Here is a 57,671-nt window from a genome sequence, read left to right on the forward strand (position 1 = left end):
CTAATGTGTACGTTCCTTCTGTAAAGGTTACTTTTTCAACATCTTGAAGTTGGTCTTTACCGTCGCGCCCAGCAACCGTATCAGTTACGGTCAGACGATTTTGGAAATGGTACTCCTTGTACGAGCCACTAAATACAGCAGTATCCACACCCGTACCACCATTCAGAGAGTCATTTCCGGCACCACCATGAAGAAGATCATCACCTTCCCCGCCATTTAAAACATCGTTACCACCTTGATAAGTAAAGCCAACTCCATTGTCTCCTAGTAGGACATCATCGCCGCTACCACCATTTAAAGTATCATCGCCGGTAAATCCAACTAATAGTGTATCCGCATTACTAGCGGTTAGATTATCACCCGCATTATGACCGCGTAAGAATGCAAACTCACCGTCAGCAAAAGCAAAAGTTTCTGTATTCTTGACGAAATCATTACCGTCCCGTCCACCAACTAAATCTCTAACCTCGGTATTACCACCAGATTGGTGTAAATAGTTGTAGTCCAATACCGAACCACTAAATATGGCCTTATCGACACCTTCCCCACCATCTAAACGGTCGTTACCGGCACCTCCATGGAGAATATCATCACCTGCTCCACCATTGAGGTTGTCGTTTCCACCGTTGTAGGTAAAACCAACACCATTATCGCCAATCAACACGTCATTGCCTGTACCACCAGTAAGATCATCATGACCATGTGTACCGATTAGAAGAGAATCAACTCCATCTTCAGCTTTCAAATTATCGTATGCGTTATGACCTGTCACTAATGTATACGTGCCGTCGGCAAAACTTGCCTTCTCAACGGTTTTATCGAGTTGGACTATTCCATCTCGGTCATCAACAGTATCTGTTACTGTAAGGCGATTTTGATAGTGATAGTCTAATACTGAACCCTCAAATACCGGAATTTCACCAGTTAGGATACCTACGATATTTTCTGTTGTCTGCGCATCAACTGGGTCTTCAGCATCATCGAGGATTCGTGCAATATACGGATCTTCGGCTAAGCCATTCAACGTAATAGTCGTACCCTTGTTACCTTTGCCAACATCTTCAAAAAAAGTGAGCACAAGATTACTGTTCTCTACCGAAATCGAAAGTTTTTCCGCAATGGCTTTATCAACAAACACATCAGCTTTTTCTAATCCGGTAGCGTCTTCGTTAAAGGTCAAGTCCTCACCAAAAAACTTATTGTCTAACTTCTCGACTTTAGTACTAAGTTTTTCGTCAACTCTAGATTCATGTTTCTCATTACGTGTTAACTCGTTTTCTGAAATAAAGTGTTTTCGGTCAAGAATAAACTGTAAGTTATCGGTTCCGACTTTAAAGTCCGTAATGGTATTTTCACCGCCATGTGTGATACGCATTGCAAACGTGTCCGAACCTTCCCCACCGATGAGCCTATCATTGCCAACGCCGCCGAATAACAGGTCGCTATCATCTCCACCTTTCAGAGTATCATCGCCACGATTCCCTTCGAGAATATCTTCTCCTTTACCACCAATAATTTGGTCATCACCAGCTTTTCCTATGATATGTTCACTCGCTTTATTACTTCCAAACACATGATTATCATCGGCATCAAGTCGAATGAAAGTCTCACTTCCATCTAAAAAAACTTTTTCAGTAGCCATAATTAATTCCCTATTTCCTTTGCCAATCTGTTGTTGATACATCAAGTGCACGTGTACACTACTCAACATCATTCACTAAATCTCTCTCATCCCCTTCTCCATACTCTGTATCAGCGGAGAAAGTAGATAATCAAGAACAGTGCGTTCCTCTAGTACTATTTGTGCTTCTACCGGCATACCCGGTTTCAGATCTAAGCCAAGATCCAGAAGCTCCGTTGCATCGAGGGCTATCTTTCCTTGATAGAAATGACCGCCTAGCCGCTCATCTACGATGCTGTCCGCGGAGAGGTGTATAAGCTCACCTGTTACCGCTGGGACTTGTCGAAAGCTGTATGAAGTCAAGCGGATGTTTGCCGACAAACCTTCATACACCGATTCGATATCCTTGGGTTGAATGTTAACGCTTGCGACTACTCGGGTGTTGTTAGGGACGATCTCCAGTATCGTGCTTGTTGGAGCAACAACACCACCTTGAGTGTGAATAACGAGATTGATCACATCGCCTCCAACTGGAGCGCGTACTTCTATGCGGTCGTTTAGCGTATTAGACGCTTTTAGCTGTTTTAAGATTGCTTGCTCTTCCGAAACTAGCTCTTGCTTTTTCTCTTGAGCGGTGCGCATAAAATCTATTTTTAGTGCGTCCATTTGAGATTCAAGCTCAGCAACTTTGTTATTGGTTCTTTTGATTCGAGTACGGTGCTCCGCTATTTTTGCCACCAAGCTTGAGTACTCTCTCTTTAGTTCAAGAAAGGCAACTTTTGATACATACCCTTTTTCTAATAGAGCTGAGTTCGCTTCGATTTCTTCGTTGAGCAATGTCAGAGAATGTTCGTCGCTTGAAAGCCAAGCCTTGTAGCTGTCTCTATCATTCTCTGATTGAGCCATTTGCTGGCGGAGTGACATCATTTGTTCTTTATGAATCAGACGATTCTGGTTCAACAGTGATGCTTGATCACGACGTATCTGACTTTGAATCGGAGTCAGGTTCTCCTCAGTCCCCCAATTAATCGCCTCTCCTGAAAGCTCTGCGTCAATTCGAGCTAGGCGAGCTTGGACTATAAAACGTTTTTGATTCAGTTGTTCGAGTTGACTAACAAGCAATGGATCGGAGAGCACCAGTAACAAATCTCCTTTTTCGACACGCTGACCTTCTTTGACGAGAAGCGTTTCGACTACCCCTCCGGTATGATGCTGCACTTTCTGATTCTCGAGCTCTGTCACCAATTTCCCTGGTGCCAACGAGGCTGAACTTAATGGTGCGCTATAACTCCAATAGCCAATTCCAATAAAGCAAACCAACAATACGAGCCAACCAAACAGAATGAAGTTGGTCAAAGAGAGATTGAACGAACGGGATGTCTCTGAATGATTTAGTTTCATGACACACTCCCTATGCTGTTTGCTGACGATGCTGGAATATTTAAGATCTCGGTCGTTTTACCGTATTGCTGGAGGCGTCCTTCACCTAACACCATGCATAAGCTGGTATGCTGAATAATCGACATACGGTGTGAAATGACAATGACGGTAATTTGCTTGTGATGTGCATGAGCAATGAAATCGATCAGTGCCGCCTGCCCTAGATGGTCAAGATTAGAATCGGGCTCATCCAATATAAGTAAGGCTGGTTTTGTATATAGCGCACGAGCCAAGGCAATTCGTTGCTGTTGTCCACCAGACAATCGGATTCCTAGTGCACCAACCAGTGTTTGATAGCCATTTGGGAGTGACAGAATCATCTCGTGAACACCAGCTAATTTGGCTGCATCGACGATGTCCTTCGCATCAACATTCTCATCGAATCGGCAAATATTTTGCGCAATCGTGCCCGATAGCAACTGACTATTTTGGGAAACATAACCAACTTGCCTCCCTAGTTCTGATACTTGGCGCTGGTTAAGTGTTGCGCCATCAATGCGCACCTCACCGCTTACAGGTTTAACCAAACCTAGAATAGCTTTGACCAATGTTGATTTGCCTACACCGCTACCTCCAACAATAGCTACCGATGCACCAGCAGGAATGGAAAAAGTAAGATCTTCGAGCAACGGCTTCTCACTACCTTGGTGACCTAAGAAAACTTTGTCGAATCCGACAGCGCCTTTAATCTTTGGTAGTTCGACGACTTCTTTTGGTTGTTCGAGATAAGACTTGCGTAATCTTTGATGTGCTTTCCAACCTTCTAACCAGCTTTGCCAGTTATGGATCGCCTGCTCAACTGGCGCTAAAACTCGGCTCATAATCATCGATGCGGCAATCAATACTCCAGCACCAACTTCGTTCTCTAATACCAGAATGACCGAAACGCATAGCACTCCAATTTGCAACAGCATCCGAGCATACTTAGCAAGTGCTAAAATCGCTCGAGAAATTCTGTCTGCGTTCGCTTTGTCTACTGTCGGATTTATTGATTCCTTACGCCACTTCGCGACCAAATTGTCATTCATACCTAATGCTTGAACAATCTCAGCGTTTTTAAGCCAATCACTAGTTAATGTATTGAATGTACTCGCATGGTCGCTTGCATTATTCTGCAAGCGCTTCGTCACTATCATACTTATGATCGATATAACAAAGAGAACCGTTGCGCCTGCTAACGCAAAGTGACCAAGCAGCGGGTGCATGAGATACATGACCGCTAAAAAAACAGGTGCAAATGGAGCATCAAATAACGCAAAGATCCCAGGAGAAGTGAGAGTTTCTTTAACTCGAGATAAATCAGTTAGAGATTGGCTGAATATTCCATTGCTTTGTTGTGACTTGAGCATAGAAACATTAAAGGCGAAGTCTGCGGACTGTTGCTCAACGCCATATCCATAACGCAACATTACTTGCCCGCGAACCCAATCGAGTAGCGCTTGAATAGATAAGAGGAACAATGCAACTATTGCAAGCATTACAAGCGTTTCGCGACTTTCGGAAGAAAGAACACGATCAAAAACTTGCATCGAAAATAAAGGAAGCACAAGAAAAAGCACATTTACCGCAATAGAAACCACGGTAATAAAAATAAGAACTTTCTTGTTTATTTTAAAGTACTGCGTATTATTAAAACTACCAGCATCCTTGCTTAAAGTAGACGTCATGTTAGCCTCAGACGGTTATTTATCCTGTCATTGATTTAATAAATAAAAATGACAAAGGAATTATTTAAATATTGCCGACTTCGATATTAGACCTATTTCTGACACTTTATTTACAAAATGCTCGGCTAACCCTAACCAACCACACTTGTTCCACTTTTTGAGACCTGTTACATAACTTTTACACAATTAATGCATTATTTGTCACAAAAATCAGTGATACTGTGATATAAATCGCATTTTGATAACTATATTAATAAACTTTCGTTTAATACCAGACTAACAATTTGAAATTAGAGATGACTGATTCATATAATCTAAAAAGCTAATTAACCTAGGCATTATTATGATGCGCATTTATATTGCACCAATTTTGTGCATGAGTTTCTTCAGTCATATTGTTTACGGAAAAGAGATTTTAAAAATATTATCTTGGCATGGATATACCGACACAGATATTGTATCTATTTTCGAAAATAAAAATAACATCGACATTGAAGTAACTTATGTAAATAATGACAAACAGTTAAGAGAGAAACTTGATGATAGAAATCAAGTTTATGACCTTGTTGCCCTAAATTCCTCTGAGCTACAACGATATATCAAATTGCGAAAATTTATTCCAATCGACATATCCAAAATAGAAAACAGTAAATGGATCAGCAATCAATTCGCACCACTGTCAACAAACCCAGAAATCACCTTTAACGGTAATATCTACGGCCTCCCCTATACCTATTCATCAATGGGAATCATCTACAATGCCGATCGTGTAAAATCTGCTCCAACTTCTTGGCAAGATTTCTGGTCACCGGAATACCATCACAAAACGCTTGGATATGATGGCGGGACACATAATGTGAGTTTAGCCGCACTGGCATTGGAGCTACCCGATCCTTTTAAGATTCCAAAATCAGACGACGAGCTCATTGCTAAAAAACTGATATCGCTGAGAGAGAATACGTTAACGTTCTATCGTTCACTCGAAGAGGCAACAGAGCTATTTAATCGCTTTGAACTATCAATCATGTTTGCGAATTTTGGCCATCAACAAGTTGATTCGCTTAAAAAGACGGGTGCCAATATAGAATATACGATTCCAAAAGAGGGAGCATTGGCTTGGTTAGATTGTTGGTCAATCTTGTCTACTTCCAAACAGACTGAACTTGCTCACCGCTGGATTGATTTTGTGCTAGAACCATGGGTTCAACTTGAACTAACTAAGCGTCATGGACTACAAAGTCCTCTTAACCAGTTTTCTGAAAGCGATAATAAGGAAAAGTTGATATGGCTTTCACCTGTAGAATCACCGGAAAAACGTGAAGCCATGTGGGATTCAGTATACAGCGGTAAACCACTTCCCACGGTAATGGAACATACCAAGAGAACGAGGCAATGAAGCTTTCTACGAAAATTACACTGATGTTCACATGTACATTGTTAGTTTCATTTTCAACTCTAGCTTGGCTAAGCTATCAAGGCTCTAAGGCACTGCTTGCCGATAATATCAAAACAAAAATGGTACAAACCACAGGAATTGCCACTCGCGCTTTGCAGGAGAAACTGCAAGATATTGAGCGAACCAATGATATGTTAGCGATGTTGGTCAAAGATAAGCTCGACAAACAGTATGCTAAAACTGAGCTGGCAGCAGCCATCATTCCATTTATTCAAAACAACTCAACCTATAACAGTGTCTCGATTATCCACCAAAACACAGCACTTAGAGAAATCCTCAGAATTCAAACAGGGCCTAACCAGAAAATACATGCTGTAGAACTAAATGAGCTCAACAACCTTACTCATATTCCATTGTTTGTCGAAGCTACAAAAATTCATGCGGGAGAAATCTACGTCTCTCCAGTTTCTACCCATTATGACCGTATCGTTCATCATGAATCTACGCCTTACGTATTTATTGTTTATCCTCTCAATCTCAAGAGTGATGAAAGTACATCTTTATTGTTCACTGTCGATATCAAAGCCTTAATGGAAAAAGCGACCTCTTTAATGGATGACCCGACAACGTTTATGATCGCTAATACCAATGGAGATTATTTGCTTCATCCAGACAGAGACAAGCAGTTTAGTTTTATGAGAGGAAAAGTTGAACAAGTCCAGAATGACTATCCAAATGCGCTGACAACCGTTAATCACGGACATTCAAGCTTCTTTGAACTAAATACGAACACTAAAGATAACAGCTTGTATTACGCAAGCTTCGCGTTAGCAAAGTTTCAGATCCATCAAACTTCGAGTGCCTATATTTTGGGCCACGTCAGACAAGACTCCATCGGTAGCCTGTGGCGGGAAAACACAATCAAGAGCGTACTGATTACTACTATGGTATTGCTGTCAATCGCATCTGTACTTTCATTTTCTCTATTTCGATACGTTACGCTGCCCCTCACTCACATTGCCTCCTTTGCACAAAGGATTACGTTGGGAAAGAAAACAACTCCTTATCAATATAACCAACGAGATGAGATTGGAGATGTCGCGCAAGCACTCAATTACCTTCAAAACAATCTCAACGTCCAGTATGAAAAGCTCAAGAACTCGGAACAAAAGTTTCAAGAACTTGCTCGCAAGGATGATTTAACAGGCCTGCCGAACAGAAAAGATTTTTCTGTTCGGTTAGAGAACGAAATCCAACACCATCGAATCAATCAACTTCACTTTGCACTACTGTTTGTTGATGTTAATAACTTTAAACTGGTCAACGACCATATCGGACACCATGCCGGAGATGAACTCTTAAAGAAAATAGCTCATGTTCTGGCTGGAGAACTGCGTAGCAGTGATCTGGTATGTCGGCATGGTGGTGACGAGTTCATCATCTTGCTTTCAAATCTTAGGCAGTTGACTATCATACATACGATTTGCGACAAGCTGCATCAGTCGATGGAGAGACTCGTTGGCTGTGAAAGGTTACTCCATCAAAATCTATCACTTAGTATAGGTGTTGCCATTTACCCAGAATCTTCTAATCAGCCCATAGAACTCATTCAATTGGCTGATAAAGCTATGTATGAAGCAAAGAAAAATGGCCATGCTCAAACTTATTGGCACACTCCCTTTCGATAGTTTTTTCGACAGATTCTAACTCTTGTTTTTGCTACACTGGGCAAAACAACTAAAAGAGTAATGTCATGTCACTATTAGCCTCAGGTACGCTGTCCAAAATGCGTGCCTCTCTAGATTCGCAAGTTCAATACCGTTTACCCGTTGGTGAACAAGAAGTAGAACTTACCTCGTTTATTGGAAAGACGCTGACCCTTACCCATACTGGTAACATTTTCTGTAGCTCTTGTGGCAAAAAAACAAAGAAGAGCTATTCACAAGGCCATTGCTTTGTTTGCATGAAAAAACTAGCAAGCTGCGATATGTGCATTATGAAGCCTGAAACTTGCCACTATGATCAAGGCACTTGTCGTGAACCCGAGTGGGGCGAAGCCAATTGCATGGTTGATCATTTCGTCTACTTATCTAACACCTCCAGCTTGAAAGTAGGTATTACACGTCATACGCAAATTCCTACTCGTTGGATAGACCAAGGGGCAACACAAGGTTTACCGATTCTGAAAGTTAAAACGCGTCAGATATCAGGCTTAATTGAAGTTGAGCTTGCCAAGCACATTGCAGATAAAACCAACTGGAGAACCTTGTTAAAGCAAGATGGTGACCCGATAGAGTTAGTAGAAAAAGCACAAGAATTATTACCACTTGTCGCCGACAAAATTGCAGAGATTAAAGCTCAATATGGTAACGATGCGATAGAAGTACTAAGCGAACTGATTACGCCGATCAGCTATCCAGTTGAAGTTTATCCGACCAAGATTAAGTCGCATAACTTTGATAAAGAGCCCGTGGTCACAGGAACGTTACAGGGTATCAAAGGTCAATACTTAATCTTTGATACCGGAGTGATCAATATTCGCAAATTCACCTCCTATGAAGTTGAAGTTTCCGCCTAACGAAGAACATCCAAAGAAAAGCCCGCAAACGCGGGCTTTTCTATCACTAGATATTCTCTATGGCATCGAAAAATCGGTCAACTTCTTCGAGAGTGTTGTAATGCATAAAACCGACCCGTAATACACCGCCCTTATCTTCTAGTCCGAGTTGTTTGACTAATCCTAGTGCGTAGAAGTGGCCATTCCATACGCAGATATTCTGTTCACTAAGAGATTTTGCCATCAATTCTGGTGAATGCTTACTTGAACGAAGAGCAAACGTCGGTGTGCGCCTGCTATGAGCCGAATCAGCTATTCCATAAAGGCTTAACGAATCACATCGCGATAGTCGCTCCAAAAAGTAGCGGCTTATTTGCTCTTCATGGTAACCAATATCCTTGAACGCGGACACAAGTTGTTGCCGTAAACTCTGCCCTTTACCCCAGCTAGCTAGATAACGAACCGCCTCAATGAAACCAGCCATCGCTTCAAAGTTTTGCGTGCCAGTTTCAAACCGCCCTGGGCCAATATCTGTTGCTGGTTCGACTTTATATGGTTTCAATGACTGCAACCACGTCGGTGAGATATAGGCTAACCCTAAGTGAGGTCCAAAGAACTTGTATGCAGAACAGACCAGAAAATCACACTCTAGGTCTTGTACGTCTACCAATGCATGTGGCGCAAAGTGAACCGCATCGACATAGACTAGTGCCCCTACCCGTTTTGCCAGCTCCACAATACGCTTAATATCAGTTATAGAACCAGTGGTATTGGACGCGTAAGTCACGGCGATCAATCTGGTTTTTTCAGAAATTAGACTCTCTAAATGTTCAAAATCCAAAGAGCAGTCACTTTCATCGACTTTAACCTGTTTGACCACCGCACCTTTATCTTCTGCAGCTTGTTGCCAGCTTGATACATTTGAGTAATGGTCCAGCGCCGTAACGATGACTTCATCATTAGGCTGCCAGTTTCTCGCTATCGCTCTACTCAACTGAAATGTCAACGATGTCATGTTGGCGCCAAACACGATGTTGTCCACCTCTTCGGCATTAAGTAGTGCTTTTCCATGGTGGCGGGCTTTTGTAACAAGCTCCACTGTTTCTTTGCTAGAAAAGTAGTGACCACCTAAATTAGAATTGTGCTGGCCAAGGTAATCCGTCATGGCTTTAAGAACTGAGCCTGGTACTTGAGAACCTCCGGGACCATCAAGGAATACCACTGACTGGCCGTTATAAGATTGATGAAGAGCAGAAAAGTGCTCTCGAGCAGAACTAGGAGTGAAGTGCATTGCGCATATCCTTAGCGGTTAATACAAACACGTCCATGTAGCCTGCGTTTTGATTATCAATACAGCGGATTGGCTGAGCATTGTGCCAAAGCTTAGAGTCGTCAAGGATAGCTACTTCCCCATTTTCCAGTACTTTTCTGAAAAACGGAGCTTCACCATTATCGTTGTAGAGCATGATCTCACCGCCTACGATGTTTTCTCGACCAATACCGACCAAGGCAATATGGTCAAATCCATCTTGATGTACACCTTCTGGAGCAACCTCGGTTTCATCGTAAACCGCTGCGATCCTCATCTGATGAATTTCAATTTCCTGTCCGTCAGGTAAGGCATTCGTGTTAACAAAAAGCGTAACCAGTTCCAACATCGCAGAGCTCTGCAGAGTCGATTCTAAAACAGGTTCAAACTGTCTAATCACATCGCCTTGAAAGTGGTTAAAATGCTCAGACTGAACAAAGCAATTATCACCTTTGTCTACAATTTGACCTTTTTCAAAACGCACCACCGAATAACGACGTAAGCGATATTTGCCATCAGCATGTTCCGTGTTAGGTAGCGTGGCAAAAGATGGGGCCAATTGTTCAGTGGAACGGCCACTCAGGCTAGTAAGATGTAATGTACTTTCAACACTATGTAGCATCATTAACTCCTTTCAATGTTATGCCAAAAACAATGTGTTTCACATTTTATTTACAAGCCATTAAATATTAACAATTCTGCAAGATCAACATTTCACAGCCTTTTAAACCATACATTCGAACAAAAAGGAACAATCACCTACAATAAACCAACTTAACAGCGGCATGCTCTAATTATCGATTTCAACCCACTAAAAACCTAGCATTGTTAACTAGACAAGAAAATATTATGTTATTTAACAATTATTTATGGCAAAAATAACTATTAACTCATCGTCTTTGCAAAGGTGAATCGTTAAAGTGTTAGCCACCATCTAGATTATCAATCCTAGTATTTATCTCTAATCGGACGGAACAAATGGAAATATGCATTTGATGCGTTCGATTAACAACTAACTGCTCAAAATGACATCAGTTATCACAAATCTAGTATTGATTAATTCACCGTAACCCCAATATATTAGGTAATTAAGATGCACCGATAGAAGGTGCAATAAGAATGACTGAAGTGAGACAACAAAATGGCTGACACAAAACACTGTAAATTGCTTATCTTAGGTTCTGGCCCTGCTGGTTATACCGCGGCTGTTTATGCGGCACGTGCCAACCTCGATCCTGTTCTAGTGACTGGAATGCAACAAGGTGGACAGCTCACAACGACCACTGAAGTGGAAAATTGGCCAGGTGATGCCGAAGGATTGACGGGCCCTGCTCTAATGGATCGGATGAAAGAGCACGCTGAGAAATTTGAGACCGAGATGATCTTCGATCACATTAATAAAGTCGATTTCAGTACTCGCCCGTTTAAGTTGTTTGGCGACTCTCAGAGCTATACTGCCGATGCAGTTATCATCTCAACGGGCGCATCAGCCAAATACCTTGGCCTAGAATCAGAAGAAGCGTTCAAAGGACGTGGCGTTTCAGCTTGTGCGACATGTGACGGTTTCTTCTATCGCAACCAGAAAGTTGCGGTTGTTGGCGGCGGCAATACCGCTGTTGAAGAGGCTCTTTATCTATCAAATATCGCTTCAGAGGTTCACCTAATCCACCGTAGAGACACATTCCGTGCAGAAAAGATTCTCGTTAAGCGTTTGATGGACAAAGTAGAGTCAGGCAATATCGTCCTGCATACCGACCGTACGTTGGAAGAAGTCGTTGGTGATGATATGGGCGTCACTGGCGTACGAATTAAAGATACACAGTCAGAAGAAATTGAACACATTGATGTTATGGGTGCATTTATCGCCATTGGTCATCAGCCGAATACTGACTTGTTCGAAGGTCAGCTTGAAATGAACAACGGCTATATTGTTGTGAAATCCGGCCTAGAAGGCAATGCTACGCAAACAAGCATTCCCGGTATTTACGCTGCTGGCGACGTGATGGACCATAACTACCGCCAAGCGATTACTTCAGCCGGAACAGGATGCATGGCAGCGTTAGATGCTGAGCGATTCCTTGACGCACAGTCATAAATTTAACATTTCGTCTCATTATTTTTGAAAACAAGAAACCCATAGGTATGCCCTGTGGGTTTCTTTTTGTATAATCGCCGTTTCTTCTAATAATAATACTCATTAAGCCTTCTACATGGATAAGAAAAAACAACGGAGCTTGAATAATTGGCTCAAGACGCAAAGTAAGCTTGCTAAACGCTGGCTCGCTATTGCGATTGGCCTTGGCGTTCTTTCAAGCCTGTTTTTGCTAGCGCAAGCTGCGCTTATCGCCACAATATTGCACCAACTCATTATTGAGCATGTCGACAAATATGGACTCATTCCGCACTTCTTAGGGTTACTAGTAGCCGTTGCTGGGCGTGCTGGATGTGCTTGGGGGCGCGAAATCGCTGGATTCAAATGTGGCGAGCAGATACGTTGTTACATAAGGCAACTCATCCTTGATAAGTTACGCGAACTAGGACCAACTTATATAAAAGGCAAACCTGCTGGCACATGGGCAACACTAGTTCTTGAACAGGTGGAAGAAATGCAAGATTTCTTCGCTAAGTACTTGCCGCAAATGTCCCTCGCTGTTGCTGTCCCTATTATCATCCTTATCGTTGTATTTCCTATCAACTGGGCTGCAGGTCTAATTTTCCTTGTCACCGCACCACTTGTTCCTCTGTTTATGGCATTCGTCGGAATGAAGGCTGCCGACGCTAACCGTAAAAACTTTAAGGCTTTACAACGTCTTTCTGGTCACTTTTATGACCGATTGCAATCCATGACAACAATTCGTCTCTTCAATCGCACAGAAACTGAGACAGAGGTACTACGTGGTGCGTCTGAAGTATTTCGTAAACGCACAATGGATGTATTACGACTTGCCTTCCTTTCGTCTGCGGTTTTGGAGTTCTTTACATCAATCTCCATCGCCATCACTGCTGTCTATTTTGGCTTCAGCTATATTGGTGAGCTTAACTTTGGTCATTATGGTGTCGGCGTTACCTTGTTCGCTGGCTTATTCATTTTGATTTTAGCGCCTGAGTTTTATCAGCCACTGCGCGACTTAGGTACTTTCTACCATGCTAAAGCACAAGCCGTCGGTGCAGCAGAAAGTATTGTCGAGTTCTTGGATACAGAAGTTACCGCATTACCACAGGGCAGTCAGAACATTTCTCACCCTCAAAGCATCTCTATCGAAGCAATAGATCTAGAAGTTTTCAGCCCTGAGGGGACTCGCCTTGTCGGTCCAATTAGCTTTAAAATAAACGCCAACGAAGCCGCTGCGTTAGTCGGCCCGAGCGGCGCAGGCAAAACCAGTTTGGTCAACGCCATTTTAGGATTTATGCCTTATCAAGGTTCATTAAAAGTGGCAGGTATTGAACTTAAAGACCTCGACCAAACCGACTGGCGTAAAAACATCAGCTGGGTTGGCCAAAACCCACTGCTACTTCATGGAACGATTCGCGACAACATCACCCTAGGTAATAATGATGTTAACCAAGAGCAAGTCAACAATGCTCTTTTGGCGTCGTTCTCGGCTGAGTTTGTCGAAAAACATGGTTTGGATTATCAAGTTACCGATCGTTCCGGAGGTCTTTCGGTCGGTCAAGCTCAGCGTATCGCGTTAGCAAGAGCAATGGTACAAAACGGTAACTTCTGGTTACTAGATGAACCGACTGCAAGTCTGGACGCCAAAAGTGAACGTCTTGTTACTCAAGGTATACACACCAGTACCGCAGGTAAAACGACATTGATGGTCACCCACCAGCTCTCTCAACTAAAGAACGTAGATACCATATTAGTGATGAATCAAGGCCGTCTGGAACAACAAGGCAGTTATGATTCGCTTTCAGACTCAGATGGCTTATTCAGCACCATGTTGTCTGCCCATCAATCATCCGTTGCTCAAGATAAGGGGAATTTAGATGCGTGATTTACTCCCTTACTTAAAACTGTATAAAAAGCATTGGTTTGGCCTGTCTTTGGGTATGCTTCTCTCCTTTGCAACACTTTTTGCGTCCATTGGCCTACTCACTCTATCAGGCTGGTTTATTTCTGCTGCTGCAGTCGCAGGCTTAACCATTGCTCGCGAAACTTTTAACTATATGTTGCCAGGTGCCGGTGTACGTGGCGCGGCAATGGCGCGCACCGCTGGACGTTGGGGTGAACGTGTAGTCAGCCACAACGCTACCTTCAAACTACTCACCGATCTTCGAATCTTCTTTTTCACCAAGTTAGCGCCGCTTATTCCCGGTAAAGCCGTCAACATTCGCGATGCGGATATGCTCAACCGTCTTGTGGCAGATGTTGATGCCATGGACCACGTCTATTTGCGTCTTGTTAGCCCAATTATCGTCGGTGTATTTGGTATCTTATGTCTGACCGCTGTTCTTTGTTGGTTTGACATGACGCTAGGCCTCACGCTTGGCGCAATTCTAATGCTGCTGCTTATCACGTGGCCAATCGTTTTCTACCGCTTGGGAAGCAAGAATGGGGAAGCGTTAACACTAAATAAAGCTGAGCTTCGCATTCGTACCTTAGACTGGTTACAAGGTTATAGTGAACTGACGCTTTTTGGCGCTGAATCTCGCTACCGAAAAGCTATTGTGACTGCGCAAGACAAGTTGATTACCAATCAGTTGGTTCATGCAAAAATATCTGGTATGGCTCAGGGTCTGCTGATTCTTGCTAATGGTTGGCTGCTCATACTGATGCTGTGGCTAGCAGCGGATGGCGTGGGTGGAAATCAACCTGATCCTCTAATCGCGTTAATGGCCTTTGCGACCATGGCAAGCTTTGAACTGCTTATGCCTATTGCAGGTGCATTCCAGTATCTAGGTCAGACGCTGACCTCCGCCAAGAGACTAAATGAGGTGATTCTAGCAACGCCGGAAGTCACCTTCCCTGACGATCCTGTGACGCATTCGAACGAGTACTCCATCGATATCGATCACGTTTGCTTTAGCTACCCAGACGCTAACGAAAAAGCACTTCGCGATGTGTCACTTTCTGTGAAGGGTGGACATCGTTTGGCTATTGTTGGTCAAACTGGTTCAGGTAAGTCAACGCTGTTGCAACTCATTTCACGTTACTGGGATGTCGACCAAGGGAAGATTACCCTTGCCGGTGCTCAGATTCAAAACTGGAGTGAAGGTCAACTTCGCGAAGCAACTAGCATTGTTAGCCAGAAAGTCGACATCTTGAATGGCACACTACGTGATAACTTGTCTATGGCGAAGCCGTCCGCTTCTGATGAGGAGCTTATCGCTGCTCTAGATAAAGTAGACCTGGCACATTTGGCTGAAGACAATGGCTTGGACGCATGGTTGGGTGATGGCGGACGTCAACTTTCCGGTGGCGAAAAGCGCCGTATTGGTATCGCACGAGCACTGCTACATGATGCGCCGATCTTATTACTTGATGAGCCTACTGAAGGCTTAGACAAAAAGACTGAGCAACAAATCATGCAGTTGTTTGACCAACACTTTAACGGTAAAACGGTTATTTTCATCACTCACCGCTTAGTGCATTTAGAAACATTTGACGCCATCTGCTTACTCGAAGACGGTGAAGTGTTGGAGTACGGCCACCACCAAGTGCTTCTTGACGAGAAAGGTCGATACTACGAACTGCATCAAACGCTTTAACGGCTAATATTCACCATACGAAAAGCCCGCTTCCCTATGTCACTAACATATTGAAGCGGGCTTTTTCATCCAATTAATTGTAGTAGCAATAGTTTTCTATTTATCCTACTTCTCTGTATCTTGAGTTCCACACTCTCTACGTGCTCTTACTTGGGTGATGCGATTATTCTTAACCTTCAGTACTTCAAAGTCCCATTGTTGATAGCAAATGTGTGTCCCGGCTTTTGCCACACTCCCAACCTGCCAGGACAAAAAACCGTTCAAGGTTTGGAAGCCCTCATCAAACTCTCCCTCTAGTTCTTGAATATCCAGCTTATGTTTCAGCTCGTTGATTGGAATTAATCCATCAATAATCCAACTTCCATCAGCAAGCAACTTAGCCCAAACTTGTTGCGGAGCCATCCCCAACTCCCCAGCAATAGACTTAAGCAAGTCATAATGAGTAACTAACCCTTGGACGTCACCATACTCATCAACTAAAAACGCCATCTCAGAGCTGGTTTGCTGCATGTGGTTGAGAAGAGCTAATCCTTTCATTGATTCAGGAACAAATCTTGGCTTACGCAACATTTTCGCGAGTTTACCCGCCGAAAGCACTTCATACTCATCCAATAGATTCTTTGAAGATACCGTACCAATGATGTTATCAAGACCACCACGACACACGGGCCATACAGAGTGCTTGGTTTGCCTAAGCTCATTGAGTGCTTGTTCAATCGGTTTATCTATATCAAGATGATGTATGTCGCTACGGGGCGTCATAAGTGACGTTACCGCTCTATCATTTAGATGCAATAAATTGCGGATCATCACCAATTCTTGCTGTTCTATAGCGCCTGTTTCTGAACCTTCTCGCACTAAAGAAATGATGTCTTCTTCGGTCACGCAATCGCTTTGTCCCTCCTTTTGACCAAGAAGACGAAGCACCGCATCAGTGGATACCGATAAAAGCTTAACAAAAGGGCTGGTTAATAATGATAGCCAATGTATTGGATAGGCAACGAGAATAGCAATTCGCTCTGCGTTGTTTTGCGCAAGCCGCTTTGGAACTAACTCTCCTACGACGATCGCGAAATAAGTAATCGATATAACTACGCTCGCTGTAGCCAAAATATTCGCAAGTTCAGGGTCTATGCCTTTTGAGTGCAACCAGACTGACAACGGCGCAGATAAAACTGCCTCACCAAATATCCCGCTGAGAATACCGATTGCAGTAATACCGATTTGAATAGTAGAGAGGAATAATGTGGGGTTATTTTTAAGCTTTAACGCAAGTTGCGCAGATTTCTGTCGTTCTGCCATTTTTCGCAGTCGACCACTTTTCGCTGCCACTAAAGCGATTTCTGACATGGCAAATAAACCATTCAGCCCAATTAAACTTGCTAATAAGATAATGTCCATAAACCGATCCAGTGATGCACACATAGCAAGCATAAACGAGTTGTCAGCAATGAAGCTGTGAATTAGTGCATAATTACTGAGTCCTATTTATTGGGTTATTTATGGACACAATAGATAATATTAATAAGAGAGAAAATTGCCATTTACCCAAAAGAAAAGCCGAGCTTAACTGCTCGGCTCTATTAGAAATAGTCAGTACCGTTTAAGAGAACTGCTCTTCAAACTCTTTCATGAAATCCACTAACGCCTGTACACCTTCGATCGGCATCGCATTGTAGATTGATGCGCGCATACCACCTACGGCGCGGTGGCCTTTCAGTGCGCGCAAACCACGTTCATCTGCCAGTTCCAAGAATTTAGCATCTAGTTCAGGTTTTGATAGCTGGAACGGCACGTTCATTAGCGAACGGTTGTTCTCGTGTACATTGTTGTGGTAGAAGTCAGAAGCATCAATGTGATTGTAAAGAATCGCCGCTTTGTCTCGGTTAATCTTCTCAATTGCAGCAACACCGCCCTGCTCTTTCAGCCACTTAAACACTAAACCAGACAAATACCACGCAAAAGTTGGCGGCGTGTTGTACATAGAGTCTTTTTCAGCGAGCACTTTGTAATTTAAAAATGTCGGTAGGACATCGTTGGCTAGATCAAGCAAATCATCGCGTACAATCGCAATACAGATACCGGCAGGTCCAATGTTCTTTTGCGCGCCCGCATAAATAACGCCGTACTGTGACACATCGATTTGACGTGAAAGAATCGTCGAAGACATATCCGCTACAATTGGTAGCTCAGTCTGCGGTAGTTCATTGATTTCAATACCGTCGATGGTTTCATTTGGACAGAAGTGAACGTATGCCGAGTCGGCATCAATGACCCATTCACTCACAGGTTGAACCGCAATTTTTCCATCTATTTCTGTCTTCGCTTTATGCACAACAGGTGTACAGTATTTTTCAGCTTCATCAATCGCACTTTCGGCCCAGTAACCTGCGTCAATGTAAGTTGCTTTGGTCTTTGAACCCAATAAATTAAGTGGTACAGCAGAGAATTGTGCTCTCGCTCCACCTTGGCAGAAAAGTACTTTATAGTTGGAAGGAATATTTAGCAGGTCTCTTAAATCTTGTTCAGCCTCATCCGCAACCTTGATGAAAGGTTTACTTCTATGGCTGATTTCCATCACCGACGTACCCAAATCATTCCAATCAAGCAACTCAGATTGTGCCTTTTGTAGTACCGCTCGAGGTAACCCAGCAGGACCAGCACTGAAATTGAATACGTTATGTGAAATCGGCTCCATGACCTTTATACTCCTGACTAAATACATAAAGAAGTGCCAGTAATATCACGTTTTTACGGAGATAAAAAGCAAGAAAAGAGGCCATCAGACCTCTTTTCTAATCATGAGTGGAATTTGTACTCACTTAGCGATTATTGCCCCATTGATTGCCCCATCAAGAGCGGCAAGAAAAGTGCAACTAGTGGAATTTTCTGGCCATTGGCAAATACCAGTTGACCGCCTTCAATATCAGCCTTCATTTGATAGCCTGCATCTTGTTGCGTCACCATCTCCATCACTACCAATTCATCAATACCTTGAGCAAGCATCGGGTTAACATTCACCATGCCTTCTGACATATACGCGTTCATGTTACCAGTCAGCGCTGGCATCACCACACTTGGATCACGTGATACATTTTCAGTCCCTTCAGGCACTTTTAGTAGCCAGTTAGATTTGAACTCATCATCCGCTACTTTGAAGTGCATGTCGTTCATCGCAACGTTAAAGCCACGCGCAAACAACGTCTCAATCAAAGGGGCTAAAGTAGTAATATCTGCTTGCGCGATAGTTGGATTAGTTTGATACAAGTCGACCAGCCCTTCGAATGATTTTCTATCTAGCGAGGTTAGCGCAAAGTCGACCTTGAGGTCGCTCAGTTGACCACCATCCGGATAGGTCATATTGCTCATACTGAATATGTGTTGGGTATCAATGCGATCCGCTTCAGAATCAAAAGACGATTTGAAGGTGTAGCCAAGATCATCAATATTCAAAATGCTAGTATGCATTTCATCGAGAATGGTGAAGTTTTTTAACGTCACACTCTGATCACCAAGCCAAAAACCTTGCTCTTTTTTCCCAACACCATTTGCAGACAAGTCTGTTAATGTCAGTTGTTCACCGTTTTCAAAATCCAATTGAATCGAAGGGATATTAGCATTGAACGTCAACTGACCTAGAACGGTTGCAGTACCTGTTGCCACTGACGGAGAAATAGACATGCTAACTTTCTGTGCATCATCTCCTTGATAACTCCAACTATCGAGTGACAATTCAAATTCAGTATTACCATTCAGCTGCGTCACTGTTTTTAACGCGAGAGGGAAATCAGGATAATTCTGGATATGCGAGTTCGCTGTTAAGCTGAATAAACCGTGACTAATTTCACTCTGAACCACAATTTCTGTGGGCAAGCCATCCACTTCTAACTGTTCTTTCAGAACAGGATCGTTAACTTGGTAGCGTGTTTCTACGTTAGAAGAAAGGTAACCGCGATCGTAGGTTACAATCTCTGCTGTAACACCTTCGTTGTTTAGTTGCTCTACACCATCCTCAACAACTTGTTGCCCGATATGTCCAACAGCCAGTGGCCAACATAAAACAAGCGCTACTGCACCGCCGATTGCGCCATATTTTTTCAATTGATTCATAGAGTATTTAAGACATTTTGTGAAGTATATTTCATTCAGTCTAACTCAAGTCGCTAGGATCTCCAATCTCATACCTAGTTCTCATAACCCCATGCTTTTTATTGATATATTAAAATTACTGTTGAGAGAATCGAATAGCGCAGGTTCATGACAAAGCGAAATCAATACGCCGTACTCTGTTTAGACAATGATCTGATTAATTTGGACACTCTGGATACTGAGCTGTCTCTCTATCAGTCACACTTTGATATTCATCTGGTGACGTCCATCAGTGAAGGACACGAACTGTTGCAATATATCGGTGCTCAAGGGCAACAGCTGGCGATGGTAATTGCCAGACATAGTCGTCTTTTCGATGGTGGAGAGTTTCTTATTCAGCTAGAACAAACTCTTCATGCTCAATCAGCGCGAAAGATACTGGTGAGCCGAACTAACTTCCAAGACGTTCAAGCGATTTTAAATGCCGTCAACGAAGGACGACTAGACCACTGCCTTACTCTACCCTTAGAACAAAAAGAGTTACACAAAACGGTCGTCAAAGAGCTCACTCAATTCGTTATCACTCACGAGAAAGACAACCTACTTCATTATGGCAAAGTACTCGATCAACAGAAGATTCTCCGCGCCCACATCGACCAAAAAATGCACTCCTATCGGGCCAGTTTTATTCACGATTTCCATGAACTATCAGACAAAGAACTCGCCGCCCAAGTCATTGAATCTCTGTTGGGATTTTTTGCCGAAAAAGACGAAACTCGTGCGGTAAGAGAGTATTCGCCCGAACACCTGTTAACCGTTGAAGGCCAGCCTAATGAATTTCTGTGGTTTATCGTCGAAGGTCAGGTGACACTGTATAAAAAAGATGAGTTAGGTCAACAGCGTGAAGTAGTACGACACAGTCGAGGCGGTATTGTCGGCGGTATGTCTTTTGTAACTGGCGAATGCTCGTTCTCAACCGCTATGACATTGACCGCAACGCAAGTTATTAAGTTAGATAGAAAGGTATTCACTCAAGTAATGCATTCTAATACCGACTTACTGCCACTCTTCACTAACTTGTTGCTGAGACACTTTAACCGTCGCTTACAACGTAGTATTGATACTAAACTCGAGTTGCAAAAGACATTGGAATCATTGGAATCGGCCCATCAACAGCTCATAGAACAAGAAAAAATGGCAATGTTAGGGCAGCTTGTCGCAGGTGTTGCCCATGAGCTAAACAACCCAGTTTCTGCGATTTTGAGAGGTGCAGAGACCGTTTCAGAGAAAATTGATTCTATACTTAAGCAAAACCATGACCCATCCACTTTTGAACTCGGATTGAATGTCCTTGAGCAAGCTAGACACTCCACACCACTCTCCACCTCGGAAATAAGAGCAAGAACTAAAAAGCTTCAAGAGACGCTCAAAGAGCGCCGACTAGCCAAACGACTGGTCAACCTCAACTTACAAGGTAATGAACAGCTTTTAGCGCAAGCAACGCTGTCACCAGATAAGCTAACGAGTGAGCTAGATAAACTTGAGAACTTTCAAGTAACCGGGGCCACTCTGCGTTCTATTCAAGTGTGTGCCCAACGAATTGCCGACATGGTCAAGAGCCTAAAAGGCTATGCGAGGCCAGATAATGAATCTTACGAATGTGTCGACTTACATGAAGGCATCGAAGATACGTTAGTCATTTTTGAGAACCGACTAAAACGGCACTCTCTCATTAAAGAGTATGGAAAGCTCCAACCGGTACTTTGCAAACCCATTGCCTTGCAGCAAGTTTGGACCAACCTTATTTCTAATGCGCTAGACGCACTCCCTGAAAAAGGGCAACTGACAATTCGGACTGACTGCGTCGCTCGGGAAGGTTCGCTATATAACATGTATCAGTTTATCGACAATGGTGCTGGCATTCCTCGCGATCAACTTGAGTCGATATTCGAACTTAACTTCACGACTAAGAAAGAAGGCAACTTCGGGCTGGGTATCGGTCTTTCTGTTTGCCAACAAATTTTGAACCAACATAAAGGCTGGATAGAAGTCGACTCTGAAGTTGGTGTTTATACCAATATGTCTGTACTCATCCCTGTCGACAACGATGACAAATTATAAGGAGTATTACGATGAGCGAATACCTAATCCTATGTGTAGATGATGAGCGAGAAGTGTTGGACAGTGTTCTACAGGACCTCGATGATTATGAGGAACATTTTGTTGTCGAAGGTGCTGAATCAGTTGATGAAGCAAGAGAAGTGATTCAAGAACACGCTAAAGATGGTACAAGACTGGCATTGATTCTCTGCGATCACATCATGCCGGAACAAACAGGCGTCAGCTTCCTTATCGAGCTTAGTGAAAATGAAGAGTTCAAGCACTGTCGTAAGGTATTACTAACAGGACAAGCAGGCCACGAAGATACAATAGAAGCTGTCAATCATGCCTGTCTTGATTTCTACATTAGTAAACCATGGAAAGGCGATCACCTGAGAGAAGTAGTTAAACAGCAACTTACTGATTTTGTGATAGAACACGATAAGAACCTCGCCCCTTGGGGACGAATCTTAGACACAGAACGGATTTTTAAGGCCCTATCAGATAATCGAATGAGCTTTGGCGAATGACCGAGTTTTATCCCAAGTGCTAATTCTGTGAACTATAACTTTATAACAGACTGTAGTTGTGGGAATTATAGCGTGGCTACTCTCAGGTTTTCTGTTACTAATTCCTTACAGAATGCGGACGTTTTGATTGAAATCTGTATGACAATGTAAATTTTTGGGAATTTGCCCTCGTTAAAGACACTTTTTATTGGTGAATCAATCACAAATTGGATTATCATACTCCGATAATGATTGTCGCCATAAGCTTGATGCGACGCGCGTGCTTCTTATGGGCAAGGAATTAATTTCAACAAAAAGGTTTAGAGACACTATGCGCAAAACTCTATTAGCCGCTCTGATGGTAATCACTTCTCAGCAGGCGTTTGCAAACCAAGAAGAACCACGAGCTACAATGAGTAACTTCAACTATGATTATGCTGAAGCTCGAATTGGTGCAAGTCCGATGACATTCGGTGCTGCAATTAGCAAGTCAATCCACCCTAACGCTCATATCGTTGGTAGCATTGATTCTAAGTTTGAAGGCGATTACGATTTTTCTGGTGGTGTTGGCTTCCACGCTCCGGTAAATAACTGGGCGGACTTTACTGGTGAAATGCTTGCTCACATCCACGATAGCGGTGAGCATCACAAAACAGACACAGGTATGGAAGTTAACCTAGGTGTGCGCCAATGGTTAGGTCCACAGCTTGAGATTGGTGGTAAAGCCGGTTACCTGAACGTTGGTGATAAAGATCGTTGGATGGGTAGCGTATATGGTCGCTTCCACTCAACTGAACTATTCTCACTAGGCTTAGAGGGCCGTATCAACCATATCTATGGTGATCAACTTATGTTTACTGCTCGCTTTGCATTCTAAGGCTATTAGCGAACGGAGCGAAAAAGGTCGTGCTAAGCACGACCTTTTTTATTTAATCAATTTCTGAGCAGTACTGTAGCAGTTGCTGTTTACGGGGGTCTTGAATCAACTTCCAGTGTATTCCCTCAACCGCCCCTGCAAATTTCCAAAGCAATTTTACATCCACATCATTGCCATAGGTTCTTTTTACTTTATTGAACACTTGCGGCGCACCCAACTCCAAGAATGTTTTTACATCTTCAATGCCAGACTTCTTCACCATACGTTCGAGCGTGAGCTGCATATTCGGTAGGTCTCTAAGTCTTCTATTTTCTGCAGACTTTTTGCTCGATTGCTGTTCAACAGAATTAGTAATGGAACGCTGCACTAAGTCACTTAGCATCGGTGCTCTTTCATTAAACAACGCCGTAATGTCATAGTAATTAACGGTTGCTGTAGATTGCTTTTTAACATGCCTAAACTTTTCACAATTTAGGTTTTGTAGCGTCTCGTCTAAAGCACAGCCACCACGAATAAAAACTCTATCGTTACTGATAAGCGCATACATAGCACCGTCTTTAAACAGCCCTGTACCACCAAACATGGAGCGCTTTTGAGAGATGCCGAATTGAATTGTGTAGTCGTAAAAAGATTGCTCTATCATTTCCTTTGATCCTTAATCTTTTACCCCGATTAATACGATCACCAGAAATAGCAGCGGATAAATGCGAAAAAATATTATTTAGAGTCAGTCAAGATAAGTAGTAACTGCTCTGTTTGTTTTATGTGTAATTATAATAGTTCACAATGCAAAATAAGTCTGGCTCAACGTCACAAATGTGCGACTTAAAAGCAAAAGCTTTGCGAGTCACTTCACATGATTCCTATTATACAACCGATTTCATTAACAATTTTCTAATTGAATGGTGTTTCAAACGTCAAACAATTGACCTAAGACTACATTTTGGCATTTAGGTTATTGTCAATTGTAAAGCCTGACAGGTAAACTGACCTTCTATCTCCAGCTGTCGAAATCTTATGAACCACTTATCTTTTTACTGGCTACCAGACAACCAACAATTATTTATAGAGAGCTTAGAAACCGAATTTGCTGAGCTCGTAGAACAATCAATTAATACCGGAAAAATATCTCTTCCTCCAATTTCCGAAGTTGTTCTCAAGATTCAAAAACTGTGCTCCTTAGAGTCCACCGGGATTTCGGACATCGCAAATTGCCTGTTAGAAGATCCTGGACTAGCAGCTATCGTGCTCAAAGTCGCCAACTCTGTCATCTTTAATCGTGGCAATGTGACCTGTAAGGACCTGAATACAGCGGTCTCTCGCTTAGGTATCCTTCGTGTCAGAGATATTGTAACTGCCCAATCAATAGAACTTCTTAAGCACTCCGTCAATCTGACTGAGGAATGTAAGGATGTTTTGGTACAAAGTGCAGCAGTATCAAGAGAGCTCGCTGCGACCATGGTGATGGTCACCCAAGCTTTCCAAGATCAAGCGCCAACAACCTATCAATATCTTGAGCAAGAAAAAGCGTTACTTGTTGGCTTCCTAGCAGACATTGGACTGTTCTGCCTAGTCAACGAGTATCACCTCTATTTAGAGAAAGGCAACTACCTTGACTCCAACCTTGCGATGCAAATATTCCACTCGCGCTGCCCTATCACCAGTGAGCAAGTATTAAAAACTTGGGGCTTCGACAATGACTTTATCGAAGTGGCGTCGAATCAACCTAAGTCTCTAGAGCGACCAGAAGTGTCTTATCTCGATATCGCACGAATCGCCAATCACGTGTTGTTGTATCGAAAGCAAGATCACGAAGCATTAGAAGAACATGAAGTTGAAATAAACGTAGATGGTGCAGAAGTGCTGTATAAGTTAACGACGATGTCTGATCAGGAATTCAAAACCAAGACATCAGAAATTATCCGCTCAGCAGGAATGTAGGAGAGCAATCTCCTATCTCACTCTTGTTTTTGTGAAGTAAACCTCTCACAATACCGCATACGCTAATAATAACGAAGGATCGTCGCGTCAATGTTTTCAGGGATGCTGTATATTTTTACGCCGCTAGTCATCGGTTATTTTTTTTCTATTAATAATAAATCATTGCTTGAGACGTTAAATAAAGCGACCTCATGGTTGATTTACATCATCTTGTTCCTAATGGGACTGAGCCTAGCCGCATTAGATAACTTCGGAAGCAACCTCAAGACCATTGTTACCATGACATTGGTGTTCTTTGTGTCAATCGGTGCCTGCAATTTGCTGTCTTTACCCCTGGTCGACCGTATTCTGCCACTAAAGACCGAAAATCTGACAAGTAACCTACCCCTTTCAGCCATGGCGTTAGAGTCACTAAAGCTCATATTAGTGGTCGGTTCAGGCTTAGTAGCCGGCCTATTGTTGCCAATAGGTTTAGGCTGGGTAGAAACTGCCAGTGAGTGGATTCTGCTCGCTCTACTATTTTTTATCGGTATTCAATTAAGAAACAGCGGACTCACGCTAAAACAGATTCTGGTAAACAAGCAAGGCATGGCGATCGCACTCATTATTGTCGTGAGCTCTCTCATAGGTGGTGCAATTGCTGCAATGGTACTTGATATCTCTGTCTACAAAGGTCTTGCTATGGCGTCAGGATTTGGGTGGTATTCACTAGCAGGAATTCTAATGGGCGATGCATTTGGACCAGTTTACGGTGGCGCATCTTTTATGATTGAACTGTTAAGAGAGCTGGTTGCACTTGTCTTTATCCCATTGTTAATCACCAGAAAACCCTGTACCGCCATAGGTTATGCAGGAGCAACTGCGATGGACTTTACCCTACCCGTCATTCAAAGCACTGGTGGCGTAAGATGCGTCCCAGTCGCCATCGTTAGTGGTTTTATTTTGAGTCTATTGGTACCAGTGATGATGTTATTTTTTGTATCACTTGCTGGTTAGATCGCAGGAAAACAGCGATTTTTCAGATATGCTTCGCTATCAAAACAACAATAAAGACGTATTAATAATTTAGTTAGCCCAATTCAAAGGACAATATAATGAAAAAATGGCTTATCGCAGCAATGCTCGTCGGAACTTCTTTTTCCTCATTTTCAGCTGACACGCAATGCTTAGAGAAGAAATACGATGCTTATATCGATGCATCTATCCAATGGTATGATGATCTCGTTCAATTAACGACCCAGCAATATCCAGAACTTGAAAGCGTTGGACAATGGTTTCTAGATGGTCGTAAAAACCATTTTGAACTTAATCGCGAGGCCGTTCATTACTACTTAAAGAACGAACCAACCAAAGTAGCAACTGAGCGCTCTATCGAAAGTTGGCTACAACTAGAACAACAAGATGTAAAAGCGCTAGCACAGCGTAATGATATGTTAGGTAAAGCTGCTGCTAAGAGCTTCGCTGATCGTCAAGCTAAACCTCATGAACAGAACTACGATCTGCGTAGCGCGTTTGCTGATTTACTCAGCCACCCAAAGAAGATCGACACCGCACTTAATAAATACAACTCGGCTATCCAGAAGGTAGAAAAAACCGAGTGTAAATAGTGGATTAACGACATTTAAAAAGCTGGCAAACTGCCAGCTTTTTGCATTTTATTTGACCATTCACACAATGCTTCGCACGCTACCCCATGAAAATTAAGTTCCCATCCCAATTTTTGCGAGACTTTCACCGCTAATTGGTTTAGATTGTGCCGCTTGCAGTAACGGAATAATAGTAGATCACGGTATGGTATCTGAGCAGAAAATTGCTGATGTCAGCTTCGAAAGCCTTCTTCGAATCTTCACTATCCCTGAAGGACCAGATTCAACTCTGACCCAAATCGAAGAAGGATTGTCCAAGAACTTAAACCAGTTTTTGCGCGAACATATAGTGGCAGAAGAAAAGCCTTTACATGAAATTGAAAAGGACTTTTCTAGTGCTGTTATTCCAGAACAACCAGCGTTTGTTTCGGACCATACTGAACACCTTCTTGATACGCTCGTATCGCACTCGGTACACACCTCTTCACCAAGTTTTATTGGTCATATGACCTCGGCCTTGCCTTATTTCTTGATGCCGTTGTCGAAAATTATGATCGCGCTAAATCAGAACTTGGTAAAGATTGAAACCTCCAAAGCATTCACGCCTCTAGAACGCCAAGTTCTGGGTATGCTCCATAAACTGATTTATGGTGAATCCGACCCTTTCTATAGTCGATGGATGCACAGTGCTAACCATTCTCTTGGTGCATTTTGCTCGGGAGGCACCATTGCTAATATCACCGCACTTTGGGTGGCACGCAATAACGCGTTAAAAGCACAAGGTGATTTCCTTGGCGTGGAAAAAGAAGGGTTGTTTAAGGCAATGAAACATTACGGTTATGAAGGTCTAGCCGTGCTTGTCTCTGAACGTGGGCATTATTCTCTAAAAAAAGCTGCCGACGTCCTTGGCATTGGTCAACAAGGTCTGGTCGCAGTTAAAACGGATAGTTCTAACCGAATCTGCCCTGAAGATCTAAAAGCCAAATTTGCTCAGCTCAAAGAAGACAAGATCAAACCTTTTGCGGTCATTGGCGTTGCCGGGACAACCGAAACAGGTAACGTTGATCCATTAAGAGAAATCGCTCAAATCTGCCAACAAGAGTCTTGTCACTTTCACGTTGATGCGGCATGGGGCGGCGCTACTTTGATGTCGGCTAAATATCGCTATCTACTAGATGGTGTGGAACTGGCGGATTCAGTGACAATTGATGCGCATAAGCAGCTTTATATCCCTATGGGTGCGGGTATGGTGTTGTTCAAGCAACCAGATGCCATGAAGAGCATCGAACACCACGCTCAGTATATTTTGCGTAAAGGGTCGAAAGACTTGGGCAGTCACACTCTAGAAGGTTCACGCTCAGGCATGGCAATGCTCGTGTATGCCGCAATGCATATAATTAGCCGTCCAGGTTATGAGCTGTTGATCAATCAAAGCATAGAAAAAGCTCGTTACTTTGCTGACCTCATTAAACAACAAGACGATTTCGAGCTCGTAAGCGAACCAGAATTGTGTCTCCTGACCTATCGCTACGTTCCAAAATATGTCCGTAATGCACTGGCTAGTGCTTCAACCGAGCAGACAACCGAGATCCATAACTTGCTAAATGAACTGACCAAAGTCATTCAGAAAAAACAGCGAGAAACCGGGCTCTCCTTTGTATCTCGCACACAACTTAATCCAACTCAATGGACACTGCGCGACACTATTGTGTTTAGAGTCGTACTAGCCAACCCTTTAACTACAACGGATGTGTTAAGTTCAGTACTTGAAGAACAAAGAGATATTGCTAAAACGGTGTCTAACTTAATGGCAAGACTTGATCAAGTCTCTCACGAGATCCTTCGTACAAAAGACTAAAAGTGAAATCAATTTCATTCTCGCAGTTATGAAAATTTCTTTCTGTTTTGTGGGAGTAATACGGTAAAAACGAGCTAGAAACTGGCGATTTCTGGCTGTTTTTTCTTCAATTGTTTTTTTCTTCCATTTTTTTGTTTGATGCCTGTCATATTCTAAAGATTTCATGTGAGCTTTTATTACAGCTCGTATGCTGCTTCGTTTATACTGAGGACATGGAGTTGGCGTATTTCTAACGTACTATAAGAACTCAATGTTAGATTGAGATTTGCGAAATTACCTTTTGCTCTTCACTAATAGAATCGCCAGCAAGTTGTTCTCTTTACCCTGTGAACACTATGAATACACTAGAGAAAGTCCAAAAAAATTTAGAGAACTTCAGCAAATCTGAACGTAAGGTTGCTGAAGTTATTATGGCATCCCCCCAGACTGCCATACACTCAAGTATCGCGACACTCGCTAAGATGGCGGATGTTAGTGAGCCAACTGTTAACCGCTTCTGCCGTCGTTTAGACACCAAAGGTTTCCCAGACTTTAAACTGCACCTCGCACAAAGTTTGGCGAATGGTACACCTTATGTGAACCGTAACGTCGAAGAAGACGACGGTCCGGATGCCTATACTCACAAGATTTTTGAGTCGACAATGGCATGCTTGGACGTTGCTAAGAACAGCCTAGACCCGATGCAAATCAATCGTGCGGTTGACTTGCTGACTCAAGCAAAGCGAATCTCTTTCTTTGGTCTAGGTGCTTCCTCATCGGTTGCTCGAGATGCTCAAAACAAGTTTATCCGTTTCAACATTCCTATCTCTTGTTACGAAGACGTAGTAATGCAACGTATGAGCTGTATCAACTGTTCAGACAACGATGTTATCGTACTGATTTCTCACACAGGTCGTACTAAGAGCCAAGTTGAAATTGCTCACCTTGCTAGGGAAAACGGTGCAACAGTTATTGCCGTTACCGCGAAAGACTCGCCGTTAGATAAGGCCAGTTCGTTATCTATTACTGTCGACGTACCAGAAGACACTGACGTTTACATGCCGATGGCTAGCCGCGTGGTACAGATGACCATCATCGATGTCTTAGCGACAGGCTTTACATTGCGTCGTGGCTCTGGCTTCAGAGACAACCTAAAACGCGTGAAAGAAGCATTAAAAGATTCTCGCTACAACAAAATGCCTAACTACTAGTCATAGAAAATCCGTTAAAAAAAGAGGCCAATGGCCTCTTTTTTATTGCTCGTTAATCTGTCTCGACTGGATTATTGCGAATCTCTACTTGGTTTGAGTCCTCATGGGTTTGCGGATGACCATCGCACTGACATTGACACACTTGATTCAGAATAAAAATAAGTCTGTCTTCAGTTAATGGTATAGGGTTGCCTTTAATAGCTACTGACTTCATTGCATCAGCAGCAACCTGCTCGAAAGACGTATTACAAACGCCAAACTCGGATAGTAGTGGCAGTTCAAGCCTTTCGAGTATCATATTCACCCATAGCACGCTGTCTTCAATACTGGCATTGGTTCGTCCAGTAAGAATTTGCGCCATATTACGGTATCGATTCAACACGTCACTGCGTCCTGCTCTTTTCGCTGCTTTAATGTTCTCAGTCATAACATGTGGAGCGAGTCGTGCGGTAATCACGCTATGTGGCGCGGTAATTTTGCCACCAAGCGCTGAGGCAAGGCCATGAGCAGCCCCCAATTTGGCATTAGTTATCGCCATCCCGCCTAGCATCGCGGCAAAGGACAGATCCGCACGTGATTTGGGATTATCTTGTTTGCAACCTGAGATAATGGAATAACTGAGGCGTCTCAAACCTTCTTCACAAACCATATCAGTCAATGGGTTGGGTTCACCACAAACGTACGCTTCCATTAAGTGAGTAAATGCATCCATTGCACCCCGCCCCGAAGTGTAAGCATCGGTACCGTAGGTTAGAACAGGGTCGACAATCGCCACATCAGGCAACATATCCGGATTCCGTAAACTCACTTTAACCTTATCTTGTCCAGATTTAAGTACCGCATTTTTGGTCACTTCAGCTCCGGTACTGGCTGTAGTTGGAATTGCGATCATGGGAATAGGTTTGGTTTTTAATGGCACATTTCGACCCACAACTTCAACATAGTCGTAGACATCACCCTGATTGGGAATGATCGCAGCAAGTGCCTTACCCATATCTAAAACACTGCCACCACCAATAGCAACCACCATGTCAGGCTTAAAACGCCTACCCATGATCGCCGTTTCCTCGACCATGGTAATGTTAGGCTCGCCACGAATGGCGACATGCTGATAACGCATGTTTTGGCTGTGAAGATAATGAATCACAGGGTCGGCTCTTTGACGCTCCTGCCCTGTTACCAGCAACACACTGTATCCAAACTGATTGATGATTGAGAGGGAAGATTGAAGCGCGCCCTCTCCGAAGATAATACGACTAGACGTCATGAACTGAAACATACCAATATCCTTTAGGTATACCATTCGACTCACTAATCAAACCATTGCCTATGAAACTAGCAATACAAATACTCTAAGTGTGAGTCTTATTGGTAGTGCAAACATAGAAAAGAAAAGCTTCGATAAGCATGCAGTTTCCTTTGCTGCAAAAACTTGATTTAAACCAAGCTACTTAGTTTTTGCTCTATTTTATATCGACAACTTTGCCATAAATCACACTCCGTTATGTTCAACTTTGCATCTAACTGAGTAAATTATGCTCTGATAGTTTTCACCTATTAGAGCAAGTGGGATTTGCCACTTTATTTCCTTTTCATCTTGAGGCATAGTGGTTTCCAACAATATGAAAGAGCTGAGACTTGGTCTCTTTAGATGCTCAGAAAAAGTTTAATCTTCAAGGAGAAAGTCAATGTTCGTAGTGATTTTTGGTCGCCCTGGTTGTCCATTCTGTGTTCGTGCAAAAGAGCACGCTGAAAAGCTAAAAGAAAAACGTGACGATTTTAACTACCGTTACGTTGATATCCATGCAGAAGGTATCTCAAAAGCAGATTTAGAGAAAACTGTAGGTAAACCTGTTGAAACAGTACCTCAAATCTTCATTGACCAAGAGCACATTGGCGGCTGTACTGAATTCGAAGCCTACGCTAAAGAAAATCTTGGCCTTTTTGACGAATAATCGTCTGCACTATCAATAGTATAGTTGAAAAAAGAGTCTCAATAGCCAGCTGATATAAGCTGGCTTTTTTATTTGCGAGCTGCATCCGTTTTCATCAAGACTGTCATCGATTGTCAGGCTTTGTCTGGATTAGGATAGAAATACGTAATCTAATAGTAAAACATAAAAAAAATCACTTATCTTTTTGATTATTTCGGCTACAATCGCCACACTTTATTAATCTCAACTTAAGCCTCTTCGAGCAGCTACATACAGTGAATATCGACGTAGTAAATTTGCTAGATCAAAACCCGATTCTTCTCATCTTTGTCGCTTTAGCGATTGGCCTTGCTTTTGGCAAAATTCGCTTTGGTAATCTTCAACTCGGCAACTCTATTGGTGTTTTAATTGCCTCTCTCGTCATGGGACATTTAGGTTTCAGTTTTAATGCGGAAGCCTTGACCATCGGCTTTATGCTATTTATCTACTGTGTGGGTATTGAAGCTGGTCCCAACTTCTTTGGCATCTTTTTCCGTGACGGAAAACATTATTTAATTCTCAGTCTTGTTGTGTTGGTCACCGCACTGACAGTGACCTACTTTGCTAGCCACTACTTGGGACTTGATTACGGTCTTTCCGCAGGTGTGATGGCCGGTGCTTTGACCGCTACACCAGTGTTAGTAGGTGCTCAAGACGCCTTAAATTCAGGGCTTGCGACGATTCCGCGTGGAATGGACTTCTCTTTGGTCATAGAGAATCTTTCTGTAGGTTATGCAATGGCTTACCTGATCGGCCTTATCAGTATGATCATGCTTGCCAAGTTACTGCCTAAGTTGCAAAAGCAAAACCTGCATGACTCTGCACAGCAAATCGCGCAAGAACGAGGGTTGGGCGGCTCAGGCCAGAGAAAAGTCTATCTGCCTATTATTCGTGCTTACCGTGTCGGACAAGAGCTAATCGACTGGACGGACGGGAAAAACTTGAGAGAGCTTGGTATTTATCGCCAAACAGGCTGTTATATCGAGCGAATTCGCCGTAATGGCATCTTGGCTCACCCAGATGGCGATGCTATTTTGCAAGAAGGCGATGAGATTGCCTTGGTTGGTTTCCCTGACAGTCACGCTCGTCTAGACCCAAGCTTCCGCAACGGTAAAGAAGTATTCGACCGCAACTTGCTCGACCTGCGAATCGTTGAAGAAGAGATCGTAGTAAAAAGTGACAACATTGCAGGAAAGAGCTTATCGAGCCTAAACCTTTCCGAGTATGGCTGTTTCCTCAACCGAGTCGTTCGAGCGCAAATTGAAATGCCAATGGACGCCAATATCGTGCTGGCAAAAGGGGATATTCTTCAGGTCAGTGGTGAAAAGAGTCGTGTACATGGCCTTGCAGAGAAAATTGGTTTCATTTCGATCCACAGTCAAATGGCCGACCTGCTCGCGTTTTGTAGCTTCTTTATTCTTGGCATTATGTTTGGTTTGATTACCATGACTTTTGGACAAGTTTCGTTTGGTCTAGGTAACGCTGTAGGTCTTTTGCTTGCAGGGATCACGCTCGGTTTCTTAAGAGCCAACCACCCTACTTTTGGTTATGTTCCTCAGGGAGCCTTGAACATGGTCAAAGATCTTGGCTTGATGTTCTTTATGGTTGGTATTGGCTTGAGTGCAGGCGGCAAGATGTTTGAGCACTTAACTCAAGTCGGTCCTCAGGTCATAGCGATAGCTTTCTTAGTTAGCGTTGTGCCTGTTGTTTTAGCTTACCTTGTTGGAGCGTACGTTCTGAAAATGAACCGAGCGTTGTTGATAGGTGCGATTGTGGGTGCACGAACTTGCGCACCGGCTATGGATGTTGTTAATGAACACGCACGTTCAACTATACCGGCACTTGGTTATGCGGGCACCTATGCTATTGCTAACATACTAATGACACTAGCAGGTACCATACTTATCATTTTGTCCTAGTCTTTTATAACGAAAGCTCTAGGGCAACGGTTCTATCAAAACTGTTATTTCTATATACAGCAAATAGCAAAGGGGCGCATAAAGCGCCCCTTTTCACTATCAGCTAATGTCTCGATTATAGGTCGATAACATCAAACTCTACGAGTGGTGATACATCTGCATCATAGTCCACACCGTCAACACCGAAACCAAATAGCTTCAAGAACTCTTCTTTGTACTCAACGTAGTCAGTTAGCTCTTTCAGATTTTCAGTTGTGATTTGTGGCCAAAGTTCTGCACAGTGCTTCTGGATATCATCACGCAGTTCCCAGTCATCTAGACGTAAACGATTCTTTTCATCGACTTCTGCAGCGCTACCGTCAGCTTTGTAAAGACGCTGAGAGAACATACGGAAGATCTGCTCCATACAGCCTTCGTGGATACCCTCTTCACGCATCTTCTTAAATACCATTGCGATATAAAGAGGCATAACAGGAATCGCCGAACTTGCTTGAGTCACAACAGACTTAAGAACCGCTACATTGGCACTACCACCAGTTTTAGCCAACTTATCGTTAAGCTCTGTAGCGGCACGATCTAGGTCCATTTTTGCTTTACCTAGTGCGCCTTCCCAATAGATAGGCCATGTCAGCTCAGTACCAATGTATGAATACGCAACCGTCTTACAACCGTCTGCAAGTACACCAGCATCTGATAGCGCGTTAATCCATAGCTCCCAATCTTGGCCGCCCATTACAGTAACAGTATCTTCAATCTCTTGTTCTGTCGCTGGCTCAACACTTGCTTCAATGATTGTGTCTGAGTTTGTGTCTACTGCTGTAGAAGTGTAAGTCTCACCAATTGGTTTTAGCGATGAACGAATCAGCTCACCCGTTTCTGGAAGCTTACGTACTGGAGAAGCCAATGAGTAAACCACCATGTCGATTTGACCAAGATCTTCTTTGACTAAATCAATAACTTTTTGTTTTGCTTCGTTAGAGAAAGCATCACCGTTGATGCTCTTCGAGTACAAGCCTTCTTCTTTTGCTAGCTTGTCAAAAGCAGCAGAGTTATAGAAACCTGCTGTACCAGGCTTACGTTCTGTACCTGGTTTTTCGAAAAATACGCCGATTGTCGCCGCACCACCACCGAATGCCGCAGCGATACGAGAAGACAGGCCATAACCACTAGAAGAGCCAACAACAAGTACACGCTTTGGCGCGTTTGCAATTGGTCCTTGAGCTTTGGTATAAGCGATTTGTTCTTTTACGTTTGCTTCACAACCTACTGGGTGAGTAGTAGTACAAATAAATCCACGAATTCTTGGTTTGATGATCATATTCAGTTCCTCAAAAAATCCCTAGTAGGATAAGAGTTTCAATCCCAGTTCGCATCTTATTTCTGTCAATTTCCTTGAATTTTCTAAGTGGTTGGAGCACTTTCGGCGCCTAATCCTCGATTTCTATAAAAAAAGCGCCCTATAAAAAGGCGCTTTTTGCTATTAACAAGAATAGTTTCTGTCCTAGTTAGGCAACACTATTCAACTTTGGTTTGGACTCTGAGTGCGTTCTTACTTCAGACATGTCATGGCTAAAGTGGTCAACTTGAATCGCTTTGTAGCGAAGAGCATCCGCTTCACGAATTCTAGCGACTTCTTCTTCAGTCAGAACATTAGCTTCAAGTGCTTGATTCAATCGATCTTCCAATAGACCTTTCTTCGCCACTTTGCCTTCTTTCACACCAACAAACAGCTTTTTCTCTAGGTCACGAATGTTGTACATCGCGATAAAGGCGTTTTCCATAAGACCGACATTATCGTCCTCTTTTGGCCCGATGTAACATAGGTGAGTCAGGCGATCACGATGCGCACCCGGTACCATCATACTTTTTGCTAGTTTCAACCCTAGATCGTCTGATGGTTTCTCAAAATGGTTACCAATCGGGAATAATAGACCTTTCAAAGTCACCCCTGCCCATCGTGCTGGGAAGTTGCGGTAAGCTTCGTTCAGTGACTTCGCTGCATGGTAGAAACAATGTTGAACCGAGTAATGAACGTAATCCAAGTCAGCTTGTTGACGACCATCATCTTCATACTTCTTCAGCGCCGCAGAAGCCATGAACAGGTAAGCAAGACCGTCACCTAAACGTGCTGAGATCATCTCTTTACGTTTCAGATCACCACCCAGTGTCAACATGGCAAAGTCTGCACTCACTGCTAAGGCTTTACTTAGGCGAGTTAGGTCTTTGTAGTAGCGTTTCGTTGGACCACTCATATGAGCACCGACAAATGCAGAACCTGTTAATGCTGCAGTAAAGGCACCCAAGGTGTTTTTAGTTGCATGACCGATATGTTTGAACAGTAGCTTATCAAAGTCCTCAGCAGCCTGTTTCTCATCTGGGTTGGCTGCTGCTTCCATCTCTTTAAGGACATATGGATGACAACGTGTTGCGCCCTGACCAAAGATCATCAAGTTACGAGTGAGGATGTTTGCACCTTCTACTGTGATCGCTACCGGGATACCCAAATAGCTCGAAGCAAGGTAATTCATAGGACCATCTTGGATGGCACGTCCAGCGTGAATATCCATAGAGTCATTGAGAATAGTACGTGCCATCTCAGTCATATGGTATTTGGCAATCGCTGTAACGATTCCTGGTTTTTCCCCCATATCCAGCGAGGTAGTCGTTAATGTTCGAGTCGCTTCAAGTAGGTAGGTTAAGCCACCAATACGGCCCATAGCTTCTGCTACACCCTCAAACTTACCGATAGACATACCAAACTGTTTACGAACATAAGCGTAAGCACCCGTTGTTCGTGTTGTTAGGTGTCCAATAGCGGTACCTAGTGCTGGAAGTGAGATACCTCGACCTGCGGACAGACATTCAACCAACATTCTCCATCCACGACCAGCATACTCTTGACCACCAATCAGCCAATCCATTGGGATAAATACATCTTTACCACGTGTCGGACCGTTCATGAATGCCAAATGCAATGGGTCATGACGCTCACCGATCTCAACACCTTTATGGTCTGCTGGAATCAGTGCACAAGTGATACCGATATCTTCTTTGTCACCCATAAGTTTGTCGGGATCGTGCAATTTGAAAGCGAGACCCAACACAGTCGCAACTGGTGCAAGCGTGATATAACGCTTATTCCAATTAAGGCGAATCCCTAATACTTCTTTGCCTTCATGCTCGCCATAACACACGATACCTTTGTCTGGGATACCGCCAGCGTCAGAACCCGCTTCAGGGCCCGTCAATGCGAAACATGGGATATCAGTACCGTCAGCCAAGCGTGGCAACCAATAATCTTTCTGCTCTTGCGTTCCGTAGTGAGACAGAAGCTCACCTGGGCCTAGTGAGTTTGGAACCATAACCGATACGGCAGCACTAATACTGCGAGTCGCAATTTTAGTTACAATGGTAGAGTTCGCTAGTGGCGAAAACTCTCTACCGCCAAACTTTTTAGAGATAATGAGAGAAAAGAAACGCTCTTTACGCAAGTATTCCCATACTTCTTTCGGTAAATCGCGGTCTTCTTTCACGATTTTGTTGTCATCTAGCATCTCTAGCAGTGTTTCAAGCTCATTGTCCATAAAGGACTGCTCTTCTGCTGACAGCGTCGGCTTAGGGTATTGGTGCAGTGTTTTAAAGTTAGGCGTTCCAGAGAATAACTCTCCATCCCACCATACGCTCCCTGCTTCCATTGCTTCTTTCTCGGTTGCCGATAGTGGTGGCAATACCTTCTTAAACATTTTGAATGCAGGGTCACTTATCCATTTTCTTCTCAGAGAGCTCATGATACCTATCCTTTTGTTCAGATTATTTCTTGTTATTATTTGGGTTATTAGTTTGATTAAGGTTTTAGCTTGGTAGTCATTATTCCGCCGCTACACCTGCAGCGAGATAGGGAATTATTTGGTTGATGATTGCTTCTGCGTCTACTTCTTTATCAAAGGAACTCAAAGCAATTTCTGATAATGCTTGACTCGATGCCATAGTGAATACGCATGTACCCAGTGTTAGGTGCAAACGCCAAAACAGGGTTTCTGCATCTAACTTTGGATTCGCTTTCATCACAGAGTGAGTGAACATCGCTAGCGCTTCGGTGTACCGAGTAGTGATAAACCAGCGCAAGTGGCCTTGAACATCAGTATAGCCACGTCCAACTAGCGACATGAATCTGCTCGCTCCTCCCGGCTTCACTTGGTTCAAGCTAAGCAAAGGTGACTTCAGCGCACCAAATACATCGGCCATTGTGTAGTGCTCACGCTCATTCAGTTCGTAGAGCGCCGCTTCTACAGCCGGCATAAACGCTTCTAGATAACGATTAAGTACTGCTCGAACCAGAGTTTTTTTATCGCCAAAATGATAGTTCACGGAGGCTAAATTCACGTTAGCCTTGCTAGTGATAGTTCGTAGAGAGGTATCGTTGAATCCATGCTCAGCGAACAGTATCTCTGCGACATCGAGAATCTTATCCTTGGTAGTTACTCTATTGGTCATTTCAATCATCCGTATCAAACACATGTTTGAATATACTCTCGCAACAGCAAGATAACAAGTGATTAACATCAAACTTTTTAATAAATACGCAAGACTGGTCGGACAAGGGTTATAACCACCTGTTTTCATTAAACTTTGAAAATTTTCTAAAAAAAACGTGTTTTTTTAATGAACTAACTCATCGTTATCGGGTCTATTTAAGTGTTATCAACAATGACTTGTTTTACCGACATGACACTGATTTCCATTGTTATTGTTGATGACATATGCTGCTTTTTCTTATTAACTCCTATTTTTGTATCCGCCCAAACCAACATTGGTTTGGGCTTTTTTTATCCGTTTTTCAAACATAAAAAAACCCAGCCTAAGCTGGGTTTGTGTAATCATAGTTTCTGGCAGTTAGTATTGAACCTTCGGTTCTGGCGCCTCTTCTTTAGGAAGTGAGAAGTTAAGCAATATGTAGCCAAGAACAGCTGCGGTTGTTGAGCCCATTAAAATGCCCAATCTAGCGTATGTATCAAACTCGGGGCTCACTCCAGTAAACGCCAGAGATGATATGAAAATCGACATAGTAAAGCCAATACCACACAAAACAGACACCGCAAACACCTGCTTAAAGTCCACACCATCAGGCAGTTTTGCCACACCAAGTTTCACTGCTAACCAACTAAAACTGAAGATACCTAGTGGTTTACCAACCAAGAGACCTAGCGCAATACCAAGTGGCAACATCGACGTTAGACCCGACATTGACACGCCTTCCAACGAGATGCCAGCATTGGCAAACGCGAAGATAGGTAGAATCAAAAATGCGACGTATGGATGAAGCGCATGTTCTATATGTTTCAGCGGTGACTTTTCACCTTCATTACCTTTAAGAGGGATAGCAAAGCCTAATACCACACCAGCTAAGGTTGCGTGCACTCCAGAGGCCAATACACTCACCCAAAGAACCGCACCAACCAAGAGGTAAACAGGTATGCTTGTCACCTTCTTCGCGTTCAACATGAACAACACGGCGGTCATTATGAAGCCAATAGTTAACGCCAACGTAGACAGATCGCTGCTATAAAACAACGCAATAATAACGATAACGCCTAAGTCATCAATGATAGCAAGTGCAAGTAGGAATACTTTCAGAGCTACAGGGACACGCTTACCCAACAACGCCATAATACCTAAAGCAAACGCGATATCCGTTGCTGCTGGGATCGCCCAGCCACTCATAGCTTCAGGATCACCCATGTTAAACAGTACATAAATAAGTGCTGGAGCTAACATGCCACCGACCGCTGCAATCGCAGGGAAAATAGCAGTCTCTCTAGACTTCAATGCACCTTCGAGTAGCTCACGTTTTACTTCCAAACCGATCAGGAAGAAGAAGATCGCCATCAAACCATCGTTGATCCAGTGTGAGATAGACAGACCAAACACGTAGGTATGAAGCACGCCTTGATACATTTCGTTCAATGGAGAGTTTGCGACGAACATAGCGATCGCAGCAGCGATAACGAGGATGATACCTCCAGCTGACTCCATCTTGAAAAAATTACGAATGACGTCATTCATGTTGTAAAGCCCTTAATAGTTATTCATCTTGTCAGAATGTTAAAAATTGTATATCTAGTTAATTTTCAGAAAAAATCGATTCTACGGAGTTTATACTAAGGAATTTCCGAAATATAAAACTAAACCGTTCGAGATATCCTCACAAGTAATGGCCGTGTTAGATAGAAGTATAGTGCATAGATGAGCAGCTAGTCATTGATAAATTCAATCACTTAGCTGTAGTCAATATCATTTGAGAGTTGAAGGCAGAAGAGAATTAGTAACAGATTGTTACTTGTAACTATATAACAACAAAAAGGTTTTTCTTACCTAATAACCACTAAGTTGCATAAAGCCAATGGCAGAATCTGAACCTTTGGCCGTAACTGACCCTTGCCATTGTGGTACGACGAAATTCACCCAGTTATCTCGCTTACGAGCATTAATAACCAAGTCGATATTTTGGCTGGGGATTTGTAGATTCCAGGATAGAGGCACACGAGTTCCTGACGCAAATTCCGTATAGTTGAGTGCCTTAAGTATGATGTCCTCCGATGGGATGTTAATGATGTTACCTTTAATATCAATCAAAGCAGCCGTGGTATAGGGCATATTGTCTTTGTAACGATATTGGCTCACCTGTAGCGCTTCAGTATCGCTCAGCCAAAGAAGAAAGTTATCTTCGCCGACATAATTTGCACCAACAAGCTCACTACCCCACTCTTTACTTAACCAAGCGCGGCCTGTCACTTTCAGCACCTTACCATCTGATAGGGTCAACTCTCCTGTTGATGCAACAAACGGCGATTCAAAAGTATAAGATGCGCGAGGGAGTAGATCATGTTTGGCGTGGTAGCCATTTTCGCCAATAAGAGCATATGGCCCGGTTTGTTTTAACTGAAGATTCACACTGAAGTTATCGCTGGATAAGCGCAGATTCCCAGGCAGTGGCTGATTAGACAGAGAACGCCAAGACCACTCATCAATCCAAACGCGAAATGGACGGCTAAGACCTCCCGCCTGACCGATACCACCACGAGCGATGCGCTGATCAGTAAACATTCCTAAATGGCTATTCATCACTAAATTTGCGATGTAGATCTGTGGATCTTGCCAACCCGTTGCAATACGGTCATCGCTGGCATAGCGAAAAAAGCGCCATCTTAGCCAGTATGCCTGACCAGATTCGTCTTTCAGCTGCACCACCATTTGCCACCATTCATGTTGGAATTCAGGATGAAAACGGAAGTCTCTTGGTAGCTCAACCTCTCGGTCGGGTAAAACAGGTTCAAAAACCTTACGACCTGGAGAACCAAATACAGTATTGATATAGGTCGCTTTAGTCACACTGGGCTTTGACTCGCGTGATTCCGTTAGCCAAATTGAAGTGCTAGCGACCACCACTACCAGCAAGCATGAGAAAATAAGCTTCTGCATACGATTCATCTATAACGCATCCCTTAACGAATGAATCGGTGTATTACGTATCAACTTCAGCACTGGTAGCGCTCCTGCAACTACCAAGGCCAACAGAGACCACAAACATGTGGTGAGATACTGCCATGGGACAATCTGCAGTTGTAAAGACCAACCGAACGACTGCTTGATCACAATATCCACAATCAGTTGCGCCAGTGCAATACCAAGCGGCATAGCAATAATGGCAGAGATAAGCCCAAACACCAGCAACTGTAAGCCACCCATTAACACCAGCTCTTTTGCGGAAATACCCAGACAGCGCAGCAACGAGGTATGGCGTTGTCTAGAGATTTCCCCTGCTATTGTTGCAAAGAAGATACCAAACACGGCAATCACCAAGGTGATATTGCCCAGGGTGTCAGCAATCGCAAAAGTACGATCAAAGGTAGTCATCGCTTTAGCGTGAATAGACGTGTTGTCGTAAATCCGTTCACTGTTTAACCTAAATGTCGATTGCAGGCGTCTTTCGACAAACAACGATTGAGACTTATCATTCAGTACCGCTCCTAACGCCACATCACCAGAACCTTCTAAGTTGGCTAGCCAACGATTTTGCGATAACAATACTTGATGATAAGGGTTTCCGTAATCATAGTAGACACCAATCACGTGCCAGTTCCCACCCAGTGGCGGACCTAAATCGACATAATCGCCCGGACGAATATCCAACTTAAGTGCCATAGATTCGCTGATCATGACACTGCGAGAGTGGTGAAGATTATACCAATAGTTAGGAACAGCAATTTTAACAGTTAACGCGTCGCGTTCACCTTCTGAGTCACCCGTACTAACCACTTGCATCATTCCATGATCTGTCGGGATCTCCTCTTCCCAGCGCCACCAGACGCGATCAACTTCGGGTTGAGCTTCCAACCATTTACTCATGCGAACTGCATTATTGTTAGTTGGATAAACGTAAATATCGGCCGCAAGCCTTTGGGTTAACCATCGGTCAGTAGTATCTCTAAAACTACCAACCATAGTCTCAACCCCCATATTAGCAGCCATAGCTAACATGAAAGCCATATTGGCAACACCGCGGTAGCTCATACTGGCAGCTGCATCCGCAAAGAACCAACGGACTTTTACCCAGCGGAGAGAGTACGAGAATAACGTGAAGATTTTCCAAGTAATAAACGGCGTAATCAATGCGACACTTAGCAACATCAATACAATGATGGCATAACCTGAGTTCTGCGACTTAGGTGCTTGATAAATAGCGACTGCAGCCACACAAAATCCACATGCTACAAACGCTTGCCATGTAAACTCTGCTCCGGTAAATCGCATTAACGATAGACGAGCAGAAAGTCGAATAGGTTGAGATTTCAAAAGTCGGACTAACGGCCAGCCACACGAGACCACAGCGCCAGTGAACGCTAATAAGAAGCTATAAAGGCTCCATTGCCAGCTCCACTCAATGCTCAAACCAATGTTCGCATCATAAAGATCATTCAAGCTCTGTGAGACGGCTGGAATCAACTGATTTGCCAATGCTAAACCAAACAGGTTGCCACCAAGCCAGCTCAAGAACACTAAAGCCGCCAGTTCAAGACACAAGGCTTGAGTCAACTGCCACCCCGAGACACCGACTTGGCGCAGACTACCAACCAAAGGCTGACGCTGAGCTAAAGACAACGACATCGCTTGATAGAAGATAAACAGGCCAACAACGAAAGACAGCATACTCATCGCAGACAAGTTGGTATGGAATGCTTTAGTGAGCGACTCCAGTTCTGATTGTGAGCTGCGTGATAACGTCATACCATTTGGAATCATCTTACGAAGATTCTCAAGTTTGGCTGCACTCATCTCACCACAAGCAATTACAGACAACCCAGACGATTTTTTCATCGCACGGACTAAAGACATATCCGCTAAGATACGCGTGCCGCGAATACCTTTCTTCGAATCAATCTTGATAGGGCCTAACTGAATTCCGTTATTGAGCGTCAACGTATCGCCATTTTGCCAACCCTTAAGCTCGGCAAGATCATGACTCACAATAATTGTCGTCGGGACTTTTATCATATCTTGCGATGCGATATCGCCAATAGTGACGACATTACGAAGCTGCAATAAAGAAATTGGATCTACACCAACTAGGTTAAGTTCCAAACCATCGACTGTAGTTACTTTTTGGATATCAAAAGGAACACATTGTTTGAACCCTTCGCGGCGCAGTTGGATATAGAAGCCTTGCGGAATTTTGGTTTCTGCGTGCTTAGGGCGAATGCGGTATGGAACGGGATTAGCGAAAAGTTTTTCACCGCTTGCGTAAGCCTGTTTAGCGTGGTGGTTTATAGCCGTAACGCCAACTAATAACGATACACCAAGCGTTAAACCAAGCCAGACGAGAAGTATTTGTAGCGGGTGGCGACGATAATGGCCAAGTAGTGCTTTAACTACGGGCCATAACATGAAGTTGCCCCCCTTGAAGGCGGATAGAACCGTCCATGTGAGAAGCGACTTTTTCACTGTGGGTGACGACAAGCAAGGTACACTCTAGGTGTCTTGTGAGTGAAGTAAGAAGTCGCATTACCGCTTCAGCGTTACGCTCATCCAAGCTACCCGTTGGCTCATCGGCTAGCAGGATTTTTGGCTCCATATAGAGCGCGCGAGCAATAGCCGCACGCTGCTGTTGCCCCCCAGAAAGCTCTTCTGGATAACGACCAAGCAACGCCATTAAATCTAAAGCGGATAAAATCTGACGCCAAAGCCCTCGATCTTCTGGCAGTCCTTTAATCTGTCTGCAGAATCGAATATTGTCGGCAATATTAAGAGTTGGTAGCAAATTGAACTGCTGAAAGATATGACCAATGTTATTTCTTCGATAAGCCGTTCTAAGACTTTCTTTTGCGTCATGCATAGCAAAATCGGGGTACCAGATTTCCCCAGAATCGACCTTATCGATGCCAGCGATTAAGTTAAGTAGTGTACTCTTACCCGAGCCACTTTCACCCATCAATGCCAGTTGTTCACCTTGCGACAGTGTTAGCTCTGCACTTTGCAATACAGGATGGAATTCTCCACCGTCAATATAGCCTTTACAAAGGTCTGACAACTTAAGCATTCAATCTCTTCAATCACTGGTAAATTTGGAGTGTGAATCTACACTAAATTTGCAGTTCTAGGAAGCAAATTTGGCCATAAAGCCCCTACATTGAGTCGGTTTAGCTCAATTTCGATTCAAGATATCGTTTTTTAAAAGAATTGGAATTTGGAACATATACGCGTGAAAACACCCTAATCAGCCATCATGTATTGTAAACAAATGAAGATAAACTAGAAAAATGTGTTAAATTTTATAGAGATAACAATTAAGAGAGATAACGGAATATGAAGCGCGTATTGGTATTAGGGGCGTCGGGTTATGTCGGTTCTCAGCTCATTCCTATCCTACTGGACCAAGGCTACGAAGTAACAGCAGCGGCTCGTCAAATAGACTACCTAAAAAGCCGTGTAGTCCCCCACTCGATGCTTAAGTTTGAGTATCTTGATCTCGCTAATCGAGACGCCACAATTGCACTCATTCCTAAGTTCGATATCGTTTATTTCTTGGTACATGGTATGGCTCATGGCCATGACTTTTTGGACTACGAGCTCTCTCTTGCTCAAAACTTCAAAGATGCGCTCGATATTAGTCATGTTGAACACGTCATCTATCTCAGCGCAATTCAACCTCAAACTGGTAATTCCGAGCACCTTGCAGCCAGAAAAGCAACCGGCAAGCTTCTTCGTACCAGTAAAGTGCCAATTACCGAACTGCGTGCAGGTGTTATTATAGGCCCCGGCTCTGCCGCTTACGAAATCATGAGGGATTTCGTCTATAACCTACCTATCTTAATCGCCCCCAAATGGGTGGACTCCAAAGCGAATCCTATTGCTTTACAAAACCTCAATTATTACCTAATCGAACTGGCTAAAGAGACATCACCCGATTCAATTATTTATGAGGTTGGTGGCCCCGATACCTTGTCTTACCGCGAGCAGTTCGCCGTTATTTGCAGCAAAATAAACAAACCACTACGACTCTGGTCAACGCAATTTCTTACACCTAAACTCGCCTCATACTGGCTCGGTGTTGTAACTTCGGTTCCTTCAAGCATTGGCAAAGCATTATTGGCGGGGCTAGAGCATGACTTTATCGCCGATTCTCAAGCAATCAGAGCTCGTTACCCACAAGATATGGTTTCCTACTCTGACTCTGTCTCAGAAACCATAGAAAAAGAAGGTACCTTTGTTCGTAGCAATGTTTGGGGCTACGACCCTGCGGCATTAACGCGATGGCAAGCAGGATTTGGCTATTACCCAAAGAAGACTGGGGCCGGCTATTTCACTGATAAATCCACTGAGCAGCTTTGGGAGGTCGTCAAACAAATCGGCAGTCCGAAAGAAGGCTATTTCTTTGCTAACACACTGTGGCGCACTCGAGAATGGTTAGATGTACTGTTTGGTGCAGGAAGACCAATAAGGCGCTCACCTGAAGGACCAGAATTAAAAGTGGGTGACTTTATCGATTCATGGAAAGTCATTCGATGTGACAAGCCGCATTTTCTGTCACTATTGTTCGGAATGAAAGGCCCTGGACTGGGGCGACTGGAATTCACCATTACTGATCATGGCGACAAAAGAGAAATCAACGTGACTGCGTGGTGGCACCCGCAAGGATTCAAAGGGCTGCTTTATTGGTTTGCAATGATGCCTGCACACTTGTTCATTTTTAAAGGAATGGTAAGGGCGATCTGTCGCAAAGCCTAGTCGTTACAAATACTTCAACCTCTATGCTTTGCGACAATTATGCTCTCATACCACTAAGCTTTAACTTAAGCTTTAAATGACAGAGGGATTTCAGCTAGCTGAGTCCCTTTGTTCATTGGATAAATAAGATATTCGCCGTGATACTTTACTTTCGATTTGTAATCAGTGCGTTTGTGGAGCATAAAGCCAGCCTCGTACGCTTTAGTCACAAACTCCGTATGATTACCACGTACAAACCAACTCATCGGCTTCACCAGGTTTTCTGCATCAAAGCAGTCGTCACATTGATTCGCGCACAGTGCGAAAGAGTTATGACCATCGGTGAAGAATTGAACTTTACTGCCATCAGTCAGAATCTCTGAGGTGCAGACCCCCCAACCCGCCTCTTCCATATCTTCAATAAACTGTTCAATCTTTGCATCAGTTACTGGCTGTACGTCACCAGAAAAAAACTCAGCATAGTAAGCAGAAATGCGCTTAAACAAAGGTTCAAGCATTGAATCATTACCCTTGGAACGCCCAGATTTCTGCCATTGAATTAGGTTAGCACTGGTCGTTTTCCCAAAACGCTGAGTTTTTATCGCTTTTGTTACCCATCGAACAAGAAAGTGATTGTTAGTCACTGGAGAATTAATCAACTTGCCTGAAGCATGCTCATTCGCCAATTCTTCTAGTGCACTGTTTACGACTTTTTGGATCTCTGAATAGTAGTCAGACATTATGCTTTTTTCCCAAACGTCCAATATAAGGCGGCGGATAATACCGAACAAATAGCCATTAATGCAATCATAGGCCAAACTGTTCCACCCGGAAGCATTGCCACAATCGCCCCAATGACTGAGCCAGTGCCAAATCGCAATGTTCCTGCAAGTGAGGAAGCCGTGCCCGCCATCGTTGGATAACCGCTTAACAACAAGCCCATTGAATTACTACCGATGGTCGACAGCGTACCAATAAATAGCATAACGAAAGGAACCGTACCCCAAATCCCAAGATCTAGAATACCACTCGCTAACAGTCCTAGACCTGCGAACAGCTGAATGCTTAGCCCAAAACGAAGCATGCCATGTAAGCCAACTTTCTTCACCATACGGCCATTAATGCTGGTCATGATGATCATTGTGACAATGTTCAGGCCAAACAGATATCCAAACTGATCTGGCGTCACACCATAGATATCAATATAGACAAACGAGCCCGCGGTAAGAAAGGCAAACATACCAGCAAACGAAAACGCTCCAGAGAACATCAGTCCCATCGCGACCGGATTCTTGCACAACCTCAGGTAGTTTCTGATCGTGGTTCGAAAACGAAGTGGCTGTCTGTTTTCTGGCGCTAAAGTCTCCGGAATTTTCCAAAGTACCGCTGCTATTACCACTACAGAAAATGCTGTCAGCACCCAAAATATCGAACGCCACCCAAACCAGACCGCCAAATGGCCCCCTATCATAGGCGCAACTAACGGAGCCAAGGTAATGACCAAGGTGACAAAAGACATGGTACGCGCGAAATCTTCCTTATCGAACATGTCGCGAACCACTGCTTGGATAATGACCGCTGCCGCTGCACCCGCAAAGCCTTGGGCAGTACGAATATAAGTTAAAGATTCAATGGTTGTCGCGGTGGCTGATATCGCTGAAGCAACGCCAAAAAAGAACACGCCAAATAGCAGGATCGGCCGGCGACCAAAACTATCAGCGAGAGGACCATGTAAAAGTTGGCCGATAGCAAATCCGGCAGTGTATACCGTTAATGTAATCTGAACAGCCCCGGCTGTTACCCCTAAATCTTGTGCGATAGTTGGCATCGCGGGCAAGTACATATCGATAGCAAGAGGCGTTAACGCGCCTATAGCTCCGAGAACTAGGAAAAGAACTAAACCTAGTTGAGGTATGTCGGGCTGCGATACTGGTTTAGAACTCATATCGCTCCTAATGAAATCTTTATTTGTGTGCGATCCGTGCCAACAAATAAACAACCTAGACTCAATTTATCCCATTGAGTGATGTGAGATAGCGCAACAACAGAGCGCTATCTTCGGGGTAACCGTAATATAAGGAAGGCTCTCAGAGTTCGAGAGTAATGACTCATTACGGGTATTACTTTTACTCTGGACGAGTAGACGTTTTATCTATCAAAACAGTTTATTAGTATTACTTTTTCCAGACAGAGTCAATTTCTTCTTGAGTGAGATATCGATACTCTCCTGGCTCAAGCATTTCATCAAGAACAATGTCACCGACGCTTTCACGATGTAGACCTTCAACTTTATTACCTAGCGCCGCAAACATACGCTTGACTTGGTGATATTTACCTTCGTGAATGGTTAATAACACTTCTTTTTCATCAATAATTTCAAGTTGTGCTGGCAGAGTTGGCGCTTTCTCATTTCTAAGCTCAATGCCCTCTTCGAATGCCTTGATGTAATTATCTTGCACAGGGTCTGCTAACCATACGCGATAAGTTTTTGCACATTTATGTTTCGGTGAGGTAATTCGATGAGACCATTGACCATCGTCTGTAATTAACACCAAACCTGTAGTATCAACATCTAAGCGACCTGCAAAATGAAGGTTCTCCATTTTGACCTCATCGAGCAACACAAACGCAGTGTGATTAAAGCCATCTTCATGAGAACAAACAAAGCCATCTGGTTTGAATAGCATGATATAGCGCGGACCCTGCATGCGGACCTCTCTATCTTGCCATTCGACACTGTTATCCTCAGTGACTTTAAATGCACCGCTCTTTTGTACTACGCCATCAACGGTAACATCACCGGATTTAATGATTTTTGTTGCTTCTTTACGTGTTGCGCCTAAAGCGTCACACAAAAACTTATCTAAACGCATGAATACCTCGTTTTCATTTCGTGAGGTATTATAGAGCGGTTTTTTGAAATGTAGAGTAAAACTGAGCCGTATGTACACGCTTCGCCCCTACCAAGCCGATTCTGTTAAAGCTGTTATCCATTATTTCCGCAAAAACGATACCCCAGCGGTGATCGTATTGCCCACTGGGGCTGGAAAAAGCTTAGTTATTGCCGAACTTGCAAGGCTAGCGCGAGGTCGTGTTTTGGTTCTAGCGCACGTTAAAGAGCTCGTAGAACAAAATCACGCAAAATACGAAGGCTATGGACTCAAAGGCTCTGTTTTCTCTGCCGGCTTAGGTAGAAAAGAGACATCCGAGCAAGTGGTGTTCGCCTCCGTTCAATCAGTAGTAAGAAACTTGGATGCATTTGCCAATCAATTTTCACTGCTTGTTATCGACGAATGTCACCGCGTACCAGAAACCAAAACATCAAGCTATCAAAAAGTGATCAGCCACCTATGCGAGATTAATCCTGGAATTAAGATCCTTGGTTTAACCGCAACCCCCTATCGTCTTGGCGTTGGCTGGATCTATCAATATCACACCAAAGGACTGGTTCGCAGCGACGAAGCTCGTTTCTTTAAAGATTGTATCTTCGAGCTTCCTATCCAATACTTGCTCGATGAGGGCTTTTTAACACCTGCGAAACTCATCGACGCTCCAGTCCTTAGTTACGACTTTTCTCAGCTCAAACCTACCAGTATGGGTAAATACAAAGAATCTGAAATGGATCTTGTTATTGAGCAATCAAAGCGCGCAACACCGCAAATTGTGGAGCAAATAAAACGCTATAGTGAAGACAAACAAGGTGTCATGATTTTCGCAGCGACGGTTCGTCATGCGCAGGAAATCCTGTCGCTGCTACCGAGTGAAAACAGCCAAATTGTCATTGGTGATACGCCAACACCTGAGCGCGACGCTATCATCAGTAACTTCAAAAATCGTAAGATCAAGTTCTTGGTTAACGTTTCGGTTCTAACTACTGGATTCGATGCGCCCCATGTTGATCTGATTGCAATTCTTCGTCCAACAGAATCCGTCAGTTTATATCAGCAAATCGTTGGCCGTGGTTTACGATTATCAGAGGGCAAGTCAGAGTGTCTCGTTCTAGACTATGCGGGCAACACGTACGATTTGTATCAACCTGAAGTCGGCAACCCTAAACCTGATTCCGATTCCGAAATTATCACCATCCCCTGCCCTGCGTGCGGGTTCAATAATGACTTCTGGGGTAAACTCGATGCCAATGGTTTTTTAATTGAGCACTTTGGCCGCAAATGTCAGGGCTATTTCACCGACGAAGAAACCGGAGAACGTGAACACTGTGACTATCGCTTTAGAGCCAAGTACTGCTCTGAATGCGGCGCGGATAACGATATCGCCGCGCGAATCTGCCACGAATGCGACGCCACTTTGGTAGACCCAGATAAAAAACTCAAAGAAGCCCTTAACCTCAAAGACGCGCTAGTCTTCGAATGCACCGACATGAACCTTGTTGTTCATAAAGATGAAAAAGGTAAAAACAGTCTCAGAGTTAACTATATTGGAGAGAACGATGCCCAAGTCAGCGAGTTTTGGTCATTAAATACCAAAAAGCAGAAAGAATCGTTTCTCGCTAAGTTTGTACGCCCACATTTGGCCGACAAGCATCGTGAGTTTGATGCCACTTCGCCAACAAAAGTCGTGAACAATCAACATCGTTTCCGATTGCCCGCGTTCGTCATAGCCAGAAAAAGTGGTCGATTTTGGAAAATGAGAGACAAAGTCTTTGACGACGAACTGAACTAATCACTGTTCAGCTTTCATTCATGTTTACAAATGTATATTTTAACTATGTTGAAAATATTGGGTCTCCGCCATGCTAAATAAAACCAAACAGACAATATCTATCGTCTCGCTCTCCCTATTATTGGCAGTACCGCTTAGCGCCCATGCCGAATTTTTCTCAGACTCAAGCAAGCCAAGTGGTCACGACCTCGTGCAGGATGTGCAACCGGATGGTGCCCGCATTGAGTTTGAAGAGGACCAAGACGAGGTCTATGACGCTGTACAGCAAGGGCTTATCAAACCGTTTTCTGAGTTGTTTGCTACGGTAGAGCGCGACCTCAATGGTCGTGTGATCAAAGTTGAACTAGAAGAAGACGACGATGAGTGGATTTACGAGCTAAAATTGCTTCATGAACAAGATGTTATTAAAGTCGAATATAACGCCACCACACTGGAGATGATGGAAATCAAAGGCCATAATCTTCAAAGAGTCATAAGAAAATAAAATAGAGAACAATAATGAAAATTCTTGTCGTGGAAGATGACCCAAGACTGGGTGAACAAATATTAGAAACTCTAGAAAGCGCAGGTTGGGTGCCAGAACTTGCCCAAGACGGAATCGATGCGCTTTACCGCGCTACGTCAGAAGAGTGGGATGCTATTGTTTTGGATTTAGGACTTCCTAAGATTGATGGCTTGACGGTACTTAAAGGCATTCGAGACGAAAACATTAACACACCAGTCGTCATTCTTAGCGCACGTGACACTTTAAGTCAGCGCGTTGAAGGCCTAAATGCTGGTGCAGATGATTACCTTACCAAGCCATTTGAGATGATAGAGCTTATTGCACGTATCCGAGCTCAACTACGACGCGCTTCTGGCAACGCCTCTCCGTTGATGCAAGTCGGTGACTTAAGCTTAGATACACGAACTTCAAAAGTAATGTGGCAAGGTAACGCAGTAAGCTTAACCGCACTGGAATATAAGGTCGTTGCTTACTTTATGCATAATGCCGACAAGGTCATTTCTCGTACTGAGTTAGTCGAGCATATCTACAAACAAGACTTTGATAGAGACTCAAACACAATTGAAGTGTTCATCGGTAGAATCCGTAAAAAAATCGCTCCCAAAATCATCAAAACCGTACGTGGCTTAGGGTATCAACTTAATGCCTGATATTAGCGCGACTCGGCTCAAAACAGAGTTCAAGCGACTCAGTCTAAAAACGCGATTATTGCTGGCAGCCACCTTGTGGTTGTCAGCCATGATGATCGCCGCCGGTATTCTCATTCCAGGTCTAGTCCGTGATTACCTTAGTCAAGACTTAGAAACTAAGCTTGGACTGACTATGGATGAAATCGCCGCTAATCTTGAAGTGAATAAACAAGGACAACTGGTTTTACAAACTCGTCTTTCAGACCCACGCTTTAATCAGCCATACAGTGGTATGTACTGGAGCGTCGACAGTGGTTCAGACAAACTACGCTCTCGCTCTTTATGGGACCGCACCATTCGAATAAAGAATGAGAAACACAAAGCGACTTACTTCGGTGCCAAAGACGAGAAACTTATTGCCATAAAGCGAACAGTCTTCTTACCTGACATAAGTGACGGCGTCACAATAATTATTGGGCAAGATGAAGATCGTATCGATGACACCCTAAATTTACTGACAGGCCAACTTTGGTTGATCTTAGGTGTTCTTTCCATTGGTATTCTTACTTTAGTAGTGGTTCAAGTCAGCTGGTCACTCAGACCTTTAGGGAAGATGCAGAAAGAACTGAAACTATTAAAAACGGGTGAGCAACAAACACTGGACGAACAATATCCAAAAGAAATTGCCCCACTCGTAAGCGACCTCAATGCCTTATTGTTCCACTATCAAGAGTTATTAGCGCGCGCACGTAATCACGCAGGTAACCTCTCGCACGCACTCAAAACACCGCTCTCGGTGTTAAAGAATGAGTTACACCAACTTTCAGAACAAGACCGACAGAGACTACAACCCTCGATAGAGCAGATTCAAGCACATATCGATTACCATTTGGGTCGAACTCGAATGGCAGGCGCAATGAATATTCTCTCTGTTAAGTCATCTCCGAGTGAACGCGTCGATGCTATTTCATTGGCTTTCGATAAGGTTTACGCTCAGCGCGATATCGCTTTGGTGAGCGAACTGGATACCGATCAATACGTCGCCGTAGAAAAAGCGGACCTCGACGAGATGCTTGGTAACTTACTAGAAAATGCCTACAAATGGGGTAACAGCTTCATCCGCGTATATTCCGAACTGCTCGATAATCACGAGATCGCTATCATCGTCGAAGATGATGGCCCCGGTATACCTCAAGAGAAGCTAAAAGAAGTGCTGAAACGTGGAGTTCGCCTAGATGAAACGACTCCCGGCACCGGTTTAGGGCTTAATATAGTCAATGAGATGGCGCATAGCTATCGAGGTGATTTAGCTTTGGAATCGAGCAAATTGGGCGGTTTACGAGCAGTCCTTAAACTGCAACGTGCAAAAGAGTAAAAATTGTAACGTTATAAGCGATTTGCTATTGCTCCGCCTAGATTTGAATGTTAGTATCCGCGCTCGTTTTGAATGTATCGATTCGATACTTCGGAACGGCTATAGTTTTGACTAGGTCGCTACGTCAAAACAGTTACTTTAATTTTACTATTTTGAGAGTAAATACTATGAAATTCGAAGCAGTAGTACGTACTGAACTAGGTAAGGGTGCGAGCCGCCGCCTACGTCACGCTGGCCAATTCCCAGCAATCGTTTACGGTGGTGAAGCAGCACCTGTTTCTATCGCTCTAAACCACGATGACGTGATCAACCAAATGGACAAGCCAGCATTCTACGAAGGCATCACTCTAGTGATCGACGGCGCAGAAGTTAAGGTTAAGCCACAAGACGTTCAACGTCACGCGTTCAAGCCAAAAGTTGAGCACATGGACTTCATCCGCATCTAATTCCCTACCAAGGAATTATTCGGATCAAATCCAAACCTTTTGCATAAAAAAGATTCTCGGCTTTACCAACCAAGAATTCTTGAAAAATTCGAAACCCCGATGCTACCAACATCGGGGTTTCACCGTTTTTGACGTTAAGAAATCTATTGAAACCACACTTATCCTCATATCTTTAGAAAGTAACTCGATATTTGAACTACCCACTAGCTTTACGGGCGTATTGTTAGTGTGCCAATGTCGTGGTCACTCCAACATTTCCAAGCACACCACCGCCTTATATCTCCTCCTCTTAATAACACCATATCGTATGTATCGATTGATAGTGATTTCGGGGTGGTCTTCCCCAACAGAAAATTGAGAATAAAAATCAGCTGACTTATGAGAAATATTGACGTATCTACAATTACTTGGGTCAGTTGCAATTGCCAGATAGTTCGAGTGACTTAACCAAGCATTTATGCTTGTATTTTCCCTAATGCTAGCCAATATTTATGACTCTGATTGGATGCGAAAGGACTTGCTCGTGAAACTACTAAAAATAGCATTAAGCCTTCTTTTTATAATCATAATCTCTATGCGTTTGGCGCAAGCTGAGCAATCCTTGGCTAATTGGCATGATACCGTTCTTAAGCAACATATTATGGATTTTGTTGCTGATACAGTCGATGAATCCAGTGCTCAGTATAGACCACCGGAAGAGCGCATCGCGGTCTTTGATAATGATGGTACTCTTTGGAACGAAAAGCCTACTTACATTCATTTTCAAGCAGTCTTTCATACCTTAGGCGAGCAACTTAAAAGAGATAAGAGTCTCGCGACAAGGCAGCCCTGGGCAACGATTGCAAGTGGTAAACCAGACCTTTCTCATTACAGTCAGTTATTTGATATAGAGAGTTTTGGCTTAGATAGCATCGTCGAACAATTGCTTGGTGTTCCCTACTCCGGGATGACGAGCAGTGCCTTCACGAAACACAACGAGCAGTTTCTAAAAACATGGAAACACTCTAAATATGATGTGGGATATCAAGATTTAACTTACGCACCAATGAAGGAGCTGATAGATTACTTACATCAAAACCAGTTCAAAGTATTTATATTCACTGCAGATGAAGTTGATTTCTTGAGGCCGCTTAGCCAACAACTTTACGGTATTCCACCAGAAAGAGTATTTGGGACTTCTATTAAACACGACTTAACCTTCGAAAATGGAATTGGCGTATTAACTCGCTCTGCGCAGCCACTTTGGATTAATAACTGGGCACATAAATCTGAACTCATCCAGCGTACATTTGGTGAGTTAGTCCCAGTAATTGCTGTTGGTAATTCGAACGGAGACCAACAAATGCTTCATTATACCGCTAGCCATGGCGGCTTATCTTTGTGGCTACACCATGACGACCCAGAACGTGAAGATAAATACGACAAGCACACAGATGAATTGCAGAAACTAACAAGCAAAGGACTTATAAAACCGATTAATATGAGTACAGAATGGAAAGTAGTATTTTGATTAAGGTTAAGCACTTCTGTAATAGCTATTACACTTATTTTATATTTACATAGCATTCATTAACCCCGGTTGTCACTTAGAGCAACTGGGGTTAGTAACAGACTATTTATAACGTCATATATGCTTTGAATCTTTGCCATTTCCCAACGGGCTTTTCTCGCATAAACTGTTCTTTTAATACATCTTTTAAAACTTGATCATCACTCGAAGCATCAATGAGTAACATAAAAGATTTATCACTTGCTTTCGAATAGCAACTATTAATCCAAGTGGCATTTTGTCCAAAAAACAATCGTTTTAACCTTAGTGTTCTTTTCGAGTTTGTTTTGGCGCAAATGATTCCGCCCACGCTAGCGATTAATGCTCCGAACAGACCAATCAACCACTTAGTCAATTGTTTATAATCAAATCCACCAGAATCAATAGAATAGTGCTTCGCGGTCCAACTCTTCTTCACTTTCTGGCTCGGGTTCCACCAAAATAACGCTTCTCCTCCTAGTGAATAGTGCCCGGGCTCATCAATGCTATAGCTTACCTTCTGAGTAAGGGTTGAATGATGCTCTCCTCGAGTGTAATTGGATGAAAGTTGAGGCTCAGATATCGATATACTTATCCCGTTTGGAGCCAGTGGTATAAAATCTGGCATCATAAAAGTAGATGTATCGTCTGCTTTTATTGTTACGGTTCGTTGTATTATGTCCCCTTTTTTAAACTGTTCATTTTGTCCTACATTCGGTGACCATTTATCGGTTACTGTAACCGCTGGTGAAACTAAGTAGCCAGACTTGCCCTTCATAGTGGCAGGAGCATTCACCATAATTGCCATCGGTTGTGTTTTATGGTGCGTTTTTACCGAATTCCCCCCATCTCCAGCAGTGAGTAGCGTCACATCTATAGATGGTATAAGGTACACTCCTTCATTATTAGGGTATACCTGTATGGACCAACGTTGACTGGTATATTTCTTCCCATCTACATAAGAAAAGCCAGATAGAACAGACGTTTGTTCTTGCTTAACCATTGCGTCTGCCACATAAGGTACTGAGAACTCTGGACTGTCTACAAAATATTGATCTGTTGTAGCAATAAACTCTAGGTTCACTTGCTCACCGGGTACAACATTTTGCTTATCTATAGAGACGGATACGTTTGCCGCTGAAATAGCAGGCATAGAAACTAATAACGATAGTAGTAATGACATCAATCGGTACATCAGTTCAACTCCCGGTTATATTCATTCAGAAATTTCCGTCGAATAAAGTCTTTAGGGTCACGACTAATATCTCTTAACCATTTATTTGTCGCTGCCTCATTCCTCAACACATCTGAAGCTTTAAGCGTCGAATGAGGGACTTGCCCTAGCGATTTTCGCTTAGCACCATCCGATATATCGTTAACATCTTTAGGCGGCGGTGGTGCATCTTTAGGTGGCGGGTGTTGATCATGCTGATTTTCACTAAGTAGCTTCATTTCAAGTAGAATTGCATCTACCTTGTCAAGGTTCTGCTGAGCTTTAACATTATTTGGGTCTACTTCTAGTAGAGCTAAATACAGCTGATGAGCTTTTTTATATCTTCCATCCTGTGCGGCTGCATTAGCCATATTGAAAATCGCTGTAGCATTACCTATTTTGGCAAATTCTTTCTCTGCACATTTAAAATTTTCTTGATAGTAGCAAGCGACCCCTTTCCAGTTAGGGTCTTGGAATGATTGCTCTGCTTGTTGAAATTTACCCATATACATTAGTACCATCCCCTGCTGGTCTTTGGTCATAAACCAATCTAACGCACCAGCTTCAGCAGTTTGACTGTGAGGAAGCAGTAATAACAGACAAAGAGTCCATTGCAATGTCCATCCTTTTCGAAACCATAACGCTACAAAGATTGACAATATAATGATCAACCAGTGCGACTCATCCTGCCAGTGATTGCCTTTTGAGCTCTTTTCATGGAAATTCAGAAAGTAATTTCTAAGCGAGTTATCACTTATCGTCATATCTCTTCCATCAAATGAAGTAACTGTTAGGTTCTTTGCCGTTTGCAAACCTAATTCATTGAGATAAAGCACCGCCGCTGTTATGTGATGTTTTTCGATAAAAGACGTTAACTGTTGCTCTCCTGAAGAAACGCCATCAGTGACCAACAACAATTGAGATTCATCTAACTTCAGCCCTTTGGTGTTATTTAATCGCGCTATCAGATTGGATAAGTCCCCGCCATCCAAGGGCATCACGTTTGGCGCTAAGTAAGATAGATAGAGCGTCAATAAATCCTGATCTGATGACGGTGGTAGCAAAACATGACTACTACCGGCCATTGCAATTATCGATATGGGACGATTCATTCCAGTTTGTAGCAGGTGTTTTACGATCAGCTGTGCTTTTAGATTTCGACTAGGTGGAATATCTACCTTATTCATTGAAGATGATTCATCCATTACAACGTAAAGTGGTGGATTGTCTTGTGATGAGGTATCTGCAACTTGCCAAACTGGTTTAGACAACGTGCCAATAACAATCAAT

General features: G+C 43.3%; 45 protein-coding genes (2 of these 45 cut by a window edge). 23 read left to right on the plus strand and 22 right to left on the minus strand.

Translation table 11 applies throughout. The features are described from left to right. From JKJ11_RS26040 to JKJ11_RS09640, 3 genes are all read right to left on the minus strand, one after another. Positions 1 to 1,642, minus strand: partial view of a calcium-binding protein gene (locus JKJ11_RS26040; protein WP_198557915.1) — the 5' portion only. It extends 815 nt beyond the left edge of the window; the window shows 1,642 of its 2,457 coding nt (coding positions 1–1,642); it begins with the start codon at positions 1,640 to 1,642; its stop codon lies off the left edge, out of view. A 75-nt stretch (positions 1,643 to 1,717) separates the two neighbouring features. Continuing rightward, the gene (locus JKJ11_RS09635; protein WP_252038069.1) at positions 1,718 to 3,022 is read right to left on the minus strand and encodes an HlyD family type I secretion periplasmic adaptor subunit; all 1,305 of its coding nucleotides are present in this window, start codon (positions 3,020 to 3,022) and stop codon (positions 1,718 to 1,720) included. Then, the gene (locus JKJ11_RS09640; RefSeq protein WP_252038070.1) at positions 3,019 to 4,728 is read right to left on the minus strand and encodes a type I secretion system permease/ATPase; all 1,710 of its coding nucleotides are present in this window, start codon (positions 4,726 to 4,728) and stop codon (positions 3,019 to 3,021) included. Before JKJ11_RS09640 ends, JKJ11_RS09635 begins: the two co-directional genes overlap by 4 nt. Before the next feature lie 343 nt (positions 4,729 to 5,071). On the opposite strand from JKJ11_RS09640, the gene JKJ11_RS09645 reads away from it, so the two are divergent. The 3 genes from JKJ11_RS09645 to JKJ11_RS09655 all read left to right on the plus strand — a co-directional run bounded on the left by JKJ11_RS09645 (position 5,072) and on the right by JKJ11_RS09655 (position 8,702). After that, positions 5,072 to 6,124: an extracellular solute-binding protein gene (locus JKJ11_RS09645; protein WP_252038071.1), complete on the plus strand. Its 1,053-nt coding sequence runs from the start codon at positions 5,072 to 5,074 to the stop codon at positions 6,122 to 6,124. Continuing rightward, positions 6,121 to 7,812 carry a GGDEF domain-containing protein gene (locus JKJ11_RS09650; protein WP_252038072.1) on the plus strand — a complete coding sequence of 564 codons (1,692 nt, stop codon included), beginning with the start codon at positions 6,121 to 6,123 and terminating at the stop codon, positions 7,810 to 7,812. Before JKJ11_RS09645 ends, JKJ11_RS09650 begins: the two co-directional genes overlap by 4 nt. 65 nt (positions 7,813 to 7,877) lie before the next feature. Then, positions 7,878 to 8,702 (plus strand): DUF2797 domain-containing protein, encoded by an 825-nt coding sequence (locus JKJ11_RS09655; protein ID WP_252038073.1) that lies wholly within the window; start codon positions 7,878 to 7,880, stop codon positions 8,700 to 8,702. A 46-nt stretch (positions 8,703 to 8,748) separates the two neighbouring features. Here the strand turns inward: JKJ11_RS09655 and JKJ11_RS09660 are convergent, their stop codons facing one another. Both JKJ11_RS09660 and JKJ11_RS09665 read right to left on the minus strand, forming a co-directional pair. Next, the gene (locus JKJ11_RS09660; RefSeq protein ID WP_252038074.1) at positions 8,749 to 9,972 is read right to left on the minus strand and encodes a cysteine desulfurase-like protein; all 1,224 of its coding nucleotides are present in this window, start codon (positions 9,970 to 9,972) and stop codon (positions 8,749 to 8,751) included. Then, positions 9,956 to 10,615 (minus strand): 2OG-Fe dioxygenase family protein, encoded by a 660-nt coding sequence (locus JKJ11_RS09665; RefSeq protein WP_171389159.1) that lies wholly within the window; start codon positions 10,613 to 10,615, stop codon positions 9,956 to 9,958. Before JKJ11_RS09665 ends, JKJ11_RS09660 begins: the two co-directional genes overlap by 17 nt. A gap of 516 nt (positions 10,616 to 11,131) precedes the next feature. Here JKJ11_RS09665 and trxB point away from each other — a divergent pair. The 3 genes from trxB (at position 11,132) to cydC (ending at position 15,702) form a co-directional block, all read left to right on the plus strand. Beyond that, complete coding sequence (gene trxB / locus JKJ11_RS09670; protein ID WP_088877488.1) at positions 11,132 to 12,085, plus strand: thioredoxin-disulfide reductase; 954 nt, start codon at positions 11,132 to 11,134, stop codon at positions 12,083 to 12,085. A 115-nt stretch (positions 12,086 to 12,200) separates the two neighbouring features. Then, the gene (gene cydD / locus JKJ11_RS09675) at positions 12,201 to 13,988 is read left to right on the plus strand and encodes a heme ABC transporter permease/ATP-binding protein CydD (protein ID WP_252038075.1); all 1,788 of its coding nucleotides are present in this window, start codon (positions 12,201 to 12,203) and stop codon (positions 13,986 to 13,988) included. Further along, positions 13,981 to 15,702 (plus strand): heme ABC transporter ATP-binding protein/permease CydC, encoded by a 1,722-nt coding sequence (cydC, locus tag JKJ11_RS09680; RefSeq protein WP_252038076.1) that lies wholly within the window; start codon positions 13,981 to 13,983, stop codon positions 15,700 to 15,702. The genes cydD and cydC overlap by 8 nt, the downstream gene beginning before the upstream one ends. Positions 15,703 to 15,807: 105 nt before the next feature. Here cydC and JKJ11_RS09685 read toward each other — a convergent pair whose 3' ends face one another. The 3 genes from JKJ11_RS09685 to JKJ11_RS09695 form a co-directional block, all read right to left on the minus strand. Beyond that, positions 15,808 to 17,103, minus strand: coding sequence for a hemolysin family protein (locus tag JKJ11_RS09685; RefSeq protein ID WP_252038077.1), 1,296 nt, complete (start codon positions 17,101 to 17,103; stop codon positions 15,808 to 15,810). Positions 17,104 to 17,305: 202 nt separating this feature from the next. Further along, positions 17,306 to 18,400, minus strand: a complete 1,095-nt coding sequence (gene serC, locus JKJ11_RS09690) for a 3-phosphoserine/phosphohydroxythreonine transaminase (RefSeq protein WP_252038078.1) — start codon at positions 18,398 to 18,400, stop codon at positions 17,306 to 17,308. A 131-nt stretch (positions 18,401 to 18,531) separates the two neighbouring features. Continuing rightward, on the minus strand, positions 18,532 to 19,812 hold the full coding sequence (locus JKJ11_RS09695) for a DUF945 family protein (RefSeq protein WP_038230239.1): 1,281 nt from the start codon (positions 19,810 to 19,812) through the stop codon (positions 18,532 to 18,534). A gap of 147 nt (positions 19,813 to 19,959) precedes the next feature. Between JKJ11_RS09695 and JKJ11_RS09700 the strand changes: the two genes are divergently transcribed. The 3 genes from JKJ11_RS09700 to JKJ11_RS09710 all read left to right on the plus strand — a co-directional run bounded on the left by JKJ11_RS09700 (position 19,960) and on the right by JKJ11_RS09710 (position 23,277). Further along, a complete protein-coding gene (locus JKJ11_RS09700; RefSeq protein WP_252038079.1) occupies positions 19,960 to 21,912 on the plus strand; it encodes an ATP-binding protein in 1,953 nt (650 codons plus the stop codon). Positions 21,913 to 21,923: 11 nt separating this feature from the next. Beyond that, positions 21,924 to 22,421 (plus strand): response regulator, encoded by a 498-nt coding sequence (locus JKJ11_RS09705; protein WP_062459398.1) that lies wholly within the window; start codon positions 21,924 to 21,926, stop codon positions 22,419 to 22,421. A 310-nt stretch (positions 22,422 to 22,731) separates the two neighbouring features. Next, positions 22,732 to 23,277 carry a hypothetical protein gene (locus JKJ11_RS09710; RefSeq protein WP_006074729.1) on the plus strand — a complete coding sequence of 182 codons (546 nt, stop codon included), beginning with the start codon at positions 22,732 to 22,734 and terminating at the stop codon, positions 23,275 to 23,277. A gap of 52 nt (positions 23,278 to 23,329) precedes the next feature. Here JKJ11_RS09710 and JKJ11_RS09715 read toward each other — a convergent pair whose 3' ends face one another. Beyond that, complete coding sequence (locus JKJ11_RS09715) at positions 23,330 to 23,920, minus strand: TfoX/Sxy family DNA transformation protein (RefSeq protein ID WP_252038080.1); 591 nt, start codon at positions 23,918 to 23,920, stop codon at positions 23,330 to 23,332. Between the two features lie 374 nt (positions 23,921 to 24,294). Between JKJ11_RS09715 and JKJ11_RS09720 the strand changes: the two genes are divergently transcribed. The 5 genes from JKJ11_RS09720 to JKJ11_RS09740 all read left to right on the plus strand — a co-directional run bounded on the left by JKJ11_RS09720 (position 24,295) and on the right by JKJ11_RS09740 (position 29,852). Then, a complete protein-coding gene (locus JKJ11_RS09720; protein WP_006074731.1) occupies positions 24,295 to 25,218 on the plus strand; it encodes an HDOD domain-containing protein in 924 nt (307 codons plus the stop codon). Positions 25,219 to 25,308: 90 nt separating this feature from the next. Then, a complete protein-coding gene (locus JKJ11_RS09725; protein ID WP_006074732.1) occupies positions 25,309 to 26,214 on the plus strand; it encodes a LysO family transporter in 906 nt (301 codons plus the stop codon). 98 nt (positions 26,215 to 26,312) lie between these two features. Continuing rightward, positions 26,313 to 26,825 (plus strand): hypothetical protein, encoded by a 513-nt coding sequence (locus tag JKJ11_RS09730; RefSeq protein WP_006074733.1) that lies wholly within the window; start codon positions 26,313 to 26,315, stop codon positions 26,823 to 26,825. A 184-nt stretch (positions 26,826 to 27,009) separates the two neighbouring features. After that, positions 27,010 to 28,662, plus strand: coding sequence for a pyridoxal-dependent aspartate 1-decarboxylase PanP (gene panP, locus JKJ11_RS09735; protein WP_252038081.1), 1,653 nt, complete (start codon positions 27,010 to 27,012; stop codon positions 28,660 to 28,662). Between the two features lie 335 nt (positions 28,663 to 28,997). Next, entirely contained in the window at positions 28,998 to 29,852 is an 855-nt protein-coding gene (locus JKJ11_RS09740; protein WP_006074735.1) for a MurR/RpiR family transcriptional regulator, read from the plus strand. Positions 29,853 to 29,904: 52 nt separating this feature from the next. Here JKJ11_RS09740 and JKJ11_RS09745 read toward each other — a convergent pair whose 3' ends face one another. Then, complete coding sequence (locus JKJ11_RS09745; protein WP_006074736.1) at positions 29,905 to 31,131, minus strand: iron-containing alcohol dehydrogenase; 1,227 nt, start codon at positions 31,129 to 31,131, stop codon at positions 29,905 to 29,907. A gap of 409 nt (positions 31,132 to 31,540) precedes the next feature. Here JKJ11_RS09745 and JKJ11_RS09750 point away from each other — a divergent pair, with 409 nt between their 5' ends. Beyond that, the gene (locus JKJ11_RS09750) at positions 31,541 to 31,807 is read left to right on the plus strand and encodes a GrxA family glutaredoxin (RefSeq protein ID WP_006074737.1); all 267 of its coding nucleotides are present in this window, start codon (positions 31,541 to 31,543) and stop codon (positions 31,805 to 31,807) included. A gap of 254 nt (positions 31,808 to 32,061) precedes the next feature. Next, complete coding sequence (locus JKJ11_RS09755; protein ID WP_088877499.1) at positions 32,062 to 33,744, plus strand: aspartate:alanine antiporter; 1,683 nt, start codon at positions 32,062 to 32,064, stop codon at positions 33,742 to 33,744. Between the two features lie 115 nt (positions 33,745 to 33,859). Here JKJ11_RS09755 and fabV read toward each other — a convergent pair whose 3' ends face one another. The 7 genes from fabV to JKJ11_RS09790 form a co-directional block, all read right to left on the minus strand. Then, complete coding sequence (gene fabV, locus JKJ11_RS09760) at positions 33,860 to 35,062, minus strand: enoyl-ACP reductase FabV (RefSeq protein WP_252038082.1); 1,203 nt, start codon at positions 35,060 to 35,062, stop codon at positions 33,860 to 33,862. Between the two features lie 187 nt (positions 35,063 to 35,249). Beyond that, a complete protein-coding gene (locus tag JKJ11_RS09765) occupies positions 35,250 to 37,532 on the minus strand; it encodes an acyl-CoA dehydrogenase (RefSeq protein ID WP_006074740.1) in 2,283 nt (760 codons plus the stop codon). 79 nt (positions 37,533 to 37,611) lie between these two features. Continuing rightward, a complete protein-coding gene (gene psrA / locus JKJ11_RS09770) occupies positions 37,612 to 38,247 on the minus strand; it encodes a TetR family transcriptional repressor PsrA (RefSeq protein WP_252038083.1) in 636 nt (211 codons plus the stop codon). Between the two features lie 390 nt (positions 38,248 to 38,637). Beyond that, a complete protein-coding gene (gene nhaA / locus JKJ11_RS09775) occupies positions 38,638 to 39,807 on the minus strand; it encodes a Na+/H+ antiporter NhaA (RefSeq protein WP_006074742.1) in 1,170 nt (389 codons plus the stop codon). Between the two features lie 309 nt (positions 39,808 to 40,116). Further along, complete coding sequence (locus JKJ11_RS09780; RefSeq protein ID WP_006074743.1) at positions 40,117 to 41,232, minus strand: lipocalin-like domain-containing protein; 1,116 nt, start codon at positions 41,230 to 41,232, stop codon at positions 40,117 to 40,119. Further along, entirely contained in the window at positions 41,233 to 43,686 is a 2,454-nt protein-coding gene (locus tag JKJ11_RS09785) for an ABC transporter permease (RefSeq protein ID WP_006074744.1), read from the minus strand. Next, entirely contained in the window at positions 43,667 to 44,338 is a 672-nt protein-coding gene (locus JKJ11_RS09790) for an ABC transporter ATP-binding protein (protein ID WP_006074745.1), read from the minus strand. Before JKJ11_RS09790 ends, JKJ11_RS09785 begins: the two co-directional genes overlap by 20 nt. 266 nt (positions 44,339 to 44,604) lie before the next feature. Here JKJ11_RS09790 and JKJ11_RS09795 point away from each other — a divergent pair, with 266 nt between their 5' ends. Continuing rightward, complete coding sequence (locus JKJ11_RS09795; protein ID WP_252038084.1) at positions 44,605 to 46,026, plus strand: DUF2867 domain-containing protein; 1,422 nt, start codon at positions 44,605 to 44,607, stop codon at positions 46,024 to 46,026. Between the two features lie 65 nt (positions 46,027 to 46,091). Here the strand turns inward: JKJ11_RS09795 and JKJ11_RS09800 are convergent, their stop codons facing one another. From JKJ11_RS09800 to rsuA, 3 genes are all read right to left on the minus strand, one after another. Next, entirely contained in the window at positions 46,092 to 46,745 is a 654-nt protein-coding gene (locus JKJ11_RS09800) for a DUF2913 family protein (protein WP_252038085.1), read from the minus strand. After that, a complete protein-coding gene (locus tag JKJ11_RS09805; protein ID WP_031495648.1) occupies positions 46,745 to 47,950 on the minus strand; it encodes a Bcr/CflA family multidrug efflux MFS transporter in 1,206 nt (401 codons plus the stop codon). The genes JKJ11_RS09800 and JKJ11_RS09805 overlap by 1 nt, the downstream gene beginning before the upstream one ends. A 229-nt stretch (positions 47,951 to 48,179) precedes the next feature. After that, a complete protein-coding gene (gene rsuA / locus JKJ11_RS09810) occupies positions 48,180 to 48,878 on the minus strand; it encodes a 16S rRNA pseudouridine(516) synthase RsuA (protein WP_038230206.1) in 699 nt (232 codons plus the stop codon). 70 nt (positions 48,879 to 48,948) lie between these two features. Here rsuA and radD point away from each other — a divergent pair, with 70 nt between their 5' ends. The 6 genes from radD to JKJ11_RS09840 all read left to right on the plus strand — a co-directional run bounded on the left by radD (position 48,949) and on the right by JKJ11_RS09840 (position 55,150). Next, positions 48,949 to 50,685 (plus strand): DNA repair helicase RadD, encoded by a 1,737-nt coding sequence (gene radD / locus JKJ11_RS09815; protein ID WP_252039107.1) that lies wholly within the window; start codon positions 48,949 to 48,951, stop codon positions 50,683 to 50,685. A gap of 70 nt (positions 50,686 to 50,755) precedes the next feature. After that, complete coding sequence (locus JKJ11_RS09820) at positions 50,756 to 51,169, plus strand: PepSY domain-containing protein (RefSeq protein ID WP_031497177.1); 414 nt, start codon at positions 50,756 to 50,758, stop codon at positions 51,167 to 51,169. Positions 51,170 to 51,183: 14 nt separating this feature from the next. Continuing rightward, complete coding sequence (locus JKJ11_RS09825; RefSeq protein WP_038230203.1) at positions 51,184 to 51,840, plus strand: response regulator transcription factor; 657 nt, start codon at positions 51,184 to 51,186, stop codon at positions 51,838 to 51,840. Beyond that, positions 51,833 to 53,194 carry an ATP-binding protein gene (locus JKJ11_RS09830; protein ID WP_063606199.1) on the plus strand — a complete coding sequence of 454 codons (1,362 nt, stop codon included), beginning with the start codon at positions 51,833 to 51,835 and terminating at the stop codon, positions 53,192 to 53,194. The genes JKJ11_RS09825 and JKJ11_RS09830 overlap by 8 nt, the downstream gene beginning before the upstream one ends. Before the next feature lie 167 nt (positions 53,195 to 53,361). Next, positions 53,362 to 53,640 carry a 50S ribosomal protein L25 gene (gene rplY, locus JKJ11_RS09835; protein WP_006071740.1) on the plus strand — a complete coding sequence of 93 codons (279 nt, stop codon included), beginning with the start codon at positions 53,362 to 53,364 and terminating at the stop codon, positions 53,638 to 53,640. Positions 53,641 to 54,163: 523 nt separating this feature from the next. Beyond that, positions 54,164 to 55,150, plus strand: a complete 987-nt coding sequence (locus JKJ11_RS09840; protein WP_252038086.1) for an HAD family hydrolase — start codon at positions 54,164 to 54,166, stop codon at positions 55,148 to 55,150. A 106-nt stretch (positions 55,151 to 55,256) separates the two neighbouring features. Here the strand turns inward: JKJ11_RS09840 and JKJ11_RS09845 are convergent, their stop codons facing one another. Together JKJ11_RS09845 and JKJ11_RS09850 are read right to left on the minus strand one after the other, a co-directional pair. Then, positions 55,257 to 56,363: a BatD family protein gene (locus tag JKJ11_RS09845; protein WP_252038087.1), complete on the minus strand. Its 1,107-nt coding sequence runs from the start codon at positions 56,361 to 56,363 to the stop codon at positions 55,257 to 55,259. Continuing rightward, a protein-coding gene (locus tag JKJ11_RS09850) for a VWA domain-containing protein (RefSeq protein WP_252038088.1) crosses the window boundary here: on the minus strand, positions 56,363 to 57,671 show its 3' portion. The gene runs 215 nt beyond the window's last position; 1,309 of the gene's 1,524 nt are visible here — the last part of the coding sequence; its start codon lies beyond the right edge, outside the window — the gene reads right to left on this strand; it ends in the stop codon at positions 56,363 to 56,365. The genes JKJ11_RS09845 and JKJ11_RS09850 overlap by 1 nt, the downstream gene beginning before the upstream one ends.

Origin of the sequence: Vibrio sp. SCSIO 43133 (assembly GCF_023716845.1) — a bacterium.
Lineage (GTDB): Bacteria > Pseudomonadota > Gammaproteobacteria > Enterobacterales > Vibrionaceae > Vibrio > Vibrio mediterranei.

Coding starts and splice junctions, on each gene's coding strand:
- JKJ11_RS09635 (WP_252038069.1), bottom strand. CDS start 3,022: ATGAAACTAAATCATTCAGAGACATCCCGTTCGTTCAATCTCTCTTTG.
- JKJ11_RS09640 (WP_252038070.1), bottom strand. CDS start 4,728: ATGACGTCTACTTTAAGCAAGGATGCTGGTAGTTTTAATAATACGCAG.
- JKJ11_RS09645 (WP_252038071.1), top strand. CDS start 5,072: ATGATGCGCATTTATATTGCACCAATTTTGTGCATGAGTTTCTTCAGT.
- JKJ11_RS09650 (WP_252038072.1), top strand. CDS start 6,121: ATGAAGCTTTCTACGAAAATTACACTGATGTTCACATGTACATTGTTA.
- JKJ11_RS09655 (WP_252038073.1), top strand. CDS start 7,878: ATGTCACTATTAGCCTCAGGTACGCTGTCCAAAATGCGTGCCTCTCTA.
- JKJ11_RS09660 (WP_252038074.1), bottom strand. CDS start 9,972: ATGCACTTCACTCCTAGTTCTGCTCGAGAGCACTTTTCTGCTCTTCAT.
- JKJ11_RS09665 (WP_171389159.1), bottom strand. CDS start 10,615: ATGATGCTACATAGTGTTGAAAGTACATTACATCTTACTAGCCTGAGT.
- trxB (WP_088877488.1), top strand. CDS start 11,132: ATGGCTGACACAAAACACTGTAAATTGCTTATCTTAGGTTCTGGCCCT.
- cydD (WP_252038075.1), top strand. CDS start 12,201: ATGGATAAGAAAAAACAACGGAGCTTGAATAATTGGCTCAAGACGCAA.
- cydC (WP_252038076.1), top strand. CDS start 13,981: ATGCGTGATTTACTCCCTTACTTAAAACTGTATAAAAAGCATTGGTTT.
- JKJ11_RS09685 (WP_252038077.1), bottom strand. CDS start 17,103: ATGGACATTATCTTATTAGCAAGTTTAATTGGGCTGAATGGTTTATTT.
- serC (WP_252038078.1), bottom strand. CDS start 18,400: ATGGAGCCGATTTCACATAACGTATTCAATTTCAGTGCTGGTCCTGCT.
- JKJ11_RS09695 (WP_038230239.1), bottom strand. CDS start 19,812: ATGAATCAATTGAAAAAATATGGCGCAATCGGCGGTGCAGTAGCGCTT.
- JKJ11_RS09700 (WP_252038079.1), top strand. CDS start 19,960: ATGACAAAGCGAAATCAATACGCCGTACTCTGTTTAGACAATGATCTG.
- JKJ11_RS09705 (WP_062459398.1), top strand. CDS start 21,924: ATGAGCGAATACCTAATCCTATGTGTAGATGATGAGCGAGAAGTGTTG.
- JKJ11_RS09710 (WP_006074729.1), top strand. CDS start 22,732: ATGCGCAAAACTCTATTAGCCGCTCTGATGGTAATCACTTCTCAGCAG.
- JKJ11_RS09715 (WP_252038080.1), bottom strand. CDS start 23,920: ATGATAGAGCAATCTTTTTACGACTACACAATTCAATTCGGCATCTCT.
- JKJ11_RS09720 (WP_006074731.1), top strand. CDS start 24,295: ATGAACCACTTATCTTTTTACTGGCTACCAGACAACCAACAATTATTT.
- JKJ11_RS09725 (WP_006074732.1), top strand. CDS start 25,309: ATGTTTTCAGGGATGCTGTATATTTTTACGCCGCTAGTCATCGGTTAT.
- JKJ11_RS09730 (WP_006074733.1), top strand. CDS start 26,313: ATGAAAAAATGGCTTATCGCAGCAATGCTCGTCGGAACTTCTTTTTCC.
- panP (WP_252038081.1), top strand. CDS start 27,010: ATGGTATCTGAGCAGAAAATTGCTGATGTCAGCTTCGAAAGCCTTCTT.
- JKJ11_RS09740 (WP_006074735.1), top strand. CDS start 28,998: ATGAATACACTAGAGAAAGTCCAAAAAAATTTAGAGAACTTCAGCAAA.
- JKJ11_RS09745 (WP_006074736.1), bottom strand. CDS start 31,131: ATGTTTCAGTTCATGACGTCTAGTCGTATTATCTTCGGAGAGGGCGCG.
- JKJ11_RS09750 (WP_006074737.1), top strand. CDS start 31,541: ATGTTCGTAGTGATTTTTGGTCGCCCTGGTTGTCCATTCTGTGTTCGT.
- fabV (WP_252038082.1), bottom strand. CDS start 35,062: ATGATCATCAAACCAAGAATTCGTGGATTTATTTGTACTACTACTCAC.
- JKJ11_RS09765 (WP_006074740.1), bottom strand. CDS start 37,532: ATGAGCTCTCTGAGAAGAAAATGGATAAGTGACCCTGCATTCAAAATG.
- psrA (WP_252038083.1), bottom strand. CDS start 38,247: ATGATTGAAATGACCAATAGAGTAACTACCAAGGATAAGATTCTCGAT.
- nhaA (WP_006074742.1), bottom strand. CDS start 39,807: ATGAATGACGTCATTCGTAATTTTTTCAAGATGGAGTCAGCTGGAGGT.
- JKJ11_RS09780 (WP_006074743.1), bottom strand. CDS start 41,232: ATGAATCGTATGCAGAAGCTTATTTTCTCATGCTTGCTGGTAGTGGTG.
- JKJ11_RS09785 (WP_006074744.1), bottom strand. CDS start 43,686: ATGTTATGGCCCGTAGTTAAAGCACTACTTGGCCATTATCGTCGCCAC.
- JKJ11_RS09790 (WP_006074745.1), bottom strand. CDS start 44,338: ATGCTTAAGTTGTCAGACCTTTGTAAAGGCTATATTGACGGTGGAGAA.
- JKJ11_RS09795 (WP_252038084.1), top strand. CDS start 44,605: ATGAAGCGCGTATTGGTATTAGGGGCGTCGGGTTATGTCGGTTCTCAG.
- JKJ11_RS09800 (WP_252038085.1), bottom strand. CDS start 46,745: ATGTCTGACTACTATTCAGAGATCCAAAAAGTCGTAAACAGTGCACTA.
- JKJ11_RS09805 (WP_031495648.1), bottom strand. CDS start 47,950: ATGAGTTCTAAACCAGTATCGCAGCCCGACATACCTCAACTAGGTTTA.
- rsuA (WP_038230206.1), bottom strand. CDS start 48,878: ATGCGTTTAGATAAGTTTTTGTGTGACGCTTTAGGCGCAACACGTAAA.
- radD (WP_252039107.1), top strand. CDS start 48,949: ATGTACACGCTTCGCCCCTACCAAGCCGATTCTGTTAAAGCTGTTATC.
- JKJ11_RS09820 (WP_031497177.1), top strand. CDS start 50,756: ATGCTAAATAAAACCAAACAGACAATATCTATCGTCTCGCTCTCCCTA.
- JKJ11_RS09825 (WP_038230203.1), top strand. CDS start 51,184: ATGAAAATTCTTGTCGTGGAAGATGACCCAAGACTGGGTGAACAAATA.
- JKJ11_RS09830 (WP_063606199.1), top strand. CDS start 51,833: ATGCCTGATATTAGCGCGACTCGGCTCAAAACAGAGTTCAAGCGACTC.
- rplY (WP_006071740.1), top strand. CDS start 53,362: ATGAAATTCGAAGCAGTAGTACGTACTGAACTAGGTAAGGGTGCGAGC.
- JKJ11_RS09845 (WP_252038087.1), bottom strand. CDS start 56,363: ATGTACCGATTGATGTCATTACTACTATCGTTATTAGTTTCTATGCCT.